The 57,671-nt window shown below is 33.1% G+C and carries 59 protein-coding genes, 2 tRNA genes, 3 rRNA genes and 1 riboswitch (2 of these 65 running past the window's edge); of the genes, 50 read left to right on the plus strand and 14 right to left on the minus strand.

The window, feature by feature from the left end; all coding sequences use genetic code 11:
- From glyA to fabZ, 15 genes are all read left to right on the plus strand, one after another.
- Positions 1 to 310, plus strand: the 3' end of a protein-coding gene (gene glyA, locus NSU06_RS03995) for a serine hydroxymethyltransferase (RefSeq protein ID WP_017175127.1). 929 nt of this gene lie to the left of the window's left edge; only the last 310 of its 1,239 coding nucleotides appear in the window; the start codon falls outside the window, past its left edge; its stop codon occupies positions 308 to 310.
- Positions 311 to 334: 24 nt separating this feature from the next.
- A complete protein-coding gene (gene upp, locus NSU06_RS04000; RefSeq protein ID WP_017175128.1) occupies positions 335 to 964 on the plus strand; it encodes a uracil phosphoribosyltransferase in 630 nt (209 codons plus the stop codon).
- A 19-nt stretch (positions 965 to 983) separates the two neighbouring features.
- Complete coding sequence (wecB, locus tag NSU06_RS04005; RefSeq protein WP_017175129.1) at positions 984 to 2,129, plus strand: non-hydrolyzing UDP-N-acetylglucosamine 2-epimerase; 1,146 nt, start codon at positions 984 to 986, stop codon at positions 2,127 to 2,129.
- A 147-nt stretch (positions 2,130 to 2,276) separates the two neighbouring features.
- On the plus strand, positions 2,277 to 2,624 hold the full coding sequence (locus NSU06_RS04010) for an ATP synthase subunit I (RefSeq protein WP_017175130.1): 348 nt from the start codon (positions 2,277 to 2,279) through the stop codon (positions 2,622 to 2,624).
- Positions 2,625 to 2,652: 28 nt separating this feature from the next.
- Positions 2,653 to 3,378, plus strand: coding sequence for a F0F1 ATP synthase subunit A (atpB, locus tag NSU06_RS04015; RefSeq protein ID WP_002448665.1), 726 nt, complete (start codon positions 2,653 to 2,655; stop codon positions 3,376 to 3,378).
- 32 nt (positions 3,379 to 3,410) lie between these two features.
- Entirely contained in the window at positions 3,411 to 3,623 is a 213-nt protein-coding gene (gene atpE, locus NSU06_RS04020) for a F0F1 ATP synthase subunit C (protein WP_002448651.1), read from the plus strand.
- An 86-nt stretch (positions 3,624 to 3,709) separates the two neighbouring features.
- Positions 3,710 to 4,240, plus strand: a complete 531-nt coding sequence (locus NSU06_RS04025; protein WP_017175131.1) for a F0F1 ATP synthase subunit B — start codon at positions 3,710 to 3,712, stop codon at positions 4,238 to 4,240.
- Positions 4,240 to 4,779 (plus strand): F0F1 ATP synthase subunit delta, encoded by a 540-nt coding sequence (locus tag NSU06_RS04030; RefSeq protein WP_017175132.1) that lies wholly within the window; start codon positions 4,240 to 4,242, stop codon positions 4,777 to 4,779. Before NSU06_RS04025 ends, NSU06_RS04030 begins: the two co-directional genes overlap by 1 nt.
- An 18-nt stretch (positions 4,780 to 4,797) precedes the next feature.
- A complete protein-coding gene (gene atpA, locus NSU06_RS04035; protein ID WP_017175133.1) occupies positions 4,798 to 6,306 on the plus strand; it encodes a F0F1 ATP synthase subunit alpha in 1,509 nt (502 codons plus the stop codon).
- Positions 6,307 to 6,337: 31 nt separating this feature from the next.
- Complete coding sequence (gene atpG, locus NSU06_RS04040) at positions 6,338 to 7,204, plus strand: ATP synthase F1 subunit gamma (protein ID WP_017175134.1); 867 nt, start codon at positions 6,338 to 6,340, stop codon at positions 7,202 to 7,204.
- Between the two features lie 21 nt (positions 7,205 to 7,225).
- Complete coding sequence (gene atpD, locus NSU06_RS04045) at positions 7,226 to 8,638, plus strand: F0F1 ATP synthase subunit beta (RefSeq protein WP_017175135.1); 1,413 nt, start codon at positions 7,226 to 7,228, stop codon at positions 8,636 to 8,638.
- 21 nt (positions 8,639 to 8,659) lie between these two features.
- On the plus strand, positions 8,660 to 9,061 hold the full coding sequence (locus NSU06_RS04050; RefSeq protein ID WP_002448708.1) for a F0F1 ATP synthase subunit epsilon: 402 nt from the start codon (positions 8,660 to 8,662) through the stop codon (positions 9,059 to 9,061).
- Between the two features lie 313 nt (positions 9,062 to 9,374).
- Positions 9,375 to 9,605 carry a DUF1146 family protein gene (locus tag NSU06_RS04055; RefSeq protein ID WP_017175136.1) on the plus strand — a complete coding sequence of 77 codons (231 nt, stop codon included), beginning with the start codon at positions 9,375 to 9,377 and terminating at the stop codon, positions 9,603 to 9,605.
- Between the two features lie 106 nt (positions 9,606 to 9,711).
- Positions 9,712 to 10,977 carry a UDP-N-acetylglucosamine 1-carboxyvinyltransferase gene (murA, locus tag NSU06_RS04060; protein ID WP_049419939.1) on the plus strand — a complete coding sequence of 422 codons (1,266 nt, stop codon included), beginning with the start codon at positions 9,712 to 9,714 and terminating at the stop codon, positions 10,975 to 10,977.
- A 27-nt stretch (positions 10,978 to 11,004) separates the two neighbouring features.
- Positions 11,005 to 11,442: a 3-hydroxyacyl-ACP dehydratase FabZ gene (gene fabZ, locus NSU06_RS04065; protein WP_002448673.1), complete on the plus strand. Its 438-nt coding sequence runs from the start codon at positions 11,005 to 11,007 to the stop codon at positions 11,440 to 11,442.
- Positions 11,443 to 11,491: 49 nt separating this feature from the next.
- Here the strand turns inward: fabZ and NSU06_RS04070 are convergent, their stop codons facing one another.
- The gene (locus NSU06_RS04070) at positions 11,492 to 11,932 is read right to left on the minus strand and encodes a YwpF-like family protein (protein WP_049420261.1); all 441 of its coding nucleotides are present in this window, start codon (positions 11,930 to 11,932) and stop codon (positions 11,492 to 11,494) included.
- A gap of 193 nt (positions 11,933 to 12,125) precedes the next feature.
- Here NSU06_RS04070 and NSU06_RS04075 point away from each other — a divergent pair, with 193 nt between their 5' ends.
- The 7 genes from NSU06_RS04075 (at position 12,126) to yidC (ending at position 17,946) form a co-directional block, all read left to right on the plus strand.
- Positions 12,126 to 12,521: a single-stranded DNA-binding protein gene (locus tag NSU06_RS04075; protein ID WP_017175139.1), complete on the plus strand. Its 396-nt coding sequence runs from the start codon at positions 12,126 to 12,128 to the stop codon at positions 12,519 to 12,521.
- A 403-nt stretch (positions 12,522 to 12,924) separates the two neighbouring features.
- Positions 12,925 to 13,671 carry a transglycosylase family protein gene (locus NSU06_RS04080; protein WP_017175140.1) on the plus strand — a complete coding sequence of 249 codons (747 nt, stop codon included), beginning with the start codon at positions 12,925 to 12,927 and terminating at the stop codon, positions 13,669 to 13,671.
- A 212-nt stretch (positions 13,672 to 13,883) separates the two neighbouring features.
- Positions 13,884 to 13,986: riboswitch (TPP riboswitch) on the plus strand.
- A gap of 76 nt (positions 13,987 to 14,062) precedes the next feature.
- Positions 14,063 to 14,752, plus strand: a complete 690-nt coding sequence (tenA, locus tag NSU06_RS04085; RefSeq protein ID WP_019835613.1) for a thiaminase II — start codon at positions 14,063 to 14,065, stop codon at positions 14,750 to 14,752.
- Positions 14,745 to 15,566 carry a bifunctional hydroxymethylpyrimidine kinase/phosphomethylpyrimidine kinase gene (thiD, locus tag NSU06_RS04090; RefSeq protein ID WP_017175142.1) on the plus strand — a complete coding sequence of 274 codons (822 nt, stop codon included), beginning with the start codon at positions 14,745 to 14,747 and terminating at the stop codon, positions 15,564 to 15,566. Before tenA ends, thiD begins: the two co-directional genes overlap by 8 nt.
- On the plus strand, positions 15,559 to 16,347 hold the full coding sequence (gene thiM / locus NSU06_RS04095; RefSeq protein ID WP_017175143.1) for a hydroxyethylthiazole kinase: 789 nt from the start codon (positions 15,559 to 15,561) through the stop codon (positions 16,345 to 16,347). Before thiD ends, thiM begins: the two co-directional genes overlap by 8 nt.
- A 2-nt stretch (positions 16,348 to 16,349) precedes the next feature.
- A complete protein-coding gene (gene thiE / locus NSU06_RS04100) occupies positions 16,350 to 16,988 on the plus strand; it encodes a thiamine phosphate synthase (RefSeq protein WP_048787784.1) in 639 nt (212 codons plus the stop codon).
- Between the two features lie 88 nt (positions 16,989 to 17,076).
- On the plus strand, positions 17,077 to 17,946 hold the full coding sequence (yidC, locus tag NSU06_RS04105; protein WP_002455066.1) for a membrane protein insertase YidC: 870 nt from the start codon (positions 17,077 to 17,079) through the stop codon (positions 17,944 to 17,946).
- A gap of 57 nt (positions 17,947 to 18,003) precedes the next feature.
- Here the strand turns inward: yidC and NSU06_RS04110 are convergent, their stop codons facing one another.
- Positions 18,004 to 18,651: an HD domain-containing protein gene (locus NSU06_RS04110; protein ID WP_002448635.1), complete on the minus strand. Its 648-nt coding sequence runs from the start codon at positions 18,649 to 18,651 to the stop codon at positions 18,004 to 18,006.
- Between the two features lie 34 nt (positions 18,652 to 18,685).
- Positions 18,686 to 20,170, minus strand: a complete 1,485-nt coding sequence (gene cls / locus NSU06_RS04115; protein WP_017174787.1) for a cardiolipin synthase — start codon at positions 20,168 to 20,170, stop codon at positions 18,686 to 18,688.
- 162 nt (positions 20,171 to 20,332) lie between these two features.
- Here cls and csoR point away from each other — a divergent pair, with 162 nt between their 5' ends.
- The 3 genes from csoR (at position 20,333) to NSU06_RS04130 (ending at position 21,101) form a co-directional block, all read left to right on the plus strand.
- On the plus strand, positions 20,333 to 20,626 hold the full coding sequence (gene csoR, locus NSU06_RS04120) for a copper-sensing transcriptional repressor CsoR (RefSeq protein WP_002437530.1): 294 nt from the start codon (positions 20,333 to 20,335) through the stop codon (positions 20,624 to 20,626).
- Between the two features lie 15 nt (positions 20,627 to 20,641).
- Positions 20,642 to 20,851, plus strand: coding sequence for a putative copper chaperone CsoZ (gene csoZ / locus NSU06_RS04125; protein WP_048787783.1), 210 nt, complete (start codon positions 20,642 to 20,644; stop codon positions 20,849 to 20,851).
- A gap of 112 nt (positions 20,852 to 20,963) precedes the next feature.
- Complete coding sequence (locus tag NSU06_RS04130) at positions 20,964 to 21,101, plus strand: Lmo0850 family protein (protein ID WP_002437525.1); 138 nt, start codon at positions 20,964 to 20,966, stop codon at positions 21,099 to 21,101.
- Positions 21,102 to 21,261: 160 nt separating this feature from the next.
- Here the strand turns inward: NSU06_RS04130 and NSU06_RS04135 are convergent, their stop codons facing one another.
- On the minus strand, positions 21,262 to 22,446 hold the full coding sequence (locus tag NSU06_RS04135) for an FtsW/RodA/SpoVE family cell cycle protein (protein ID WP_048787782.1): 1,185 nt from the start codon (positions 22,444 to 22,446) through the stop codon (positions 21,262 to 21,264).
- Positions 22,447 to 22,821: 375 nt separating this feature from the next.
- Between NSU06_RS04135 and NSU06_RS04140 the strand changes: the two genes are divergently transcribed.
- The 21 genes from NSU06_RS04140 (at position 22,822) to rrf (ending at position 43,136) form a co-directional block, all read left to right on the plus strand.
- A complete protein-coding gene (locus NSU06_RS04140; protein WP_017174790.1) occupies positions 22,822 to 23,892 on the plus strand; it encodes a D-alanine--D-alanine ligase in 1,071 nt (356 codons plus the stop codon).
- A gap of 15 nt (positions 23,893 to 23,907) precedes the next feature.
- On the plus strand, positions 23,908 to 25,263 hold the full coding sequence (locus NSU06_RS04145) for a UDP-N-acetylmuramoyl-tripeptide--D-alanyl-D-alanine ligase (RefSeq protein ID WP_049420259.1): 1,356 nt from the start codon (positions 23,908 to 23,910) through the stop codon (positions 25,261 to 25,263).
- A 231-nt stretch (positions 25,264 to 25,494) separates the two neighbouring features.
- Positions 25,495 to 27,006, plus strand: a complete 1,512-nt coding sequence (cshA, locus tag NSU06_RS04150) for a degradosome RNA helicase CshA (RefSeq protein WP_048787780.1) — start codon at positions 25,495 to 25,497, stop codon at positions 27,004 to 27,006.
- 247 nt (positions 27,007 to 27,253) lie between these two features.
- On the plus strand, positions 27,254 to 27,733 hold the full coding sequence (locus NSU06_RS04155) for a PH domain-containing protein (protein WP_017174793.1): 480 nt from the start codon (positions 27,254 to 27,256) through the stop codon (positions 27,731 to 27,733).
- Positions 27,723 to 29,225, plus strand: a complete 1,503-nt coding sequence (locus NSU06_RS04160; RefSeq protein WP_017174794.1) for a PH domain-containing protein — start codon at positions 27,723 to 27,725, stop codon at positions 29,223 to 29,225. The genes NSU06_RS04155 and NSU06_RS04160 overlap by 11 nt, the downstream gene beginning before the upstream one ends.
- Complete coding sequence (locus tag NSU06_RS04165; protein ID WP_017174795.1) at positions 29,218 to 29,694, plus strand: PH domain-containing protein; 477 nt, start codon at positions 29,218 to 29,220, stop codon at positions 29,692 to 29,694. The genes NSU06_RS04160 and NSU06_RS04165 overlap by 8 nt, the downstream gene beginning before the upstream one ends.
- Before the next feature lie 27 nt (positions 29,695 to 29,721).
- The gene (gene acpS / locus NSU06_RS04170; protein WP_017174796.1) at positions 29,722 to 30,075 is read left to right on the plus strand and encodes a holo-ACP synthase; all 354 of its coding nucleotides are present in this window, start codon (positions 29,722 to 29,724) and stop codon (positions 30,073 to 30,075) included.
- A gap of 42 nt (positions 30,076 to 30,117) precedes the next feature.
- Positions 30,118 to 31,263 carry an alanine racemase gene (gene alr / locus NSU06_RS04175; RefSeq protein ID WP_017174797.1) on the plus strand — a complete coding sequence of 382 codons (1,146 nt, stop codon included), beginning with the start codon at positions 30,118 to 30,120 and terminating at the stop codon, positions 31,261 to 31,263.
- A gap of 85 nt (positions 31,264 to 31,348) precedes the next feature.
- Positions 31,349 to 31,519, plus strand: coding sequence for a type II toxin-antitoxin system antitoxin MazE (gene mazE / locus NSU06_RS04180; RefSeq protein WP_002448681.1), 171 nt, complete (start codon positions 31,349 to 31,351; stop codon positions 31,517 to 31,519).
- Positions 31,516 to 31,878, plus strand: coding sequence for a type II toxin-antitoxin system PemK/MazF family toxin (locus NSU06_RS04185; protein ID WP_017174798.1), 363 nt, complete (start codon positions 31,516 to 31,518; stop codon positions 31,876 to 31,878). The genes mazE and NSU06_RS04185 overlap by 4 nt, the downstream gene beginning before the upstream one ends.
- Before the next feature lie 371 nt (positions 31,879 to 32,249).
- Positions 32,250 to 33,251, plus strand: a complete 1,002-nt coding sequence (locus tag NSU06_RS04190; protein ID WP_017174799.1) for a SpoIIE family protein phosphatase — start codon at positions 32,250 to 32,252, stop codon at positions 33,249 to 33,251.
- Between the two features lie 85 nt (positions 33,252 to 33,336).
- Complete coding sequence (locus NSU06_RS04195; RefSeq protein WP_002448686.1) at positions 33,337 to 33,663, plus strand: anti-sigma factor antagonist; 327 nt, start codon at positions 33,337 to 33,339, stop codon at positions 33,661 to 33,663.
- A gap of 28 nt (positions 33,664 to 33,691) precedes the next feature.
- Complete coding sequence (gene rsbW / locus NSU06_RS04200) at positions 33,692 to 34,144, plus strand: anti-sigma B factor RsbW (RefSeq protein ID WP_049335593.1); 453 nt, start codon at positions 33,692 to 33,694, stop codon at positions 34,142 to 34,144.
- Positions 34,119 to 34,889, plus strand: a complete 771-nt coding sequence (sigB, locus tag NSU06_RS04205; RefSeq protein WP_017174800.1) for an RNA polymerase sigma factor SigB — start codon at positions 34,119 to 34,121, stop codon at positions 34,887 to 34,889. The genes rsbW and sigB overlap by 26 nt, the downstream gene beginning before the upstream one ends.
- 125 nt (positions 34,890 to 35,014) lie before the next feature.
- Positions 35,015 to 37,162: a Tex family protein gene (locus tag NSU06_RS04210; protein ID WP_017174801.1), complete on the plus strand. Its 2,148-nt coding sequence runs from the start codon at positions 35,015 to 35,017 to the stop codon at positions 37,160 to 37,162.
- Positions 37,155 to 37,607, plus strand: a complete 453-nt coding sequence (locus tag NSU06_RS04215; protein ID WP_017174802.1) for a SprT family protein — start codon at positions 37,155 to 37,157, stop codon at positions 37,605 to 37,607. The genes NSU06_RS04210 and NSU06_RS04215 overlap by 8 nt, the downstream gene beginning before the upstream one ends.
- A gap of 270 nt (positions 37,608 to 37,877) precedes the next feature.
- Positions 37,878 to 37,963, plus strand: a tRNA-Leu gene (locus NSU06_RS04220).
- A gap of 24 nt (positions 37,964 to 37,987) precedes the next feature.
- A tRNA-Gly gene (locus tag NSU06_RS04225) sits at positions 37,988 to 38,061 on the plus strand.
- A gap of 120 nt (positions 38,062 to 38,181) precedes the next feature.
- Positions 38,182 to 39,732, plus strand: a 16S ribosomal RNA gene (locus NSU06_RS04230).
- A gap of 300 nt (positions 39,733 to 40,032) precedes the next feature.
- A 23S ribosomal RNA gene (locus NSU06_RS04235) occupies positions 40,033 to 42,954 on the plus strand.
- Between the two features lie 67 nt (positions 42,955 to 43,021).
- Positions 43,022 to 43,136, plus strand: a 5S ribosomal RNA gene (gene rrf, locus NSU06_RS04240).
- The 16S, 23S and 5S rRNA genes sit together here with 2 tRNA genes alongside, the layout of an rRNA operon.
- A gap of 168 nt (positions 43,137 to 43,304) precedes the next feature.
- On the opposite strand, the gene ilvA is transcribed toward rrf, so the two are convergent.
- The 9 genes from ilvA to ilvD form a co-directional block, all read right to left on the minus strand.
- Positions 43,305 to 44,573 (minus strand): threonine ammonia-lyase IlvA, encoded by a 1,269-nt coding sequence (gene ilvA / locus NSU06_RS04245; protein WP_019835771.1) that lies wholly within the window; start codon positions 44,571 to 44,573, stop codon positions 43,305 to 43,307.
- 12 nt (positions 44,574 to 44,585) lie between these two features.
- A complete protein-coding gene (gene leuD / locus NSU06_RS04250) occupies positions 44,586 to 45,155 on the minus strand; it encodes a 3-isopropylmalate dehydratase small subunit (protein ID WP_017175295.1) in 570 nt (189 codons plus the stop codon).
- Positions 45,156 to 45,158: 3 nt separating this feature from the next.
- The gene (leuC, locus tag NSU06_RS04255) at positions 45,159 to 46,529 is read right to left on the minus strand and encodes a 3-isopropylmalate dehydratase large subunit (protein ID WP_037541697.1); all 1,371 of its coding nucleotides are present in this window, start codon (positions 46,527 to 46,529) and stop codon (positions 45,159 to 45,161) included.
- A 17-nt stretch (positions 46,530 to 46,546) separates the two neighbouring features.
- Entirely contained in the window at positions 46,547 to 47,590 is a 1,044-nt protein-coding gene (gene leuB / locus NSU06_RS04260) for a 3-isopropylmalate dehydrogenase (protein WP_017175293.1), read from the minus strand.
- Positions 47,590 to 49,122, minus strand: coding sequence for a 2-isopropylmalate synthase (locus tag NSU06_RS04265; protein ID WP_049379603.1), 1,533 nt, complete (start codon positions 49,120 to 49,122; stop codon positions 47,590 to 47,592). The genes leuB and NSU06_RS04265 overlap by 1 nt, the downstream gene beginning before the upstream one ends.
- A 13-nt stretch (positions 49,123 to 49,135) precedes the next feature.
- Complete coding sequence (gene ilvC / locus NSU06_RS04270) at positions 49,136 to 50,146, minus strand: ketol-acid reductoisomerase (protein ID WP_049382360.1); 1,011 nt, start codon at positions 50,144 to 50,146, stop codon at positions 49,136 to 49,138.
- Positions 50,147 to 50,271: 125 nt separating this feature from the next.
- Positions 50,272 to 50,511, minus strand: a complete 240-nt coding sequence (locus NSU06_RS04275) for an ACT domain-containing protein (protein WP_017175291.1) — start codon at positions 50,509 to 50,511, stop codon at positions 50,272 to 50,274.
- A complete protein-coding gene (gene ilvB / locus NSU06_RS04280; RefSeq protein ID WP_049420692.1) occupies positions 50,508 to 52,226 on the minus strand; it encodes a biosynthetic-type acetolactate synthase large subunit in 1,719 nt (572 codons plus the stop codon). The genes NSU06_RS04275 and ilvB overlap by 4 nt, the downstream gene beginning before the upstream one ends.
- An 18-nt stretch (positions 52,227 to 52,244) precedes the next feature.
- Complete coding sequence (gene ilvD / locus NSU06_RS04285) at positions 52,245 to 53,933, minus strand: dihydroxy-acid dehydratase (protein ID WP_002448260.1); 1,689 nt, start codon at positions 53,931 to 53,933, stop codon at positions 52,245 to 52,247.
- A 442-nt stretch (positions 53,934 to 54,375) separates the two neighbouring features.
- Here ilvD and tsaE point away from each other — a divergent pair, with 442 nt between their 5' ends.
- From tsaE to tsaD, 4 genes are read left to right on the plus strand one after another with little or no spacing between them, the layout of a single operon-like run.
- Positions 54,376 to 54,837, plus strand: coding sequence for a tRNA (adenosine(37)-N6)-threonylcarbamoyltransferase complex ATPase subunit type 1 TsaE (gene tsaE, locus NSU06_RS04290; protein ID WP_017175288.1), 462 nt, complete (start codon positions 54,376 to 54,378; stop codon positions 54,835 to 54,837).
- Positions 54,818 to 55,483, plus strand: coding sequence for a tRNA (adenosine(37)-N6)-threonylcarbamoyltransferase complex dimerization subunit type 1 TsaB (gene tsaB / locus NSU06_RS04295; RefSeq protein ID WP_017175287.1), 666 nt, complete (start codon positions 54,818 to 54,820; stop codon positions 55,481 to 55,483). Before tsaE ends, tsaB begins: the two co-directional genes overlap by 20 nt.
- Before the next feature lie 11 nt (positions 55,484 to 55,494).
- On the plus strand, positions 55,495 to 55,920 hold the full coding sequence (rimI, locus tag NSU06_RS04300) for a ribosomal protein S18-alanine N-acetyltransferase (protein WP_369963310.1): 426 nt from the start codon (positions 55,495 to 55,497) through the stop codon (positions 55,918 to 55,920).
- Entirely contained in the window at positions 55,913 to 56,938 is a 1,026-nt protein-coding gene (gene tsaD, locus NSU06_RS04305; RefSeq protein WP_049420696.1) for a tRNA (adenosine(37)-N6)-threonylcarbamoyltransferase complex transferase subunit TsaD, read from the plus strand. The genes rimI and tsaD overlap by 8 nt, the downstream gene beginning before the upstream one ends.
- 337 nt (positions 56,939 to 57,275) lie before the next feature.
- Here the strand turns inward: tsaD and NSU06_RS04310 are convergent, their stop codons facing one another.
- Positions 57,276 to 57,671, minus strand: the 3' end of a protein-coding gene (locus NSU06_RS04310; RefSeq protein ID WP_017175285.1) for an ABC-F family ATP-binding cassette domain-containing protein. Its footprint extends 1,542 nt past the window's final position; 396 of the gene's 1,938 nt are visible here — the last part of the coding sequence; its start codon lies off the right edge, out of view; the stop codon is at positions 57,276 to 57,278.

Raw genomic sequence — 57,671 nt, forward strand, 5'->3', positions numbered from 1 at the left:
TCATCTAATTTCAGTAGATGTGAAACAATCAGTTAATTTAACGGGTAAACAGGCTGAAGAAACATTAGATTCAATTGGTATTACATGTAATAAAAATACAATACCTTTTGATCAGGAGAAACCATTCGTTACAAGTGGAATTAGACTAGGCACTCCTGCTGCAACGACGCGTGGTTTTGATGAAGTAGCATTTAAAGAAGTAGCTTTAATTATCAGTACAGCATTAAAAAATTCAAATGACCAAGCAAAATTGAAAGAAGCTAGTGATAGAGTAAAACAATTGACTCAACAATATCCGCTATATGAATAACAACATAAATGGAGGAAATGAATTATGAGTAAAGTACATGTATTTGATCACCCACTCATTCAACATAAATTGAGTTACATTCGTGATAAAAATACTGGAACAAAAGAATTTAGAGAGCTTGTTGATGAAGTAGGTATGCTAATGGCATATGAAGTTACAAGAGATTTACAATTGCAAGATGTAGAAATTGAAACACCTGTAACAACTATGACAGCAAAACGATTAGCTGGAAAAAAATTAGCAATTGTACCTATTTTAAGAGCAGGATTAGGGATGACAGATGGTGTATTAAGCTTAGTTCCAGCTGCTCGTGTAGGACATATTGGTTTGTATCGTGATCCTAAAACATTAAAAGCAGTAGAATATTTTGCTAAATTACCTCAAGATATCGATGAACGTGAAATTATAGTAGTTGATCCAATGTTAGCTACAGGCGCTTCAGCAATCGAAGCAATCAATTCACTAAAAAATCGAGGTGCAAAGAATATTCGTTTTATGTGTTTAATTGCTGCACCTGAGGGTGTTGAAAAAATGCAAGAAGCGCATGAAGATGTTGATATCTATATTGCAGCTTTAGATGAAAAACTTAATGAAAAAGCATATATTACACCTGGTTTAGGAGATGCTGGGGATAGATTATTTGGTACTAAATAGTACTATAGGAGTAAATATTATGAGAAAGATTATGACAGTCTTTGGTACAAGACCGGAAGCAATTAAAATGGCACCTTTAGTTAAAGCACTTGAAAAAGATTCAATGCTAGAACCAATTATTGTTGTAACTGCTCAACATAGAGAAATGCTTGATTCAGTTTTAAAAACATTCAACATAAAACCACATTATGATTTGAATATCATGAAAAAAGGGCAAACTCTTTCAGAAATAACAGCTAAATCTATTATTCAACTTGAGCAAATTATGAAAAAAGAATGTCCAGATATGGTACTTGTTCATGGTGATACAACAACTACTTTTTCTGGCGCATTAGCAGCATTTTATAATCATACCTCTGTAGGCCACGTAGAAGCTGGTCTTAGAAGTGGGAATAAATATGCGCCTTTTCCAGAAGAAATAAATCGGCAGATGGTTAGTAACATTGCCGATTTACACTTTGCTCCTACTATTGGTGCAAAACGCAATCTAATTCAAGAAAATAAAGATAAGACATCTATAGTGATTACTGGCAATACTGCCATTGATACACTAAATTTTACAATTAATAAAAATTATACTTCTGAGTTGATAGAAAAGCATAAAAATAAAAAAATTGTATTGCTGACCGTTCATCGTAGAGAGAATATTGGAAAACCTATGGAACATATTTTCAAAGCAGTTAGAGATATCGTTGAAGATATTGAAGACGTTGTAGTAGTTTTTCCTTTACATATGAATCCCGAAGTTAGAAAACTATCATACGCTTATTTAGAAAATCATCCAAGGATAGAGCTTATTGAACCATTAGATGTTGTCGATTTTCATAATTTTGCTAATCATGCTTATTTAATTTTGACTGATTCTGGAGGCATTCAAGAAGAAGCACCATCATTAAATAAACCAGTTTTAGTTCTTAGAGATGTAACTGAAAGACCTGAAGGTGTAGAAGCTGGAACATTAAAAGTAATTGGAACAGAGTATACACATGTGTATCAAGAAATAAGAAAATTATTAAAGAACAAACAAGTTTATAATAATATGGCCTATGCTCAAAATCCTTATGGAGATGGAAAGGCATCTGAACGTATATGTGATAGTATTAAATACTATTTAGGATTAACTGAAGAAATACCTAAAGAATTTGAAAAGTTAAAAAATTGTTGATTTATTTGTGAACATTTTATGACAATATTGGTGTTAATTTAAACAACAATTTGAATAGAATTGACACATAAATTACCCTATATTATTATTGAAATTGTATGAGTGGAACGGTTTCCATGATTGTCATAAGTTTTGGAGGCACAAAGAATGAAACGGTTCAGCATCATATTTAGACAATTCATTCAATATTACATTTATTTTTTAATATTGTTAAGTATTTTGTATTTTATTAAATCTAATTCTTTTTTATTAGGCTTAATAATTGGGACACTTGGGTCTCTAATCAACACATACATTTTTGAGATATATCTTTCTAGGGCAAAACAACCAGATAATATACATATTTCTACAGGTAATGTATGGAGATACTTAGTCGCAATTATTGCATGTATAGTATGGGTTGTCTTTAAAGAGAATGTAAATATCATTGGTATAATGATAGGCCTTATGATTTCTTATGTATTAATCATTTTTCGCCCTCTCTTGCTAAAATAGTAAACTATATACAGAAAGAGGTGAGTACATGGATCACAAATCCCCACTCGTAAGTTGGAATGTGTTTGGATTTGATATTGTTTTCAACTTAGCAAGTATTATGATGCTTATTATTACTGCTATTATTGTTTTTATAATAGCTATTGTTTGTACGCGTAATCTTAAGAAAAGACCTAGTGGCAAACAAAACTTTATCGAATGGATTTTCGATTTTGTAAGAGGCATTATTGAGAGTAACATGGCTTGGAAAAAAGGTGGTCAATTTCACTTCTTGGCGGTAACATTAATTTTATTTATTTTTGTTGCCAATATGCTAGGTTTACCATTTGCAATTGTTACACATGATCATTATTTATGGTGGAAATCTCCAACTGCTGACGCGACTGTAACGTTGACGTTATCTACGATGATGATTTTATTAACACATTACTATGGTGTTAAAATGCGTGGAACAAAAGCATATGTTGGTAATTACTTTAAACCTTTCTGGCCATTAGCAATTATTAATGTCTTTGAAGAATTCTCTTCAACATTAACACTAGGTTTACGTCTTTACGGTAATATTTTTGCTGGTGAGTTACTATTATCACTATTAGCTGGCCTGTTTTTCCAAAACGGCTGGGGCTGGATAATTAGTATTCCTGGCTTAATTATATGGCAAGGATTCTCAATCTTTGTCGGTACAATCCAAGCATATATCTTTATTATGCTATCTATGGTTTACATGTCCCATAAAGTTGCGGACGCACATTAACATAAACAAACATTTTAGGAGGAATTATTAATATGGGTTTAATCGCAGCAGCAATTGCAATCGGTTTATCAGCATTAGGTGCTGGTATCGGTAACGGTCTTATTGTTTCTAGAACAGTTGAAGGTGTAGCACGTCAACCAGAAGCACGTGGTCAATTAATGAGTATTATGTTCATTGGTATTGGTTTAGTTGAAGCATTACCAATCATCGGCGTTGTTATCTCATTCATGACATTATTCAGATAAGAAATGTTCGAGGCGAAGTCTCTTTGATCTTCGCCATTCGTTTTATTTAGTGGCAAAGTGATGATTAATAATGAAAGGAGTGTCAAATGCCAGTGAACGCATTAACTAATTCATTTGTTTTAGGTGCAACTACAGGTGGCGTTGAATGGGGAACAACAATTGTTACAATTATTACATTTATAATCCTATTAGCGTTATTGAAAAAATTTGCTTGGGGTCCATTAAAAGAAGTAATGGATAAACGTGAACGCGATATCAATAGAGATATTGACGAAGCTGAAGAAGCAAAATTGAATGCACAAAAACTTGAAGAAGAAAATAAAAAGACACTTAAAGAAACACAAGATGAAGTTCATCATATTCTTGAAGATGCAAGAATTCAAGCACGTAAACAACATGAAGAAATTATTAAAGATGCACATGAACGTGCAAACGGTATGATTGAAACAGCACAAAGTGAAATCAACAGTGAAAAAGAACGCGCTCTTGCAGATATTAATAATCAAGTTTCTGAGTTATCTGTTTTAATAGCTTCTAAAGTTTTACAAAAAGAAATTTCAGAACAAGATCAAAAAGGTCTCGTTGATAAGTATCTTAAAGAGGCAGGCGATAAATAATGGCAGATGTAGCAAAAAAATATGCTAAAGCTTTATTTGATGTCTCTATAGATAAAGATCGATTAGATTTAATGTATGAAGAATTACAAGAAGTTAGTCATGCAACTTTAAATTACATTGATGATTTAAAAGCAATTGATTCAAATCCTAATCAGCCTGCTTCTGAACGACGTAAATTCGCAGGTATTGTATTTGGGGATGCGAACTATTACTTAAAAAATATGCTAATGATTTTAGCAAATAATCGTCATTTAGCGCTTATCCATTCTATCTTTAAAGAATTTAAACATTTGTATGACCATCATTATAATCAAGGTGATGCTTTGGTTGAATCTGTATATCAATTGAATGAAGAAGAATTATCTCGTATTGAAAGAGTAATTCTTAACAAAACTAAATTGTCTAAAGTACATATTACAACTAAAATAAATCCTAACTTAATTGGCGGTTTTAGAGCAAAAGTTGGGACTACTGTATTAGATGGCAGTATAAAAAATGATTTAGAACAAATAGAGCGTAAATTTAAAAGAGTTAATTAAAAAAGAGGAGTGACATAGATGGCCATCAAAGCTGAAGAAATCAGTGCATTACTTCGCTCACAAATTGAAAACTATGAGTCAGAAATGTCTGTTGATGATGTAGGTACCGTCCTTCAAATTGGTGATGGTATTGCATTAATTCACGGATTAAATGATTGTATGGCTGGTGAGCTTGTAGAGTTTTCAAATGGAGTGCTTGGTTTAGCACAAAACCTTGAAGAATCAAATGTGGGTGTCGTAATCTTAGGACCTTATAGTGAAATTAGAGAAGGCGACGAAGTTAAACGTACTGGCCGTATCATGGAAGTGCCAGTAGGTGAAGAACTTATCGGACGTGTTGTAAATCCACTTGGTCAACCAATTGATGGACAAGGTCCTATCAATTCAACTAAGACACGCCCTGTTGAGCAAAAAGCAACAGGTGTTATGGATCGTAAATCAGTTGATGAACCATTACAAACTGGTATTAAAGCGATTGACGCATTAGTACCAATTGGTCGTGGACAACGTGAGTTAATCATTGGTGATAGACAAACAGGTAAAACAACGATTGGTATTGATACAATTTTAAACCAAAAAGGTTTAGATACAATTTGTATTTATGTAGCTATTGGTCAAAAAGATTCAACAGTACGTGCAAACGTTGAAAAATTACGTCAAGCTGGTGCTTTAGACTACACAATTGTTGTATCTGCATCAGCAGCGGAACCAGCACCATTATTATACATTGCCCCTTATTCAGGAGTAACAATGGGTGAAGAGTTCATGTTTAATGGAAAAAATGTACTTGTTGTATATGATGATTTAACTAAACAAGCAGCAGCTTATCGTGAATTATCATTATTATTACGCAGACCTCCAGGTCGTGAAGCATATCCAGGGGACGTCTTCTACTTACACAGTAGATTGTTAGAAAGAGCAGCTAAATTAAGCGATGCATTAGGTGGCGGTTCAATTACAGCTTTACCTATCATTGAAACACAAGCTGGAGATATCTCTGCATATGTTCCAACTAACGTAATTTCAATTACTGACGGACAAATTTTCTTACAATCTGATTTATTCTTCTCAGGTGTACGACCTGCGATCAATGCCGGTCAGTCTGTATCACGTGTTGGTGGTTCAGCACAAATTAAAGCAATGAAAAAAGTTGCCGGTACATTACGTTTAGATTTAGCATCTTATCGTGAGTTAGAATCATTTGCACAATTTGGTTCTGATTTAGACGAATATACTGCTAGAAAATTAGAACGTGGTAAACGTACGGTTGAAGTTTTAAAACAAGATCAAAACAAACCACTTCCTGTTGAAAATCAAGTGTTAATTATTTATGCCTTAACAAAAGGTTATTTAGATGACATTCCTGTAGAAGACATTACACGTTTTGAAGATGAATTAAATAGTTGGTCTAAATCAAATGCTTCAGAATTATTAGGAGAAATCAGAGAAACTGGTAACCTTCCTGATGATGCTAAATTTGAATCAGCTATTAATGAATTTAAGAAAAGTTTTAGCAAGTCTGAATAACTAAACTTTAAATCAAAAAGGTGGTGAGATAATGGCTTCTCTTAAAGAGATAGATAGTCGTATTAAATCGACGAAAAAAATGAAACAGATTACTAAAGCGATGAACATGGTTTCAAGTTCTAAATTACGTCGAGCTGAAAAAAATACTAAGCAATTCGAACCTTATATGGAAAAAATGCAAGATGCGATAACTGCTATTGCAGGCGCAAGTAAAAATTCAAGTCATCCAATGTTAAGACCAAGACACATTCAACGTAGTGGTTACCTGGTTATTACAAGTGACAAAGGATTAGCGGGTGCTTATAGTTCGAATGTGCTTAAACGACTAGTCAATGACATTAAAGAAAAACATACAAATAGTGATGAATATAGCATTATTGTTTTAGGTCAATCCGGTGTTGATTTCCTTAAAAATAGAGGTTATGAAGTTGAAAGTTCACTTGTTGATGTACCTGATCAACCTTCATTTAAATCAATACAAGCTATCGCTAAGCATGCGATTGACTTATTCAGTGAAGAACATATTGATGAACTTAAGATTTATTATAGCCACTATGTTAGTGTTCTTGAAAATAAACCTTCTGTTAAACAAGTTCTACCATTATCTCAAGAAGATTCTAGTCAAGGCCAAGGTCAAATGTCGTCATATGAATTTGAACCAGATAAAGACTCAATCTTAAGAGTTATTCTTCCACAATACGTTGAAAGTTTAATCTATGGAACGATTCTTGATGCTAAGGCTAGTGAACATGCAGCACGTATGACTGCAATGAAAAATGCATCTGATAATGCAACTGAACTTATTGATGACTTATCATTACAATATAATAGAGCGAGACAAGCTGAAATCACTCAACAAATTACAGAAATTGTTGGTGGTTCTGCCGCACTTGAATAATATTTTAAAGGAGGAAACAACATGGGTAATGGCCGTGTAACTCAGGTTATGGGTCCTGTAATTGATGTTCGATTCGAACATAATGAAGTCCCTGAAATTAATAATGCCCTAATTATTGAAGTCCCTAAAAATGATGGCACATTCAAATTAACATTAGAAGTTGCATTGCAATTAGGTGATGATGTTGTTCGTACTATTGCAATGGATTCAACTGATGGTGTTCAACGTGGTATGCAAGTTGTGAATACTGGTAAAGATATTAGTGTTCCTGTAGGTGAAGAAACACTTGGACGTGTGTTTAACGTTTTAGGAGAAACAATAGATTTAAATGAAAAAATAGATAGTTCTGTTAGACGTGATCCAATTCATCGTCGTCAACCTAATTTTGATGAATTGTCTACTGAAGTAGAAATCCTTGAAACAGGTATCAAAGTTGTAGACTTATTAGCACCTTATATTAAGGGTGGTAAGATTGGTTTATTCGGTGGTGCCGGTGTAGGTAAAACTGTATTAATTCAAGAATTAATCAATAATATCGCTCAAGAACATGGTGGTATTTCTGTATTCGCTGGTGTAGGTGAACGTACTCGTGAAGGTAACGATTTATACTATGAAATGAGCGATAGTGGCGTTATCAATAAAACTGCCATGGTATTTGGACAAATGAATGAGCCACCAGGTGCGCGTATGCGTGTTGCTTTATCTGCATTGACAATGGCTGAATATTTCCGTGATGAACAAGGTCAAGATGTACTTTTATTCATTGACAATATTTTCCGCTTTACTCAAGCTGGTTCTGAAGTTTCAGCATTATTAGGACGTATGCCTTCAGCTGTAGGTTATCAACCAACATTAGCAACTGAAATGGGTCAATTACAAGAACGTATTACATCTACTAATAAAGGTTCAGTCACTTCAATTCAAGCAGTATTCGTTCCTGCCGATGACTATACTGACCCAGCACCAGCAACTGCGTTCGCGCATTTAGATGCAACAACAAACTTAGAACGTAAATTAACTGAAATGGGTATTTATCCTGCGGTAGACCCATTAGCTTCAACTTCTAGAGCTTTAGAACCATCTATTGTTGGACAAGAACATTATGAAGTTGCACGTGAAGTTCAATCTACATTACAAAAATACAGAGAATTACAAGATATCATTGCAATTTTAGGTATGGATGAATTATCTGAAGAAGATAAATTAACAGTAGAACGTGCGCGTAGAATTCAATTCTTCTTATCACAAAACTTCCATGTGGCTGAACAATTTACTGGTCAAAAAGGTTCTTATGTTCCAGTTAAAACAACTGTAGCGGACTTTAAAGATATCTTAAATGGTAAATATGATCATATTCCTGAGGATGCGTTCCGTTTAGTTGGAAGTATGGATGATGTTATTGCTAAAGCTAAAGATATGGGTGTTGAAGTTTAAACTAATTAGGAGGTAAAGATAATGAACACAGTAAATCTTGATATTGTCACTCCTAATGGTTCAGTCTACGAAAAAGATGATGTTGAACTCGTTGTATTTCAAACTACTGCGGGCGAAATAGGTATCATGAGTGGACATATTCCGACAGTTGCCGCATTAAAGATAGGCCATATTAAAGTTAAGTTTAAGAATGGTACTGAGTATATAGCTGTTAGTGGTGGCTTTGTTGAAATTAGACAACATAAAGTATCTGTCATTGTTCAAACAGCTGAAACAGCTAGTGAGATTGATGTAGAAAGAGCTAAGTTGGCTCGTCAAAGAGCTCAGTCTCATTTAGATGAAGAGGATAACAGTGACATTAACCGAGCTAAACGCGCATTAGCTAGAGCGGAAAACCGTCTGCGTGTAGCTGAATTAAAATAATGATTAAATTAAATGATGTGGGATAATATTTATGATGAATATATTATTTCAATTTAGTGAGAATGGTTAATGAAAAAGTAACAGATATTAAAATATTATTGGTTTAGTTAATTATTCTTAATATATTAAAAGAGTTTGAGACATTTAATGGTGTTTCAAGCTCTTTTTTTATTGTAAATAAAAGAACTTAGAATGATAATAACTTTAAATTTTTATTTTAGTTACTTTTATTAAATATCGTAACGTTCTTATGTATCATTATTAACTTTTTTAATGTACAATATATTACAGAAATCTTTAAGGAGAGAAAAGAATGGAATATGTTGGGCAATTTGCAATAATACATCTATTTTTACATGTAATATGTATATGTATTGCGTACTGGGCATTACATTCTCTCAGATTAGATCAATTTTTTAAAAAAGGATATTCAACACAACTACAAGTGTGTATGATTTTCTTAGCAATTTTAATGGGTACTGCAGTAAGTAACTTTATCGTGGATTTATTACAGTATTCTACACAAATTAAATATTTATTTTAAAAAATGAATTTCTACTAATTAACTAAAAATGTAGATATACTAATTAAATAAGTAATTCAAAATGGGAAATGTTATAAGAAATAGGAGTTTAATGTGGAGGATTAATATGGATAAGATAATTATAAATGGAGGCAATCGCCTTACTGGTGAAGTTCAAGTAGAAGGAGCTAAAAATGCTGTATTACCTGTCCTTACAGCATCGTTATTAGCGTCTGAAGGACAAAGTAAATTAACCAATGTGCCAGATTTAAGTGATGTTGTTACTATCAATAATGTTTTATCTACTTTAAATGCTAAAGTGGATTATGATAAAGAAAACAGATCAGTTACAGTTGATGCTTCTGCTACACTAAATGAAGAAGCGCCTTATGAATATGTGAGTAAAATGAGAGCAAGTGTGTTAGTAATGGGACCTTTATTAGCACGTTTAGGTCATGCAATCGTTGCATTACCAGGTGGCTGTGCAATTGGTGCTCGTCCAATTGAACAACATATCAAAGGTTTTGAAGCCTTAGGTGCAGAAATTCATTTAGAAAACGGAAATATATACGCAAGCACTAAAGAGGGATTGAAAGGTGCAAATATTCATCTAGATTTTCCAAGTGTAGGTGCAACTCAAAATATTATAATGGGTGCTTCTTTAGCACAAGGAAAAACAGTTATCGAAAATGTAGCTAAAGAACCTGAAATTGTAGATTTAGCTAATTATATCAATGAAATGGGTGGTAACGTTGTTGGTGCTGGTACAGATACCATTACTATCCATGGTGTTGAAAAATTAACGGGCGTTGAACATGCAATTATACCTGATCGTATTGAAGCAGGTACACTTATTATCGCAGCAGCAATTACAAGAGGAGATGTTTTTGTAAAAGGTGCTGTTAAAGAACATATGACAAGTTTAATTTATAAATTAGAAGAAATGGGAGTTAACCTCGATTTTAATGAGGAAGGTGTACATGTTACTACAAATGGTGAACTTCAACCTGTAGATATTAAAACACTGCCTCATCCAGGTTTCCCTACAGATATGCAATCACAAATGATGGCATTATTATTAACAGCTGAAGGCCATAAAGTGGTAACTGAAACAGTATTTGAAAATAGATTTATGCATGTTGCAGAATTTAGAAGAATGAATGCTAATATTAATGTAGAAGGTAGAAGTGCTAAAATAGAAGGTAAAAGTCAACTACAAGGTGCTCAAGTAAAAGCTACGGATTTAAGAGCAGCCGCAGCTCTTATTTTGGCTGGTTTAGTGGCAGAAGGTACAACTCAAGTGACAGAGCTTAAACACTTAGATCGTGGTTATGTTAATTTCCATGAGAAGTTAAAATCACTTGGTGCAGATATCAAAAGAGTCGATGACTAATTTTTAAATAGATTTGAGGTAATAGTTATGGAAACAATTTTTGATTATAATGAAATAAAAAAAATCATTCCTCATAGACAACCTTTTTTACTTATTGATCGTATTGTTGAATATGAAGAAGGAAAGCGTTGTGTAGGTTTAAAACAAGTTTCAGGAAACGAACCATTTTTCCAAGGACATTTTCCTGATTATGCAGTTATGCCTGGCGTTCTCATTACAGAAGCTTTGGCACAAACTGGAGCGGTAGCTATGTTAAATAGTGAAGAAAATAAAGGTAAAATTGCATTATTTGCTGGGATTGATAAATGTAGATTTAAAAAACAAGTGACACCTGGTGATACTTTAATGTTAGAAGTTGAAATTACAAAAATTAAAGGTCCTATTGGAAAAGGTACAGCAAAAGCTACTGTTGATGGACAACTTGCTTGTAGTTGTGAACTTACTTTTGCTATTCAAGATGCGTAATTAAAATAAGAGTAGTAGCGAAATCATTCGTTTCGTTACTACTCTATTTTTATCTTTCAAATTTTTCTTCTTTTAATTTCGGTTTAGATTGCATCATTCTGTTAAATGTAATTTTTAATTCTTCTCCTGATAATCCTTCATCAATAAGTTGTTCTAATAGTGTTTCTGCGTATACCTGACGATGTGTATAAATATGACAATCGAAAATAATTGATATTTTCTTTTCAAATAGAGAGATATGTTTTATTGTTGCATCAAACAATGCTGGATCGTTAGAAGGTCTAGTAATTACCACTCTGATATCTAATACTGTTTGTGATTCATAAAATTTTTGCATGATATCATAATGTGTATCTGAAATTACAATTTCTAGAAGCCAACCTGTACCACTATTCTCTTTATTTATAATAACACCATCATAAAGTTCAAATTCTGAAATCCTGTTATCATCGCTTACTATTTGGAATCGAACTGCTTTAAAAGTCTTCATAACATGTCTCCCATACTCTTAAACATTTTTAAATTATATGATTATTGTTTTTTTGTTAAATAAGTCGTCTCATATCTTAATATTTTTCTTAAATATATCAGATATTAATACTAAAAAGGGAAGAAATCTAAAAAAATAGCTTTTTGACGTTATATTCAATTCTATTTAATATAACGATATAAGGAGGTGACACATGTTAAATAAGATAGTAATCGTTGGTCGTATGACTAAAGATGCAAAAATTTATGATAATGAGGAGGTGAAAATCGCAACGTTTAGTGTGGCTACTGAACGTAATTATAAAGATGAAAATGATGAAATAGCGTGTGATTATATATTTTGTAAAGCATTTGGTAAGATGGCCAGCAACATTGAAAAATATACTTCTCAAGGATCTTTAGTAGGTATTACTGGCCAAATGCGTTCTCGTAAATATGAAAAGGAAAAACAAACTCACTTTGTCACAGAATTATATGTTGAAACAATTAAATTTATGTCCCCTAAATTAAATAATGAAAAACTCTCAGATAGCTCACTAAATACAGACACTTATCCATTTGATAATCTCGAATTAATGAATATAAAATAAAACTCTCTATTTTTAATACTCCAAACCTTTCCAATTAATATAAAATAAGTCTTTCAATTATACTCAAATATACTCAAGAGGTCGGTATAAATATTCCGACCTCTTTAACTATGTATAAGACATTAGATACAACTCATTCATTGAATGATAAAAAAGACAGTGTATTTTTCTGAAATATTACAAAGTAATTACAGTTGGTTCTTTTATTATATATCTAATAAACACTGCCATTAAAGTGTTTATAGTATATATATAAGAAAAATTATTTACAAATCTATGTAATTTTAATGTAAAATAAGTATATTTTTTTTATTTCACTGTAACCTGCTAAGCTTTTTTAGATGTTAGAGTAGTATCCGTAAAATATTTAAGAAAACAAATGACTTAGGAGGATTATACTATTATGAAAAAGACAATTATTGCATCTTCATTAGCAGTAGGCTTAGGATTAGTAGCAGGAAACGTAAGTCATGCTGATGCAAGTGAAAATCAAATTAATAAAGAAAAATTAGCTCAATTAGCGGAATCTAACGATCAATCATTAAATCAACATCCTATTCAAGAAGGAGCTTATAATTACCAATTTAATTTAAATGGTAAAACTTATCATTTTTGGTCAGATGGAACATATTTTAAATGGGAATATTATCCATCAAACGGTTCAACTGTAAATAGTGCTAATCAAAATGTAGCTTCAACTCAATCAGCACAAAATGTATCTTTCCAAAATAATAATTATAATCATATAAATCAATCAGCTTCAACTTCAAATGTAAGTCAACACTATGCAAATGAAGCTCAAACACAACAAGCACCAAAAACAACACAAACTAAACAAGCAACTCAAACACAACAAGCACCTGCTAATGCAACTACAAATCAACCTAAACAATCAACAAGTGGTTCATCTGTAAATGTAAATAGTCATTTACAACAAATCGCTCAACGCGAATCAGGTGGAGATATTCATGCCATCAACCCTTCTTCTGGTGCAGCAGGTAAATATCAATTCTTACAATCTACTTGGGATTCAGTAGCACCAGCACAATATAAAGGTGTATCACCAGCACAAGCACCTGAAAGTGTTCAAGATGCTGCGGCAGTAAAACTTTATAATACTGCAGGTCCATCTCAATGGGTTACAGCGTAAAACTTAATAAATAATTTACTAGTGCCTGAGACAATATGAGTTGTCTTAGGCATTTTTATATATATTGATAGTAATGACTGAATTTAGAAAGATTTCTGTACTATTCTTTATTTATTATATTTATAATAATAGTTGTATGAATTAAACTTATTTCAATGAATATCTTTTTTATTTGAATTATAACAATGGTTTTGTTATGGTTAAATTAAACTAAAGACTACTAGGGGAGCCATGGAACATGGCTGAGATGAAGCATTCAGACCCTTATAACCTGATTTGGTTAATGCCAACGTAGGAAAGTAGTAATACATATTCATTCATTCTATTTTTTTGAATATTGACTACATTTCTACGTTGAAATGTAGTTTTTTTATTTAAGGAGGAATAGTTAATGAGTTTTTCAGATGAATTAAAGCAAGCGTCAAAGCCAATTATTGAAGAGATTTATAATGATGGTTTTATTCAAGATTTATTAAAGGGAAAATTATCAAAACAAGCAGTACGCCAATACTTACGTGCTGATGCTTCTTATTTAAAAGAATTTACTAATTTATATGCTTTACTTATTCCTAAAGCACCTACTATGAAAGAAGTGAAATTCTTAGTAGAGCAAATTGAATTTATGTTAGACGGCGAAGTAGAAGCCCATGAAATTTTAGCGGACTATATTAATGAACCTTATGAAGAAATTGTAAAAGAAAAAGTGTGGCCACCTAGTGGAGATCATTACATTAAACATATGTATTATCATGCTTATACACACGAAAATGCTGCATACACTATAGCTGCAATGGCACCATGTCCTTACGTATATGAAGTGGTTGCTAAATGGGGATTAGAAGATTCAAATCTTAATAGAGATGCACTTACTGCTAAGTGGTTTGATTTTTATAGCACTGAAATGGCACCTTTAATTGAAGTATTTGACCGTTTGTTAAATGAACTTACAGAACATTGTACCGAACAGGAAAAAAGAGAAATTAAAGAAGCATTTTTACAAAGTACTGTACATGAACGTCACTTCTTTAATATGGCATACATTGATGAAGAATGGGATTTTGGAGGAGCAAATCATGAATAAACCTAAGATTGCGTTAACAATTGCTGGTACTGACCCTTCTGGTGGCGCAGGAGTTATGGCAGATTTAAAATCATTCCATGCTTGTGGCGTATATGGAATGGCTGCTATTACAAGTATTGTGGCTCAAAATACTAAAGGAGTTCAACATATCCATAATCTAGAAACTAGTTGGGTTAAAGAACAATTAGATAGCGTATTTGATGATGAATTACCTCACGCAATTAAGACTGGAATGATTGCTACACATGAAACGATGGAACTGATTCAAACGTATTTAAAAAATCATAGCAATATTCCCTATGTTATCGATCCAGTTATGCTAGCAAAAAGTGGTGATTCCTTAATGGATGATGAAACAAAAAAACATCTTCAGAAAACGCTCTTACCATTAGCGGATGTCGTGACTCCTAACATTCCAGAAGCTGAAGAAATTACTGGCTTGAAAATTGATACTGAAGATAATATTCGTAAAGCAGGTCATATATTTATAAATGAAATAGGAAGTAAAGGTGTAGTAATTAAAGGCGGTCATTCTGCTGATTTAAATAATGCTAAAGACTTTTTATTTACTAAAGATGATGTCTATACTTTTGAAGAGAAGCGATTTAATACGCCACATACTCATGGTACAGGTTGCACATTTTCAGCTGTTATCACAGCCGAACTAGCTAAAGGTAAAACAATTTATGAAGCTGTAAAAAAAGCTAAAAAATTTATTTCATTAAGTATTGAACATACACCTGAAATCGGTCAAGGACGCGGCCCGGTAAACCATTTTGCTTATATGAAGAAAGTAGGTTTAGACGATGAATAGTTTAGAAAAGATAAGACAAGAGAATCCACTAGTAGTCTGTTATACCAATGATGTGGTTAAAAACTTCACTGCGAATGGACTCTTGAGTATTGGTGCAAGTCCAGCAATGAGTGAAGCTCCAGAAGAAGCAGAAGAGTTCTATAAAGTAGCAGGGGCACTGCTTATAAATATTGGAACATTAACTAAAGCAAATGAAAAAGATATTTTAGAAATTGGAAAAATTGCTAATCAACAAGGTACACCCATTGTATTTGATCCAGTTGCTGTAGGCGCATCAACATATCGTAAACAATTCTGTGAAACTTTTCTTTCTGAAATAAATGTTTCTGTGATTAAAGGAAATGCATCTGAAATTCTTACTTTAGTAGATTCAAATACTACAATGAAAGGCACTGATGGGGAAACAGACTTAGATGTAGTGACAATTGCTAAAAAAGCTTATGAAAAATATCAAACAGCAATTGTTATTACAGGTAGAGAAGATGTTATTATTCAAGATAATCAAATTGTCAAACTATCAAATGGTTCTCCATTACTGGCAAAAATCACAGGCGCTGGTTGTTTATTAGGCGGTTTAGTTGCTGGATTTTTATTTAGAAATACACATCCATCATTACAAGTATTAGAAGAATCAGTAAGTTATTATAATATCGCTGCAGAGATTGCTGAAAAAAGTGAAAAGGTTAATGGACCTGGAACATTTTTATCTCAATTACTTGATGAAATGTATCAACTTAACTATGATACTTATAAACAATTTGTAAAACGTGAAGAGGTTTAAATATGTTTGATTCAAAAAGCTTACAAGTCTATTTTATATGTGGAACACAAGACATCATCGGTGATCAAAATATTAAAGATGTTTTAAAAGCAGCATTAGAATCAGGAATTACATTATTTCAATTTCGAGAAAAAGGGCCAAATGCTTTAGTAGGGGATGAAAAAGAAGCCTTAGCTAAGGAATTAAAAACACTTTGTCATGAGTATAAAGTACCTTTTCTAATTAATGATGATGTGGATTTAGCTGAAAAAATTGATGCAGATGGTATACATGTAGGTCAAGATGACGAAATAATTGCTTCTTTTGCTAATCGTTTTAAAAATAAAATTATAGGGTTAAGTGTAGGAAACGTAAAGGAATATCAACAATCAGATTTAGAACACGTAGATTATATAGGTGTAGGTCCAATGTATGAGACATCTTCAAAATCTGATGCAAGTGCCCCTGTAGGTCCTGAAATGATTGCAACATTAAAAAATATTAATCCAAGCTTACCTATGGTTGCTATAGGTGGTATTACTGAAGACAATTGTGAACCTATAGCTAAAGAAGGCGCTGATGGTGTGTCAGTTATTTCAGTCATTACACATAGTCAAAATATTGACAAGACTGTTAATAAATTAAAGCACTATTTCAAATAAATATCTCTTTTTTTCAGTTTTTGTTTTCTAGTACACCCTATCTATGATAAAATTATTTCTACGTGAATATATCAATAGAGGTGTAAAAATGAAGAAGAAAGCGCTACTACCTTTGTTATTAGGGGTAATGGTCTTTTTAGCTGGATGTGACTATTCCAAATCTAGTAATAGAAATGGATTTTTCTACAATACATTCGTTGAACCAATGGCTAAAATTCTACATTGGTTAGGCCATTCTGTTTTTCATGATGATTATGGTATTGCAATCATCGTTTTAGTATTAGTTATTCGTATTATCTTATTGCCTTTCATGCTATCAAACTATAAAAATAGCCATATGATGCGTGAAAAAATGAAAATTGCTAAACCTGAAGTAGAAGGTGTACAAGAAAAAGTGAAACGTGCACGTACTCAAGAAGAAAAAATGGCTGCTAATCAGGAAATGATGGAAGTTTATAAGAAATATGATATCAATCCTATGAAGAGTGCTTTAGGCTGCTTACCTGTTTTAATTCAAATGCCTATTGTTATGGGATTATATTTCGTATTGCGTTATCGTATTGGTGGCGGTATTACAGAACATCCACATTTCTTATGGTTTAATTTAGTACATCCTGATATTTGGATTACTATTATTGCCGGTGTGTTATACTTTATTCAAGCATGGGTGTCAAGTAAACAAATGCCTGAAGAACAACGTCAAATGACTTATATGATGATGATTGTTTCACCTATTATGATTATTTGGATTTCATTAAGTTCAGCTTCAGCACTAGGTTTATATTGGTCTGTCAGTGCGGCATTCTTAATTATTCAAACATTCTTTGCAAATAAACATTATGAAAAAGTTGCAAAACAAGAAATTGGACCTATGGTTGAGGCACATAAAGAAAATAATTCAAATAAAAAAGGTAAAAATACGCAAGTTGTTTCTAAAAATAATAAGAAGAAAAAATAATATAAGCATAATACGATAAAAAAGTAGGAAAAGATAGATGATCTTTTCCTACTTTTTTTATTCTTCTAAGTGCCACTCGCTATAAAATTGAGATAAAAATAGTTTCATAAATTGATGACGTTCTTCAGCTAGTTGAAATCCTGTTTGTGTATGCATTAATTTTTTTAATTTTAATAACTTATCATAGAAGTGTCTAATAGCAGAAGGAGGTAAATCAACCATATCTTTTTCTGAAGGAATTGAATGATAGGGAGATTCTGTCCACATCGGCTCATTGAAATGTCCAGAAAATTGAAACGTTCTTGCGATACCTATAGCACCAATAGCATCTAAGCGATCAGCATCTCTAACGATTTGTCCTTCGATTGGAAGTGTAACATCGTTATTTCTACCATTTCGATAACTCAAATGTTTGATAATAAAAATAATATTCTTTTGAACAGTATCATCCAATTCTATTTTTTTAAAAAATTGATGTAATTCGCTTAAAGCATGGTGTTTATCAGTCAATTTATCATCTATGACGTCATGCAATAGAGCTGACAATACTATTGTAAGAAAATCGCCTTGATGTTCTTGTTTGGCAATATATTTAGCTAATAATGTGACACGTTCAATATGTGCAATATCATGTCCAGAGTAATCATTTTTATGAAATTGGTACATATATTCTTTAGCTAATAATATTTGTTCTGCTTGATTCATAAACTACTCCTTTAAAAACATGTATTGAATGAGTTTAAAGAATTGGTGATAATAATTGAGATATGCCTTCTTTAAACTTAATCCAAGTACTACGTTGATTATATAATTCTTTAGTCAACTCATATGAGACCTTCATATCTTTAATAAATGCTTTTTTAAGTTGAAGAGAAATATCTTCGTCATAAATGAACGCATTCACTTCGAAATTTAATGTAAAACTACGATTATCCATATTTGCTGTACCTACAGTAGCGATTTCATCATCGACAATGAGTGTTTTTGAATGTAGAAATCCATTATTATATTGATAAATTTTAACACCTGCGTCTAATAAAGAAGCGGCATTTTTTAATGTAGCCCAATAAACAAAAGGATGATCGGGTTTACAAGGAATCATTAAATTAACTTCAACTCCACCTAAAGCGGCAATTTTTATGGCATCAATAAAAGCTTGATCAGGAATAAAATAAGGTGATTGAATATAAATAGAATGTTTTGCTGACATAATCATTTTTAAATAACCATATTTAATTTGTTCCCAGTCTTCATCAGGACCACTTGAAGCGATTTGAACACCAATCTCGCCGCCTGAATCTACATCAGGAAAATATCTATCTTCATATCTGATATTGTCACGTGTTGATTGTGAATTCCAATCTAAGATGAATCTTAATTCTAATGCATTGACAGAATCACCTTCAAGTCTTAAATGAGTATCTCTCCAATAACCAAATTTTTTATCTTTACCAAGGTATTCATCACCAACATTAAACCCCCCAACATAGCCAATCTTGCCATCTATAATTACAATTTTTCTATGATTACGGTTATTCATTCTTAAATTGATTAAGGGCAATTTGGAAGGGAAGAAGGCTTCTGCGTGTCCACCTTTGTCTTTAAACTGTTTCAAATCTTTCTTGCGTAATGTTCTTGAACCCATATCATCATATAACATTTTAACTTCTATACCATCTTCAAGTCTGTCTTCGAGTGCCTTTAAAATACGACGTCCAAGACCATCACTTTTGAAAATATAGTATTGAATATGTATATAATCTTTAGCATTCTGAATATCTTCAATTAATGCGTCAAATTTAGCATGACCATCTGTAAAGATTTTTATACTGTTATCAGTAGTTAAGAATGCAGCATTATTATAGAGTAACATGTGCACCATTTCTTTAAACTTAACAATTTGATGATTACCTTTAGAAAAATCATCTTTTTCAAGCGCATTTAATTGCTCATCAACTATCATAGCTAAACCTTTACGATCTTCTTTTTTTAATTTAAAAATATGTTTGCGTTGTATTTGACGCCCTAATAATAGATATAAAATAAATCCTACTATCGGTAGAAATACAAGAACTAAAAGCCACGCCCAAATGGAACCTGCACTACGACGTTCCATGAAGATAATGATAAATGCGAAAATCAAGTTTAATATAAAGGCAGTGATTAATATGATGTTAATAATTAAAGAAGAATATGAGAAAGATAATTGCACGATCTCTACCATATTAATTGAACCTCCTAAATCGTTTAAAATTAATGTACTAACAAATATTGTACCATGCACTATAATAAATGGTATGATTAATTTTTAAAATAAAAATGTATAATTGACGTAATAAAGAGGAGATTATACGATGATATAGAAGCTATTGAAAGGGTGAATTAGTTGGAAAATCAAAATCATGCCCATCATTCTGAGCAAGTTAAATTAAATTTAAAATCTCGATTAAATCGAATAGAAGGACAAGTTAAAGCAATTAATCGAATGATTGATGAAGACGTCTACTGTGATGATGTATTAACTCAGATAAGAGCAACACGTTCAGCACTTAATAGTGTTGCTACTAAGTTACTGGAACATCACATGAAAAGTTGTATTATGGAAAAAATAAATCAAGGTACTGAAGAAGAAGCAATGGAAGAACTACTAGTGACATTTCAAAAACTAGTGAAAGATTAGTTAGGAGATTGTAATATGTTAAACAGTAATATTGTATTTATAGATAACATTGAAACAGAAGAACAAGCACAAATGTTAAATGAACGTTTGTTAAATATGATTGGAGTACATACAGTATCAATCGATATAGAAAGAAATAAGGTTAATGTTGAATATGAAACACCTACTAATTTAAATAGTATTGAAAAAGAAATTTATGACGCTGGATTTAAAGTACTTTCATAATAAAAAGCTTTAGTGTAACTTAAATAATTTAAAATAATTTTCAAATATGGTAGTAAAGCATGACTAATTAGGGTAGTATATCATTGAAGGTCAAAAAACGAGGTGAGATACCATGAACAAATCAGATAAGTTACAAAATGTAGTCAAATTATTATCATCTTTAGGCGTCAATATCAAAAAAACAAAATCTCGTTTCGACATTATTAATACTTTGCCTACCACAAAAACCGTTACTCAAGAACTTAAATAATATGTGATTGAAAAAAGTCTGAGACATTATTAGTTGTCTCAGACTTTTTTATATGTTGGAGATACATTATCGAAGTGGAACGATAATGTCAAAATGAGTTTTGTCCCATTCTCTTTTATACTATTTTCATGTTATTAACTGAATTAAAATATATTTATCACTAAGCATCTTTGGACGCTGGCTTTTGATGGTAATAAATAGAAAGTATAACACCAATACCTAGCATTAAACTCCATAATGCGCTACCACCATAACTAATAAATGGTAGTGGTATACCTGTAATAGGTAAGAGTTGAATCGTCATACCGATATTTTGCAAAATATGGAAGACGAGTAAAGAAATATAACCAATTAAAAATACCTTATTAAATGATGAAGTTGTTTTTATAGCTAAACGGATAAGATGGAAAATTAAAGCTAGGAATATAAGAAGTAATATCACTGCTCCAATAAATCCAATTTCTTCTCCAATGACAGAAAAAATAAAATCGGTATGGTTTTCTGGAATGTATACTTCTCCGTGATTATAACCTTTACCAAATAATTGACCGGATCCTATAGCTTTTAACGATTCCGTTAAATGGTAGCCATCTCCATTACTATAAGCATAAGGATTTAACCATGAATTGATTCGACCCATTTGGTACATTTTGATATGTAACGTTTTCTCAATCAGAGAGGGTTTATATATAATGGCTAAAATAATGCTACTTCCTAATACTGCTACAGTAATAAAGATAGGAGCAAGAATGCGCCATGTAATACTACTCACTAGCATGATTCCAACAATAATGGCACACAGAACCAATGTAGTTCCTAAATCATTCTGAAGTAAAATTAATATCATAGGTACCAGGGATATGCCAATGATTTTAAAAAATAAGATTAAATCAGTACGAAAAGATTTATTAAATGTAAATCGATTATGATTAGAAACGATTTTAGCCAATGCAAGTATCAAAATAATCTTCATAAATTCTGAAGGTTGAATACTAATTGGACCAAAAGCATACCAACTTTTAGCGCCATTAATAATAGGCGTAATAGGTGTTTCAGGAATGATTAATAAACCTAGTAGTAAGATACAAAAGAAGATATACCATATATATGTATTATTTTTTATTTTTTTGGGAGAAAAAATCATCACAATAAGTGCTAGTATTGCTCCTAAAATATAATAGATAATTTGACGAATACCAAAATTGGCACTATATTGGCCGCCACCCATAGCAGAACTGATTGTAGTCACACTAATGATGGCTAAAATCATTATTAATGCTATAAGTATCCAGTCAATTTTTCGAAGCCAATGTGTTGTAGGCTGTTGACGGGATGAATATTTCATAAAAAACTCCTTAAATTCTATGGAATAGTATATATAGATTTTACATGACTTTATATGATTATGCTACAAAATATAGAAGATGATATAAAGTCGAAGCAGTTTAATCTAAAAAATAACAATTAACATGAATGGACTATTCTTTAAGAAATATACATATTTTTATTTATTGGTAAATGCAAAAAACACTGATACTGTGATAATATGGACATTTAGAAAGAATAATTTAAATTACATATCGTTAATGAAAAGTATAATTAACAATTTAAACTTAATACATTATAGTATTATAATTATGATGAGAGAAACAAAAGCGTAATTAAACTTCAATTTATAAATGGCTTTTGTCATTATTTTTCTCGATGGAGGATATAAAACATGGTAAAAGAAAATATTTGTATCGTATATGGTGGTAAAAGTGCTGAGCATGATGTATCAATTTTAACAGCACAAAATGTATTAAATGCGATTAATAAAGACAAGTATCTTGTAGATATTATATATATTACAAATGATGGTCAATGGAAGAAAAAAGAAAATATTACAAAAAATATTAAAACTGTTGAAGAATTACATTTAGAAGACATAAGTCCTGGAGAAATTACATTACTTTTAAAAGAAAATGGGGAAGGAAGTAAATATGATGCTATTTTCCCATTATTACATGGACCAAATGGTGAAGATGGTACCATTCAAGGTTTATTTGAAGTGCTAGATTTACCATATGTAGGAAATGGTGTATTAGCTGCATCAAGTTCGATGGATAAATTAGTAATGAAACAATTGTTTGAACATCGCGGTTTACCACAACTACCTTATATTAGTTTTTTAAGAAGTGAATATGAAAAATATGAAGGTAATATTATTAAACTCGTTAATGATAAATTAACATACCCAGTATTTGTAAAACCTGCTAACCTTGGATCTAGTGTGGGTATTAGTAAATGTAATAATGAAGATGAACTTAAAAAAGGGATTGAAGAAGCATTTCAATTTGATCGTAAGTTAGTGATTGAACAAGGTATTATTGCACGTGAAGTGGAAGTCGCAGTTTTAGGTAATGATTATCCTGAAACAACATGGCCTGGAGAAGTAATTAAAGATGTTCAATTTTATGACTATAAGTCAAAATATAAAGACGGTAAAATCAGTTTACAAATTCCAGCAGATTTAGATGAAGAGGTTCAAATGACGTTACGTAATATGGCATTAGAAGCATTTAAAGCTACAGATTGTTCTGGATTAGTACGTGCCGATTTCTTTGTGACGGAAGATAATCAAATCTACATTAATGAAACAAATGCGATGCCTGGTTTTACAGCATTTAGCATGTATCCAAGTTTATGGGAAAATATGGGATTATCATACTCTGATTTAATCACTAAACTAATTGATTTAGCTAAAGAACGTTACGAAGATAAAAAGAAAAATAAATATACTATCGATTAAGCGAGGAGCCTAAGTATGATTGAAGTTTCTTTAAAACAAATTCAAAAATGGATATCTTGCGATATTGATGAAGCATATTTAGAACATCAAATTAAAGGAGTCACTATCGATTCTCGTCATGTAGAAAAAGAGATGTTATTTGTTCCATTTAAAGGTGAAAATGTAGACGGTCATCGTTTTGTAGAACAAGCACTAAAAGATGGTGCTGGTGCTTCATTTTATGAAAAAGGACAGGATATTAGCGATTCAATTCAAGGACCTATTATATGGGTAGATGATACATTAACTGCTTTACAACAATTAGCTAAAGCGTACTTAAAGCATGTTAATCCAAAAGTAATTGGAGTGACCGGCTCTAATGGTAAAACCACAACAAAAGATATGATTGAAAGTGTGTTACATACCGAATTTAGAGTCAAAAAAACACAAGGTAACTATAACAATGAAATTGGTTTACCTTTAACCATTCTTCAATTAGACAAAGACACAGAAATTTCTATTTTGGAAATGGGTATGTCAGGATTCCATGAAATTGAATTGTTATCTAAAATTGCGGAACCTGATATTGCGGTTATCACAAATATTGGTGAATCTCACATGCAAGATTTAGGTTCTAGAGAAGGTATTGCTAAAGCTAAATCTGAAATTACTATTGGTCTTAAATCTGATGGCACATTTATATATGATGGAGATGAACCACTTCTAAAACCGCATGTTGAAAATGTGAAAGATGCTAAACTTGTTAGTGTTGGTTTAAATCATGACAATACATTAGTATGTAAAGTGGAAAATAGTAAAAATGATGGTATAGCATTTACGATAAATAACAAGGAACATTATGAATTACCAATTTTAGGTATTCACAACATGAAAAATGCTACTATCGCTATTGCAATTGGACATGAACTTGGTTTAGATTACGACACAATTCAAAAGAATATAAGTAATGTACAACTCACAGGTATGCGTATGGAACGACATGTTACTAATAATCAAATTACGGTTATTAATGATGCTTACAATGCAAGTCCAACAAGTATGAAAGCTGCTATTGATACATTAAGTAATATGAATGGACGTAAAATCATTGTACTCGCTGATTCTTTAGAATTAGGTGAAAATAGTCAACGTATGCATGAAGATGTAGGTGCTTATTTGGACAATAAAGGTATTCATACGTTACTTACTTACGGTAATGATGCTAAGTTTATAAGTCGTACAGGTGGCCAGTTTGTGGAAGATGTAGCTTATTTTTCAGATAAAAATGAACTGACTCATTATTTAAAGTCTATTTTACAACCTAATGACAAAGTGTTAATTAAAGGGTCACGTGGTAATAAACTTGAAGAAGTAGTAAATGCTTTAATTTAATTATTCATAATAATTAAGAGTTGCTTAGAAATGAAAGGTTTCAAAGCAACTTCTTTTTATTATTTTAATAGAACCAATACTCTACTTAAAAATGTTATTTGCTGTAGATATGAAAATTGCTTTATTGCTATAACTATTTTTAGGTGGTACTATATAGAAGTTGACGTAATAAGAAGACCTTATATACAAAAACGTATATTGATAAATAAAAGAATTAAAAGGAGAATTATATTGCAAAATTTTAAAGAATTAGGGATTTCGGATAAAACGGTAAAAACCCTAGAAGAAATGGGTTTTAAAGAACCAACACCGATCCAAAAAGAAAGTATCCCTTATACATTAGAAGGAAAAGATATCCTTGGTCAAGCTCAGACAGGTACGGGTAAAACAGGAGCTTTTGGTATCCCTTTAATAGAAAAAGTTGTTGGAAAATCAGGCGTTCAAGCTTTAATTTTAGCACCTACAAGAGAATTAGCAATGCAAGTTGCTGAACAATTACGCGAATTCAGTCGTGGACAAAATATTCAAGTTGTTACTGTCTTTGGTGGTATGCCAATTGATAGACAAATTAAAGCGTTAAAACGTGGGCCTCAAATTGTAGTAGGAACACCAGGACGTGTTATCGATCATTTAAATCGTCGTACATTAAAAACGAATGATATTCATACTTTAATTTTAGATGAAGCGGACGAAATGATGAACATGGGCTTCATTGATGATATGAGATTTATTATGGATAAAATCCCTGCTGAACAACGACAAACAATGTTATTTTCAGCGACAATGCCTAAAGCTATTCAGACATTAGTACAACAATTTATGAAGTCACCACAAATTGTTAAAACAATGAACAATGAAATGTCTGATCCTCAAATCGACGAATACTATACAATTGTTAAAGAGTTAGAAAAATTTGATACATTTACTAATTTCTTAGATGTACATCAACCTGAGTTAGCTATTGTATTTGGTAGAACTAAACGTCGTGTGGATGAGTTAACAAGTGCATTGCTTACTAAGGGTTACAAAGCAGAAGGATTACATGGAGACATTACACAAGCCAAACGTTTAGAAGTACTTAAAAAATTCAAAAACGATCAAATTGATATATTAGTTGCCACAGACGTTGCAGCACGTGGTCTTGATATTTCAGGTGTAAGTCACGTATATAATTTTGATATACCTCAAGATACTGAAAGTTATACACATAGAATTGGACGTACAGGTCGTGCAGGTAAAGAAGGTATTGCTGTTACGTTTGTTAACCCAATTGAAATGGATTACATTCGTCAAATTGAAGAAGTAAATGACAGAAGAATGAAAGCTTTAAGACCACCTCATCGTAAAGAAGTGCTTAAAGCACGTGAAGAAGATATTAAAGACAAAGTTAAAAACTGGATGTCACGTGAGAGTGAAGATCGTTTAAAACGTATTTCTAGTGAATTATTAGAAGAATATGATAGTACTGAATTAGTAGCTTCATTATTACAAGAACTTGTCGAAGCAAACGATGAAGTTGAAGTTCAATTAACTTTCGAAAAGCCACTTGCAAGAAAGAGTCGTAATAATAAAGGTAATCAATCAAGACGTGGTGGTAAACGAAATAATAAATTTGATAACAAAAATAAACGATCAAAAGGTAATTTCAACAAGAAAAAAGGTAAAAAACAAGATCGTCGAGATAGACAAGATAAAAGAAAAACATCTATCAAAGGTCGTACATTTGCTGATTTACAAAAATAGTTGTTATAGATAAGAATAAATTTGCTTGATTGAGCTTGAGATATAAACATATGTCTCAAGCTCTTTTTAATTATAAGTTACCTATTAAATTTATAAATGCTTGTACTAATATTGTTTTAAAGAAAAAGAGGATAATTGATCGTATTTAAATAGATAGTATTCAGTTTTGGTTTTTACATTAATATCTATCATATTATTTTTAAAAAATAGTATGATATAATAAAAAAAAATTGTTAAGGAGTTTATTGTGCAATTACATCACTCTTTTCATAAAAGTCCTAAATCCGCATTTTTATATCATTGGTTAGTAAGTGGAGTCACGTTACTAATAGAGCTCATTATTTTAGGTGGTGGGTTGTGTTGTTGGAAAGCATTTCACTGGCCACATTTTATTTTTTATATTCTACTTGTGTTAACTATTTGTTCTCTTATTCGTTTTATTCTCCAACCTATCAATAGATACTCTTATAGATTTTATAATATAGAAAATAAGAACATAGAAATTTTAAATACTTTTATTTTTAAAAGGTACAAAACAACAAAAATTGAAAGGTTACAACTTTTAAAGGTTAAAACAAATCCGTTATTGAAACAGTTTAATCTTAAGAGAATCATTGTTGTAACTGCAGGTCATGAACTCACAACACCTGTTGTTTCTAATAAAGAAGCAGAACGATTAATATTACATATCTTATCACAAATGCGAGGTAGTAATGATGATATTTAAACCTCAAAAACTACATCCGATTTCTTATTTCACGGGTCTAATAAATGTTATAAAGCAAAACATTTTTGTCATTATCGTGTTTATTGGATTTAATATATGGAATTTTGATTTTACAAATATTAGACATTATATTGGACCAGGTATCTTTTTATTGATTATTCTTTTTTCTATGATTAATCAATTTCAAAAAGTACGTCTAACGCGTTATTGGATAGAAAATGATCAATTTATAGTCACATCTGGATGGTTAAATAAAAAACGCAAAGAATTAAATTTGAATCGAATTCAATCCTTAGATACCACACAAGGACTGATTAATCAATTAGTAGGTGGAGTACGATTACAAATTAAAACGCCGAGTGATGGTATTGAACTTGAAACGATTTCGAAACAACAAAGTGAATTGATTGAACGTACAATTAAAAAAAGACAACTTCAGTTAGATAGTCAAGAAATAGAGACTAATCATAAGCCCAATAATAGCGAACAAGAATTAATATCTGAAGATAATAGTAATAATAAAGTGATTTTTAAAATGTCTAATAAATTGTTGATTTTTATGTCATTGACCAGTGGCGTGATAGGTGTAGCATTCGCCACTATTTCTCCCATTATAGGTGCATTTGAAGATGTTATCCCGTGGGAAAAATGGACGTCTCGTCTTTTTCAATGGATACAGTCAGTGACGTTTTTAGTGACTATTATTATATTGACTGTACTTATATTTTGTTATGTTATAGGTACTCTAATTGTTTTTCTCCGTTATTATAACTATACAATCACACAACGTGATAATGAGTTGAAAATTACTTATGGATTACTAAATGTAAAAAATATCACAGTGCCTACTGAACGATTACAAGCAGTTATAGAAAAACAGTCATTTATTAGAAAGTTATTTGGATATACCTCTATATACTTTATTATTACAAGTGATTTAGAAGTTAAATCTAATGAAGATGTAAGTGAAAATGGAAAAATTATGATTCTTCCATTTATTAATAAAAAAGAGGCATATTCTATTATTAGAAAATTAATTCCTGAAATGCAATTTAACTCTATTACTGAAAATGTACCAAAACGAGGATATCATCGACATTTTTTTATACCTAGTATCATATTAATTCTTGGTGCAACTATAGGTGCTTACTATTGGAGTATATGGAGTTATATGATAGCGATAATTATGATTATCTTTATGGCAATTCATGCGTATGTGTATATATCTGTTTCTGGATTATGCAATAGAAAAAATGAAATTGCACTTCGTCAAGTAAGTATCATGCATATTAATTCTTATTATTTTAAAAAGGATAAAATTATTGGTATGAATGTTAATCAAAATCCATTGTTAGAAAAGAGCCATTTAGCACATTTACATTTTATTATAGCTAAGGGTGCGGTAAATGAAGATATTAAGCTTAAATATGCTTCTGAAAAACAGGTTCAATTAAATATTGAGACCTATTTAGGAGGGTCTAAGATTGAATGAACATAGTTTTATGAACACGAGTGGTCTAAAGGTGATGAGAATCACATCATTGATAGGGCTTATAATTATTACTGTTTTTTTATTTCTACTCAATATGATAGATGTTTATTTTACTCATATATCAAAACTTTCAATTAATATCATTATTTCTATAGTCATTATATTGCTTTATATCATACTATTTATTATTGTTATTCCGCTTCTGAGATATCATTATTTCAGTTATTACTATGATGAAAACGAGATTCATATTAGAAAAGGTATCATAACTGTTGAAACAGATATGATACCGTTTTATAGAATACAAAATATAGAAGTCATAGAAGGATTCATAATGAGAAAATATAAATTAGCACATCTTCATTTATCTACTGCAGGTGGAGAATGCAATATAGAACTAATTGCAAAAAAAGAAGCGATTTATTTAAAACAAATGATTCAAAATAGAAAACACGAACTATATGAATGATAAAGGATAATTAAGTGAGGTGTGGATATGATACATGGTATTGGTATTGATTTAATTGAAATTGACCGAATAAAAGACGTGTATATTAAACAAAGTGATAAATTAATACATAGAATACTAACAGAGCAAGAACAGCAAAAATTTAACTCTTTTAAAAATGATAAAAGAAAATTAGAATTTTTAGCAGGACGATTTGCAACTAAAGAAGCATTTAGTAAAGCATTAGGAACAGGGTTAGGAAAAACGGTAGCATTTAATGATATTGATTGTTATAACGATGAAAAGGGGAAACCTTGCATCGAATATCCTGGTTTTATTGTTCATGTCTCGATTACGCATACACAACATTACGCAATGAGTGAAGTAATATTAGAAAAGTAAATCATATCAATTTTTTATAAGTTTAAATAAGGAGGACTTCATATGTCAGATGTTGCTTATAGACCGACATATTTAAATGTAGATCTTGATGCCATTCTATACAATTATAATATTTTTAAAACACTTCAAAGTGATAAGTTGGTGATTCCTGTAATTAAAGCGAATGGATATGGATTAGGAAGTGTAAAAATAGCAGAAATTTTAGAAAATAATGGGGCTCAATTTTTTGCAGTTGCTACTTTAGATGAAGCCATTGAATTACGCTTACATAATATAAATGCTAAACTATTAGTTTTAGGTGCGATATCACCGAAAGATATAAATAAAGCGATTCAATATGACATTACCTTAACTGTGCCTTCACAGTTTTGGTTAGAACGAGCGATTCATTATATAGAAGATAACTCAGATCATGTATATCTTCACGTGAAATTAGATACAGGAATGGGAAGACTAGGGATTAAAACGCTTGAAGAGTATCAGTTAGTCATTAATCTTATTAAAGAACATCCAAATCTTATTTTTGACGGCGTTTTTACTCACTTTGCCAATGCAGATGAACCTGGTGATTCAATGAAACAGCAATATGCATTTTTTGAAGAGTTGGTAACAAAAGCAGAGCGACCAAAATATATACATGCTCAAAACTCAGCGGGCGCTTTATTAGCAAATTGTAAATTATGCAATGCGTTAAGACTTGGAATTTCACTATATGGTTATTATCCTTCTGAATATGTTAGAAATGAAGTTGATGTTCAATTAAAACCAAGTGCTAAATTAATAACTCAAGTTGTTCAAACTAAATATTTAAATCCTGGAGACTCTGTAAGTTATGGAAGTACATTCACTGCAACTGAAAAAATGAAAATAGCGGTTTTACCAATTGGATATGCAGATGGTTTCTTAAGATCTATGCAAGGATTTGCCGTAAATGTCAATCAACAGCAATGTGAAATCATTGGAAGAGTATGCATGGATCAAATGATTATTAGTGTACCAGATGATGTGAAAGAAGGAGATGAGGTTATTTTAATAGATAACAATTTAAATTCTTCACAAGCAGTAGAGGCATTAGCTGTAAAACAAAATACAATTAATTATGAAGTTTTATGTAATTTAGGACGCAGACTTCCAAGAATATATTATTTAAATAAAAAATTTGAAGTTACAAATGAATTATTAAATTAGTATAGTCACTTGTTACAAAATTTGTTATTATAAAACTAAATTAAAGTTTATAATGTCTTGTTTGTATCAATTGGAGGTTCATAGTATGTTAACTTTTAATCAGAATAGAAGCCATAGTCTTGAACAATCATTAAAAGAGGGCTATGTCCAAATGGCCGATTTAAACCTCTCCCTAGCAACAGAAGCATTTCCATTAGAATGTGAAGCTTGTGATTGTAACGAATCATATCTTACATCTAATTATAAAAGTGAATGATTAGAAGAGGCGATGTATATTTAGCTGATTTATCACCAGTTCAAGGGTCTGAACAAGGGGGAGTAAGACCTGTAGTTATCATTCAAAATGATACTGGTAATAAATATAGTCCTACAGTAATCGTTGCTGCGATTACTGGTAGGATTAATAAAGCGAAAATACCAACACATGTAGAAATAGAAAAGAAAAAATATCGTTTAGATAAAGATTCAGTCATTCTTTTAGAACAAATACGAACATTAGATAAAAAAAGATTGAAAGAGAAACTTACATATTTATCAGAAGATAAAATGAAAGAAGTTGACGATGCATTGGATATCAGTTTAGGTTTACACGATGTTCGTCCTCAAAAAAATTAGTATTTTATATGTATAATCCAAAAAATATGAAATAAACTTTTGAAATAAATCAATTGTACTTTTGAAAAGTTTTAATTAGACTAAATTCAGTTGAATTCAATGATAGTATTGAGTAAGTTTATGACTATTTAGAGATATCGCAGTAGTTAACTGAATTGAAAATATTTAACTCAAGTTTTCAATTTCAATTAACCTTGCGGGGGTAAGACAGCATATTCACAAAATGAATACTGTCTTGCTCCCTTTTTAAGTAGAAGAGTTATTTTAGAATAATATACATTTGATATTAATGAATAAATTTAAAATGTTGTATTGTGTCAGACAATATTTAAACATATTTTAATCAGCTATGAAGTAAGGAGGCAAAATTCGTGGAAGAATTTAAAAAAAACTATAAGCAACTTATAGATGAGAGCTTGGTTACTAAAAATAAAGAACAATTTTTAAAGAAGTGCGATGAATTCACTGAAGAAGTAATCAAAAAGGATATTCTACCAGAAGATGTTGTTGATTTACATAAAACGTATATTGCTTCTTTAAATTTAAAAACATCTCAAATCTTAGATACATTAGATGTATTAGAAGAAGTAGTAAAAGGCTTTGGATATAGCTATAGAGATTATCAAAATTTAGTTGATAAAATGCAATTCCACGATAAAGAAATTGACTTAGCCTCTAGACTTCAACAAACGATGTTAAAAACAGACATTCCACAGTTTGATAGTATACAAATAGGTGTTATTTCAGTAGCTGCTCAAAAAGTAAGTGGAGACTATTTTAATTTAATTGATCATAGAGATGGTACGATGAGTTTTGCTGTAGCAGATGTTATAGGGAAAGGGATTCCAGCAGCATTAGCAATGAGTATGATTAAATTTGGAATGGATTCCTATGGTCATTCACAATTACCAAGTGATGGTTTAAAACGACTCAATCGTGTGGTAGAAAAAAATGTTAATCAAAATATGTTCGTCACGATGTTTTATGGACTATATGAAGAAATGAATCACTTATTATATTGTAGTTCAGCAGGTCATGAACCAGGATACATTTATAGAGCTGAAACTGAAACATTTGAAGAAATTGAAGTTCGAGGAAGAGTACTTGGTGTAAGTCAACATACGCGATATAGTCAACAAGAAATTCCAATATATTTAGATGATTTAATTATTATTTTTACTGATGGTGTAACAGAAGCTAGAAATAAAAAGGGGGAGTTTATTGCAAAAGATACTGTTCTTAATTTAATTAGAAAATATAAGCATATGCATCCCCAAGATATTGTTCAAATCTTATATGAAGCCATTTTAAAAATACAAAATACGCAAAAAAGAGATGACATGACAATTTTAGTAATAAAAAGAGTGAATTAATTATTTAATTTTTTGATTATATTATAATAATAATGGGTATAGTTGCTATAGTATACATATCGAAAAAGATTAGGAGTGTAAGTAAATGAATCTTAATATAGAAACGATAACCCATGATGATTATTATGAAGTTATTGTTGGTGGAGAGTTAGACGTATATACAGTACCCGAGTTAGAAGAAGTACTTGTGCCTATGCGCCAAGAAGGAAATCATGATATTCACGTGAACTTAGCAAATGTAAGTTATATGGATTCAACGGGTTTAGGCTTATTTGTAGGAACATTAAAGGCTCTAAATCAAAATGATAAAGAATTATATATTTTAGGTGTCACAGATAGAATTAGTAGATTATTTGATATTACTGGTTTAAAAGATTTAATGCACGTTAATGAAGGAACGGAGGTAGAGTAATTTGTCACTCAAAAATGATTATATTGAAATGAAGTTACCTGCCTCAGCAGAATATGTAAGTTTAATTCGCCTTACCTTATCAGGAGTATTTACAAGAGCAGGTGCTTCATACGATGATATTGAAGATTCAAAAATTGCAGTAAGTGAAGCGGTTACTAATGCTGTCAAACATGCGTATAAACATAGTGAACAAAATGGTATGATTAATATTTGTTTTGAATTATTTGATGACAAAATTAAGATTATTATTTCAGATCAAGGTGAAAGTTTTGACTACGAATCTACAAAATCAAAATTAGGGCCTTACCAAGAAAACGAAAATATCGATTTCTTACGTGAAGGTGGGCTAGGGCTATTTTTGATTGAATCATTAATGGATGAAGTAAAAGTTTCAAAAGAGTCTGGTGTAACAATTAGTATGATTAAGTATATAAAAAAAGAGCAGGTGCCAAATAATGACGAAAGAGTCGAAATCAGTTAATGAGATATCACCTGAACAAATTAACCAATGGATTAAAGAACACCAAGACAATATAAATCCTCATGCGCAAGATAAATTAGTTAAACATTATCGCAAACTAATTGAATCATTAGCATATAAGTATTCAAAAGGACAATCACATCATGAAGATTTAGTTCAAGTGGGTATGGTTGGTTTAATAGGTGCTATTAACAGATTTGATATATCTTTCGATCGCAAATTTGAAGCATTCTTAGTGCCAACTGTTATTGGTGAGATTAAAAGATATTTACGAGATAAGACATGGAGCGTTCATGTTCCTAGAAGAATTAAAGAAATTGGTCCAAGAATAAAAAAAGTGGGCGATGAACTTACGAATGAACTCGGACGTTCTCCTTCAATTTTAGAAATTGCGAACCGTTTAGAAGTAAATGAAGAAGAAGTATTAGAAGCCATGGAAATGGGTCAAAGCTATAACGCACTTAGCGTAGATCATTCAATTGAAGCAGATAAGGATGGATCTACAGTTACATTGTTAGATATTATGGGTCAACAAGATGATAATTACGACCTTACTGAAAAACGAATGATTCTTGAACGTATTTTACCAATCTTATCTGATAGAGAAAGAGAAATTATTCAATGTACTTTCATTGAAGGATTAAGTCAAAAGGAAACTGGTGAACGTATTGGACTTAGTCAAATGCATGTATCTAGATTACAACGAACTGCAATACGAAAATTACAACAAGCTGCTAAGCAATGAAATTGAGGAGCGACCAATGAGTTCATATTGAATTCTATGGCGCTCCTTTTATTGTTAAAAATGTAATGTAAAAATAAAGATATGTTAAAATTAAAGAGAATTTATATACAAAGAGTGGTTATAACATGGAAAAGACATTAATTAATGATATTGTAAAAAAATATCAATTTTTAGAAAAACAAGTCATAGCTGTATTAAATCTATTAGAGGAAAATAACACAGTACCTTTTATTGCCAGATATCGAAAAGAAGCAACTGGTGGTTTAGATGAGGTTCAAATTAAACAAATATCTGATGAATATCAATATGTAGCGCATCTTCAAAAACGTAAAGAAGAAGTTATACATAATATTGAACAACAAGGTTTACTTACTGATGAATTAAAGCAAGACATTCTTCAACAAACAAAATTACAACGTGTAGAAGATTTATATCGTCCTTTTAAACAAAAAAAGAAAACTAGAGCAACTGAAGCAAAACGAAAAGGATTAGCACCATTAGCTCACTTTTTAATAGAAGGACAAAGTATGAATGTAAATGAAGAAGCTAGAAAATATTTAAGTGAAGAAGTTAAAACAGTTGATGAGGCAATTCAAGGTGCTCAAGATATTATTGCTGAACGTATTTCGGATAATCCTAAGTATCGACAACGTTTACTTAAAGACGTTTATTATCAAGGAAAGATTGTGACAACAAAGAAAAAACAAGCAAATGATGAAAAAGAGATATTTAGTATGTACTATGATTATTCTGAGCCTATAAAAAGAATAGTTAATCATCGAATTTTAGCAATGAATCGTGGAGAAAAAGAAAAAGTATTGTCAATTAAAATTGAATTTGATACTACTTCAATAGAAACATTTATACAATCGCAAGAAGTAAAAAAAGCTCATCAACTAGTTGAATATATTGAGTCTGCAATTAAAGACAGTTTAAAACGTTTAATCTTGCCTTCAATTGAAAGAGAAATTCGAAATGATTTAACTGAAAAAGCAGAGCATCACGCTATAGAAGTGTTTAGTGAAAATTTAAAACATTTATTATTACAGCCTCCTATGAAAGGTAAACAAATTTTAGGTGTCGATCCAGCATTTAGAACTGGATGTAAATTAGCTGTTATTAATCCTTTTGGAACATTTATTGCTAAAAGTGTTATATATCCTCATCCTCCAAAATCTAAAATAGAATTGGCAGAAAAAGAATTAGTTAGAATGATAACTGAAAATAATGTTGAATTAATTGCAATTGGTAATGGTACAGCAAGTCGTGAAACGGAACAATTTGTAGCAAATGTAATAAAAAAATATCAACTAAATGCTCAATTTATTATCGTAAATGAAGCAGGAGCTTCTGTATATTCTGCTTCTGAAATAGCAAGAAATGAATTTCCAGAGTTTCAAGTTGAAGAACGAAGTGCAGTGTCTATTGGTAGACGTGTGCAAGATCCGCTTAGTGAATTAGTGAAAATTGATCCTAAATCTATTGGAGTAGGACAGTATCAACATGATGTAAACCAAAAAGAACTTGAACAAGCTCTCACATTTGTCGTAGAAACTGCAGTTAACCAAGTAGGTGTAGATGTAAATACCGCTTCAAAATCTTTACTTCAATATGTTTCGGGATTATCAAGTACCATTGCTCAAAATATAATTGATTATCGTGAAGAAAATGGATCTATAAAGCATCATTCCGAAATAAGCAAAGTAAAACGTTTGGGTAGTAAAACGTTTGAACAAAGTATCGGATTTTTAAGAATAGTTAATGGTAAAGAACCATTAGATAATACATCTATTCATCCAGAAAGTTATCAAGCGACATATCAGTTTTTAGAAAGTTTACAACTATCAATTGATGATTTAGGTTCAGATAAACTTAAACAAACACTTAGCGATATTAATATTGAAGAAAAATCAAACGAAATTGGAATAGGCAAACCAACACTAGAAGATATTATAAAATCTCTTAAAGCGCCAAATCGTGATCCTCGTGATAGCTATGAAACACCACAGTTAAAATCTGACATATTATCAATCGAAGACTTGTCTAAAGGTATGAAGTTAAGTGGAACGGTTAGAAATGTAGTAGATTTTGGAGCATTTGTAGATATAGGTGTTAAACAAGATGGTTTAGTTCACATTTCAAAATTATCAAAGAAATATGTTAAAAATCCTATGGATGTTATTAGTGTAGGAGATATAGTTGATGTTTGGATTTTAAATATTGATAAAAATAAAGAAAAAGTATCATTGACTATGATTAATCCTAATGAATAATAAAATGCTTCAAAAGTTAGTAGAAACAACTTCACTTGAGTATTTTAAACAACCTTTTAAACATAAAGCGTATTTTAATTCTCGATTACGAACAACAGGCGGACGATATGTATTATCTACACACCATATTGAGATTAATCCGAAGCAATTTTCTCGTTTTGGAAAAGAGGCTTTAATAAATATCATAAAGCATGAACTATGTCATTATCATTTACATTTATCCGGAAAAGGTTATCAACATAAGGATCATGACTTTAAAATGCTAAGCAATAAAGTTCAAGCACCAAGATTTTGTCAGCCGATTCAAAGCTATGAAGAAAGAGCAAATTATATATATCAATGTTGTAAATGTAAAACTACATATCTAAGAATTAGAAAAGTTAATACTGATAAAATGAGATGTGGTAAATGTGGAAGTAAATTGAAATTAAAGATGTATTTATAAATAAATTTAAATATGAACAATAAGACTTTACTAATATAACAATGTCCTTTAAAAACCTACAATGTTGTAGGTTTTTAAACTTTTTAATAAAAACTATTGACTTATGTTTAAAAAGTATGTATTATAGTTATCGTTGTATTAATGAATGACGTAAACATTAAAAAATAGTAAATTTGTTTAAAATAATATTAAAAAGTTATTGACTTTTTATTACAAATCATTTACAATAAATACTGTTCTCGATAATCAATAGATTATTGCGTTTTGCCAGCGGTCGTGGCGGAATGGCAGACGCGCTAGGTTGAGGGCCTAGTGGGAGAAATCCCGTGGAGGTTCAAGTCCTCTCGGCCGCACCAAATCAATTCCAATCATTATATATTGCGGGTGTAGTTTAATGGCAAAACCTCAGCCTTCCAAGCTGATGTTGTGGGTTCGATTCCCATCACCCGCTCCATTATAAATTTTAAATGAACATTGAAAACTGAATGACAATATGTCAACGTTAATTCCAATAAAGTAACTTAAATGTTACAAACACTATTTAGTATTATGAGCTAATCAAACATCATAAATTTTTATGGAGAGTTTGATCCTGGCTCAGGATGAACGCTGGCGGCGTGCCTAATACATGCAAGTCGAGCGAACAGACGAGGAGCTTGCTCCTTTGACGTTAGCGGCGGACGGGTGAGTAACACGTAGGTAACCTACCTATAAGACTGGGATAACTTCGGGAAACCGGAGCTAATACCGGATAATATTTCGAACCGCATGGTTCGATAGTGAAAGATGGCTTTGCTATCACTTATAGATGGACCTGCGCCGTATTAGCTAGTTGGTAAGGTAACGGCTTACCAAGGCAACGATACGTAGCCGACCTGAGAGGGTGATCGGCCACACTGGAACTGAGACACGGTCCAGACTCCTACGGGAGGCAGCAGTAGGGAATCTTCCGCAATGGGCGAAAGCCTGACGGAGCAACGCCGCGTGAGTGATGAAGGTCTTCGGATCGTAAAACTCTGTTATTAGGGAAGAACAAACGTGTAAGTAACTGTGCACGTCTTGACGGTACCTAATCAGAAAGCCACGGCTAACTACGTGCCAGCAGCCGCGGTAATACGTAGGTGGCAAGCGTTATCCGGAATTATTGGGCGTAAAGCGCGCGTAGGCGGTTTTTTAAGTCTGATGTGAAAGCCCACGGCTCAACCGTGGAGGGTCATTGGAAACTGGAAAACTTGAGTGCAGAAGAGGAAAGTGGAATTCCATGTGTAGCGGTGAAATGCGCAGAGATATGGAGGAACACCAGTGGCGAAGGCGACTTTCTGGTCTGTAACTGACGCTGATGTGCGAAAGCGTGGGGATCAAACAGGATTAGATACCCTGGTAGTCCACGCCGTAAACGATGAGTGCTAAGTGTTAGGGGGTTTCCGCCCCTTAGTGCTGCAGCTAACGCATTAAGCACTCCGCCTGGGGAGTACGACCGCAAGGTTGAAACTCAAAGGAATTGACGGGGACCCGCACAAGCGGTGGAGCATGTGGTTTAATTCGAAGCAACGCGAAGAACCTTACCAAATCTTGACATCCTTTGACCCTTCTAGAGATAGAAGTTTCCCCTTCGGGGGACAAAGTGACAGGTGGTGCATGGTTGTCGTCAGCTCGTGTCGTGAGATGTTGGGTTAAGTCCCGCAACGAGCGCAACCCTTAAGCTTAGTTGCCATCATTAAGTTGGGCACTCTAAGTTGACTGCCGGTGACAAACCGGAGGAAGGTGGGGATGACGTCAAATCATCATGCCCCTTATGATTTGGGCTACACACGTGCTACAATGGACAATACAAAGGGCAGCGAAACCGCGAGGTCAAGCAAATCCCATAAAGTTGTTCTCAGTTCGGATTGTAGTCTGCAACTCGACTACATGAAGCTGGAATCGCTAGTAATCGTAGATCAGCATGCTACGGTGAATACGTTCCCGGGTCTTGTACACACCGCCCGTCACACCACGAGAGTTTGTAACACCCGAAGCCGGTGGAGTAACCATTTGGAGCTAGCCGTCGAAGGTGGGACAAATGATTGGGGTGAAGTCGTAACAAGGTAGCCGTATCGGAAGGTGCGGCTGGATCACCTCCTTTCTAAGGATATATTCGGAACATCTCGTAGAGATGATACGGAATAACGTGGCATATTGTATTCAGTTTTGAATGTTTATTTTTAAACATTCATGATTAATTGAATATTGCATTGACTATTATATTTTGTTATAATACTTAATTGTGATTATTAATTAATGACATTGTACATTGAAAACTAGATAAGTAAGTAAATAGATTTTACCAAGCAAAACCGAGTGAATAGAGTTTTAAATAAGCTTGAATTCATAAAAAATAATCGCTAGTGTTCGAAAGAACACTCACAGATTAATAACTATATTAGATTAAGTTATTAAGGGCGCACGGTGGATGCCTTGGCACTAGAAGCCGATGAAGGACGTTACTAACGACGATATGCTTTGGGTAGCTGTAAGTAAGCGTTGATCCAGAGATTTCCGAATGGGGGAACCCAGCACAAGTTATGTTGTGTTATCGACAAGTGAATTCATAGCTTGTCAGAAGGCAGACCCGGAGAACTGAAACATCTTAGTACCCGGAGGAAGAGAAAGAAAATTCGATTCCCTGAGTAGCGGCGAGCGAAACGGGAAGAGCCCAAACCAATAAGCTTGCTTATTGGGGTTGTAGGACACTCTATACGGAGTTACAAAGGAATATATTAAACGAATCATCTGGAAAGTTGAATCAAAGAAGGTAATAATCCTGTAGTTGAAAATATATTCTCTCTTGAGTGGATCCTGAGTACGACGGAGCACGTGAAATTCCGTCGGAATCTGGGAGGACCATCTCCTAAGGCTAAATACTCTCTAGTGACCGATAGTGAACCAGTACCGTGAGGGAAAGGTGAAAAGTACCCCGGAAGGGGAGTGAAAGAGAACTTGAAACCGTGTGCTTACAAGTAGTCAGAGCCCGTTAATGGGTGATGGCGTGCCTTTTGTAGAATGAACCGGCGAGTTACGATCTGATGCAAGGTTAAGCAGAAAATGTGGAGCCGTAGCGAAAGCGAGTCTGAATAGGGCGTATAGTATTTGGTCGTAGACCCGAAACCAGGTGATCTACCCATGGTCAGGTTGAAGTTCAGGTAACACTGAATGGAGGACCGAACCGACTTACGTTGAAAAGTGAGCGGATGAACTGTGGGTAGCGGAGAAATTCCAATCGAACTTGGAGATAGCTGGTTCTCTCCGAAATAGCTTTAGGGCTAGCCTCAAGTGATGATTATTGGAGGTAGAGCACTGTTTGGACGAGGGGCCCCTCTCGGGTTACCGAATTCAGACAAACTCCGAATGCCAATTAATTTAACTTGGGAGTCAGAACATGGGTGATAAGGTCCGTGTTCGAAAGGGAAACAGCCCAGACCACCAGCTAAGGTCCCAAAATATATGTTAAGTGGAAAAGGATGTGGCGTTGCCCAGACAACTAGGATGTTGGCTTAGAAGCAGCCATCATTTAAAGAGTGCGTAATAGCTCACTAGTCGAGTGACACTGCGCCGAAAATGTACCGGGGCTAAACATATTACCGAAGCTGTGGATTGTCCTTTGGACAATGGTAGGAGAGCGTTCTAAGGGCGTTGAAGCATGATCGCAAGGACATGTGGAGCGCTTAGAAGTGAGAATGCCGGTGTGAGTAGCGAAAGACGGGTGAGAATCCCGTCCACCGATTGACTAAGGTTTCCAGAGGAAGGCTCGTCCGCTCTGGGTTAGTCGGGTCCTAAGCTGAGGCCGACAGGCGTAGGCGATGGATAACAGGTTGATATTCCTGTACCACCTATAATCGTTTTAATCGATGGGGGGACGCAGTAGGATAGGCGAAGCGTACGATTGGATTGTACGTCTAAGCAGTGAGATTGAGTGTTAGGCAAATCCGGCACTCTTAAGATTGAGCTGTGATGGGGAGAGGAAATTGTTTCCTCGAGTCGTTGATTTCACACTGCCGAGAAAAGCCTCTAGATAGAGATTAGGTGCCCGTACCGCAAACCGACACAGGTAGTCAAGATGAGAATTCTAAGGTGAGCGAGCGAACTCTCGTTAAGGAACTCGGCAAAATGACCCCGTAACTTCGGGAGAAGGGGTGCTCTTTAGGGTGCAAGCCCAGAAGAGCCGCAGTGAATAGGCCCAAGCGACTGTTTATCAAAAACACAGGTCTCTGCTAAACCGTAAGGTGATGTATAGGGGCTGACGCCTGCCCGGTGCTGGAAGGTTAAGAGGAGTGGTTAGCTTCTGCGAAGCTACGAATCGAAGCCCCAGTAAACGGCGGCCGTAACTATAACGGTCCTAAGGTAGCGAAATTCCTTGTCGGGTAAGTTCCGACCCGCACGAAAGGCGTAACGATTTGGGCACTGTCTCAACGAGAGACTCGGTGAAATCATAGTACCTGTGAAGATGCAGGTTACCCGCGACAGGACGGAAAGACCCCGTGGAGCTTTACTGTAGCCTGATATTGAAATTCGGCACAGCTTGTACAGGATAGGTAGGAGCCTTTGAAACGTGAGCGCTAGCTTACGTGGAGGCGTTGGTGGGATACTACCCTAGCTGTGTTGGCTTTCTAACCCGCACCACTTATCGTGGTGGGAGACAGTGTCAGGCGGGCAGTTTGACTGGGGCGGTCGCCTCCTAAAAGGTAACGGAGGCGCTCAAAGGTTCCCTCAGAATGGTTGGAAATCATTCATAGAGTGTAAAGGCATAAGGGAGCTTGACTGCGAGACCTACAAGTCGAGCAGGGTCGAAAGACGGACTTAGTGATCCGGTGGTTCCGCATGGAAGGGCCATCGCTCAACGGATAAAAGCTACCCCGGGGATAACAGGCTTATCTCCCCCAAGAGTTCACATCGACGGGGAGGTTTGGCACCTCGATGTCGGCTCATCGCATCCTGGGGCTGTAGTCGGTCCCAAGGGTTGGGCTGTTCGCCCATTAAAGCGGTACGCGAGCTGGGTTCAGAACGTCGTGAGACAGTTCGGTCCCTATCCGTCGTGGGCGTAGGAAATTTGAGAGGAGCTGTCCTTAGTACGAGAGGACCGGGATGGACATACCTCTGGTGTACCAGTTGTCGTGCCAACGGCATAGCTGGGTAGCTATGTATGGACGGGATAAGTGCTGAAAGCATCTAAGCATGAAGCCCCCCTCAAGATGAGATTTCCCAACTTCGGTTATAAGATCCCTCAGAGATGATGAGGTTAATAGGTTCGAGGTGGAAGCGTGGTGACACGTGGAGCTGACGAATACTAATCGATCGAAGACTTAATCAATTTTTTCAAGTTTTGCGACGCAAATCTTTACTTACTATCTAGTTTTGAATGTATAATCATTCATTTGTCTGGTGACAATGGCAAGGAGGTCACACCTGTTCCCATGCCGAACACAGAAGTTAAGCTCCTTAGCGCCGATGGTAGTTGGACTGACGTTCCGCTAGAGTAGGACGTTGCCAGGCAAATCATTGTATGGATGCGATGAGCTGATATTGAGACCGTGAGGTCTCTTTTTTTATGTCGAAATTTAGATAAATCTTTTGAAACTAATGAATTGAGGAGTAAATGTATTAAACTAAAAAATGATAAAACTTCTTCAATAATATACTGAAGAAGTTTTTAATATTATTTCAAATTAATAATGAATACAACATTTTATTTTCATTAATATAAATATTTGATGGATCAAATTCATCGACATTATGTTTTAATTGTTCTAAATCTTGATGATTATTTAACTGAATGCCAATAATAACAGTACCCGTATTTTGAGAAGCTTTTTTTAGATATTCAAATTTAGTAATATCATCTTGAGGACCTAAAACATCATTAACAAATTCTTTTAAAGCTCCTGGACGTTGAGGGAAATTTAAAATGAAATAATGTTTCATTTCTTCATATAAAAGTGAACGTTCTTCAATTTCTTTCATACGATTAATATCATTATTTCCACCACTGACTACGCATACTACAGTTTTTCCTATAATATTGTCTTTATAAAATTCAAGAGCTGATACACTTAATGCACCTGCTGGTTCTGCTACTATTGCTTGTTTAGAGTACATATCTAAAATTGTAGAACATACTGCGCCTTCATCAATTTGTAAGTAGTCGTTGACGTATTGTTTGACAATATTAAAGGTAATATCACCAACACGTGCTACTGAAGCGCCATCAACAAATTTATCTATATGTTCTAAAGTTACAACTTTATTTTGAACTACTACTGATTCATACATACTACTTGCTCCGGCAGGTTCGACGCCAATGATTTGTGTATGTGGACTATGTTCATGCATATATGTACTTACACCGGATATTAGACCTCCGCCTCCAATAGCTGCAAAGAGATAATCAAATTGAATCTTTTCTTTTTTTGCTTCTAATAAAATTTCTTTTGCTAATGTCCCTTGACCAGCGATAGTATAAACATTGTTGAATGGATCAATAAATGTCATATGATGCTCATCTGTATAAACTAAAGCTTCTTTTAAACAATCATCAAATGTATCGCCAGTTAGAACGATTTCTACATTTTCTGCACCGAAGAATTTAACTTGATTTACTTTTTGAAGAGGGGTTGTCACTGGCATAAAGATAACAGCTTTTAAATTTAATGCTTTAGCAGTATAAGCTACTCCTTGGGCATGATTACCAGCACTTGCGCAAGTAATACCTTTTGATTTAGCTTGTGTGTCTAATACTGAAATAGCGTTATAAGCACCACGCAATTTAAATGAGCGTACCCATTGCAAGTCTTCTCTTTTTAAATAAACATTACAATTATATTTTTGTGAAAGATAATGATCATATTGTAATGGTGTTTCTTTCACAACATCTTTTATACGTAAATAAGCTTCGTCTACATCAGTAGCTGTTACCGTTGTCTTTAAAACCATTTGTTATCATCCTTACATTGTTTTCTCATATTTCTCTATTAATTCTTCATATTTTAATGTAATAGCAATATCATCTAATCCATTTATAAGTTTATCTTTCCAAGTTTCATCTATATCAAAGTGGAAAGATTGATGATTTGCTGACACAGTTTGATTTGGTAAATCAACCGTTATATTATTTTGATCGGCTAGATATTTTCTAGATTGTTCATTTAAAACAATAGGTAACATTCCATTTTTTGTACAATTCATATAGAAGATATCGCTAAAACCACCAGCAATAATAATATTAAAGCCAAAATCTTTTAAAGCCCAAGCAGCATGTTCACGACTTGAACCACAACCAAAGTTGTCTCCAGTAATAAGAATTGAAGCACCTTTATATTTTGGTTTGTTTAGATTAAAATCCGGATTATCTGATCCATCAGGTAAATAACGCCATTCATCAAAAGCAAAGGGTCCAAAACCAGTTTTAGTAATTCGTTTAAGATGAACTTTTGGAATAATTTGATCTGTATCAATATTGTCGTTAAACAAAGGGACTACTTTACCTGTGTATTGGGTGATAGGTTGAATATCCATTACTTATACAACCACCTTTCTTACGTCAACGAATTTACCATTTATTGCTGCGGCTGCAGCCATAGCCGGAGAAACAAGATGTGTACGTGCACCTTTACCTTGTCGACCCTCAAAATTTCGATTACTTGTTGAGGCACAATGGACACCTTCTGGTACTTGGTCAGGATTCATTCCTAAGCACATGGAACATCCAGGTTCTCTCCATTCAAAGCCTGCTTCTTTAAATACTTTGTCTAACCCTAGAGATTCTGCTTCTTTTTTTACTGTACGTGAGCCAGGAACAACAATAGCAGTAATTTTAGGATGTACTTTTTTTCCTTTTACGATATGGCTTGCTTCTATCAAATCTGATAGGCGAGCATTAGTACATGAACCTAAAAAGACATAACCTAAATCGATATCTTCTGCTTTTTGACCAGGTTTTAGTCCCATATAGTTGTATGCACGTTCATCATTAATATTTTGAATTTCTGGGAATGGAGAACTAAAATTCACACCCATCTCTGGATTTGTGCCCCATGTCACTTGAGGTTCTAAATTGGTTACATCAAGTGTAATCACTTTGTCAAAATGAGCATCTTCATCTGAATATAGTTTCTGCCATTCTCCAATAGATTGATTAAAGTTCTGTGCATATGGTCGACCTTTGATGTATTCAAATGTAGTTTCATCCGGTTGAATAATACCGTATTTAGCTCCACCTTCAATTGCCATGTTACAAATTGTCATTCGACCCTCCATGGATAGTGATTGAATGGTTTCTCCAGTAAACTCAAGTGCATAGCCTGTTCCGAAATCTACACCATGTTGATTGATTAAATGTAAAATAATATCTTTAGCATACACACCTGGTTGTAATTTACCTGAAACTTCAATTTTAAGATTTTTAGGTTTTGTTTGCCATAATGTTTGAGTTGCAAAAACATGTTCTACTTCACTTGTTCCAATGCCAAAAGCAATAGCACCAAATGCCCCGTGAGTTGCTGTATGTGAATCACCACATACGATTGTCTTACCTGGTTGTGTTAATCCAGTTTCAGGACCTACCATATGAACGATACCTTGCTCATCTGAACCCATATCAAAAATATGTACACCAAAATCTTTGGCGTTTTTCTGTAAAGTCGTAATCTGTTTATTAGCAATTTCATCTCTAATATTAAATATATCGATTGTAGGAACATTATGATCAAGAGTTGCAAAGGTTAAATCTGGACGTCTAAGTTGTCTTTTTTGAAGTCTTAATCCTTCAAAAGCTTGAGGAGAGGTCACTTCATGTATAAGATGCAAATCTATGTATAAGAGTTGAGGTTCGCCTTCTTTACCAGTTAAGACATGTTTATTCCAAACTTTATCAAATAATGTTTGAGCCATTATTTATGTACCTCCCTTTATTGATAACTTTTTTTTAGTAACTCAAAGATGTCTGAAGTTTTATAGTGTCCTCCAAGATCTTTTGTTGTTTTACCAATTTTAATTAAATGATATACAGCATGTTCTAATTCTTCTGCTGCGACACTTTGATTTAAACTTTCTCTTAAACACATTGCTAGTGACAATACCATTCCAAATGGATTAGCAAGATTTTGATGAGCAATGTCAGGCGCTGAACCATGAATAGGTTCATAAAGTCTAGTACCGTGTTCACTAAAACTTGCCGAAGGTGATAAACCGAGTGAACCAGGTATTACTGAAGCTTCATCACTTAAAATATCACCAAAGAGATTTTCAGTAACAATGACGTCGAATTGTGAAGGATGAGTAATTAAATGCATACTACACGCATCAACGAGTAAATGATTTAATTCGATGTCCGGATAAGACTTGCTTACTTCAGTAACAGTTTTTCTCCAAAGTTTACTTGAAGCAAGGACATTCTCTTTATCTACAGAAGTTACTTTTTTACTACGAGTACGTGCTAATTCAAATGCAACTTTAGCAATACGTTCTATTTCAGCTTTAGTATAAGTGAGAGAATCTAATGCTTCAGAATGATTCATATGTCTAGGTTCACCAAAATAAATGCCACTCGTTAATTCACGAACTATAACTAAGTCTGTATGTTTAACACGCTCTTCTTTTAAAGGTGAAAATTGACTGGTACCTTCAGTCACTTTAGTAGGACGAATATTAGCAAATAAGCCTAACTTTTTACGTAACGCTAATAATCCTTGTTCTGGACGATTATTAGGATCTGTCCATTTTGGTCCTCCAACTGCTCCTAATAAAATCGCATCTGCTTCTTGACAGGCAGAGAGTGTTTCATTAGGAAGGGGAGTGCCATGTGTATCAATGGCGGCTCCTCCAAAATCATAACTTTTTAAATTATAGGTGAAATTGTATTTCTTACTTATTATTTCTAATAACTCTAAACTTCCATTTAAAATTTCAGGTCCGATGCCATCTCCGGGTAAAGCAACAATTTTATATGTCATTATTTATTACCTACTTTCTCTAAATCTTGGGCAATATATTTAGCATGAGCTTCTACATATGCTTTACAAGAAGCTTGAAGTATATCATGATCGATACCTATACCATTAACATGTTGATTTTCAATAACAAGCTCAACATGAACCTCAGCTTGTGCATCTGTACCTTCAGTAACTGAATCAATTCTATAATCGATGAGTTCACTATCCTTTTTAAAAATACGATCAACAGCATTGTAAATTGCAACAATTGATCCTGTACCAATGCTTGAATCTTGATAAATATGACCTTTTTTATCTTTAATGACAACAACAGCGCTTTGTAGACCATTTGAAACATATTGTAATTGCAAAGTTTCTACTTGATAAATTGCATTTTGTTCATGTTCAGAACCTTGAATAATCGCATGAATATCTCGGTCAGATACTGATTTTTTCTTATCTGCTACTGCTTTAAATTGTTTGAATAACTCGATTTGTTGTTTAGGTTCAATGTCATAACCTAACGTTTTAAGTTTTTCAGCAAAAGCATGTTTACCAGAAAGTTTGCCTAAAGGTAATTCGTTTTTGCTTATTCCAACAAGTTGAGGCGTCATGATTTCGTACGTTTCAGGATTTTTAAGAACACCATCTTGATGAATACCTGATTCATGACTGAAAGCATTTTGACCAACAATGGCTTTATTTCTTGGAACTCGAATGCCTGCATATCTAGAAATTAAATCTGAAGTCAATTTAGTTTGCTCTAATTTTAATTTTGTTTCAATACCATAATGAGCTTTGCGAACGTATAGTGCTAATGCAATTTCTTCTAATGCAGTATTACCTGCACGTTCACCAATACCATTTACAGTACCTTCAATGCGTTTCGCGCCATTTTCAATTGCAGCTAAGCTATTTGCTACTGCCATACCCAAATCATCATGACAATGTGCACTATAAATAATTTCTTTTTCTGATTTAACATTTGTAATAAGAGATTTAAAAATAGCACCATATTCACTTGGATAGCTATATCCAACAGTATCTGGAATATTGATTATTGTAGCTCCAGCATCAACAGCTGTTTGAACAGATTTTATAAGGAATGCTTGATCTGTTCTTGATGCATCTTCTGGTGAGAATTGTACTACATCGAATAATGATTTAGCATAACTGACATGTTCCTTAATTGATTCTAAGACTTCTTCTTGAGTCATTTTTAGCTTATGCTCTAAATGAATAGGGGAAGTAGCAATAAATACATGAACACGTGGTTTAGCAGCACATTTTGTTGCTTCATATACAGCATCAATATCAGATTTTTTACATCTTGCTAATCCACACACTGCAGTGGTAGTTAATGCTTTAGAGATTGCTTCTACAGATTTAAAACTTCCAGTACTTGAAGCGGGAAAGCCTGCTTCAATAACATCGACTCCCCATTTTTCAAGTTGCTTAGCAATACTTAAACGTTCATCAAATGAAAAATTCACACCAGGTGTTTGCTCTCCATCTCTTAACGTTGTATCAAATATTTGAATATGGCTTTCCATTTTTAACATCTCCTTACATTTTATTTTGAATGCTTTTAGATTTAATGAATGGCATCATTTTTCTTAGTTCACGACCCACTGCTTCAATTTCATGACCATGTTGTTGTTCACGTAATTCATAAAATTCTTTAAATCCATTTTCGTTATCTTTAACAAAGCGATTAGCGAAATTACCATTTTGAATATCTTTAAGTACTTCTTTCATATTATCTTTAACATCTGGAGTAATGACACGTGGACCAGATACGTAGTCACCAAATTCAGCAGTATTTGAAATTGAATAACGTACATTTTCCATACCGCCTTCATACATTAAATCAACGATAAGTTTCATTTCATGTAGTACTTCAAAATATGCTAATTCTTTTTGATATCCAGCTTCCACTAATGTCTCGAAACCACTTTGAATCAGTTTATGAATTCCCCCACAAAGTACAGCTTGTTCACCGAATAAGTCAGTTTCAGTTTCTTCTTTAAATGTTGTTTCAATAACACCAGCACGTGTAGCACCAATACCTTTTGCATAACTTAAAGCAATATCACGTGCATGACCTGTAGCATCTTGTTGAACACCAAATAATGCTGGCACAGCTGAACCTTCAACAAATGTACGTCTTACTAGATGACCAGGGCCTTTAGGTGCTACTAAGAAGACATCTACATCTTTAGGTGGTTCGATGACGTTAAAATGAATATTAAATCCATGTGCAAAAGCTAATGCATTACCAGCTTCTAAATTTGGAGCAATTTCATTTTTATATACATTACCTTGAATTTCATCAGGAAGTAATACCATAATAACGTCTGCTTGTTTAACTGCTTCAGCCACTGGATAAACATCTAATCCATCTTCTTTAGCTTTATTAAATGAATTACCTGGACGAATACCAACTCTTACGTCGTAACCGTTATCTTTAAGGTTTTGAGCATGTGCATGGCCTTGAGAACCGTAACCGATAATAGCGATTTTTTTACCTTGTAGTGCATCTTTTTCTACTGATTGATCATAATAAACTTTTGTCATAATACTTTCCTCCATTAGTTAAAAAATTTCAAAAATTGCGAATATTAAAAAGGTAATAATTAACTTTATGATGTTAGACATTAAATATGATAATTGATGTAAAATGCTAGCGCATCATCTAAGAATTAATCATTCACATCTTCAACATTAATAACACTGACTTGTTTTTTTAATTTAGTAATTAAAATTCGATATACATCTTCATCCTCAATATGAACTTTGATTGTCATATCAGATATGCCATCTTCACTAGCAGGTTTTACATATAATTCATTGATATTGTACTGTAATCTTACAAAAGCACTTGTGATTCGATTTAACGTACTGACTTGGTCAGCTACTTTTAATTTTAAAGTTCGGTTCATTCTAGGCCCTCCATTTCATGATTAGCTTTACCACTAGGAATCATAGGGTTTACAGGTTCTGCTGGAGAAATTCTTACTTCAATTAAAGCAGGACCTTCATAATTAAAAGCTTCATCTAATTGCGCTTTTAATTTATTAGGGTGATCGATTAAGAAGCTTTTAACACCGTAAGCTTCAGCCATTTTAATAAAATCTGGTTGATCATTGAAAACAGAATGTGAAAAACGTTGATTAAAGAATTTATCTTGCCATTGTTTTACCATTCCTAATGTACCGTTGTTAATTAAAACAATTTTTACATTTAGATGATATTCAGGTAATAACGCCATTTCTTGATTGGTCATTTGGAATCCACCATCACCTACAAAACAAATAACTGTTTTATCTGGAGCTGCGAGTTGTGCACCAATTGCTGAAGGAATACCGAATCCCATTGTTCCTAATCCACCACTTGTAACCCATTGACTATGATGTTTAAACGGATAAAATTGTGCTGACCACATTTGATGCTGACCTACATCTGTAGTGATGATGGCTTCACCATTTGTGATTTTACCAATATATTCAATCGCTTCTTGTGGACGACAAAATGTATCATTAGCTTCTTTGTACTTAAATGGATGTTTTGATTTATTATCTAAACAATGATCTACCCATTCTTTGTATGTAGCATGACTTTGATGTTCAGTAACTAATGCTTCTAATACTTTTTTACAATCTGCAACAATTCCGAGTGTTGTAGGAATCACTTTATTAATTTCTGATTCATCAATATCAATGTGTACCACTTTAGCATTTGGTGCGAATTCCTTAGGATTACTAGCCAAACGATCATCAAATCGACTACCTAAATTAATGAGTAAGTCACATTCAGTGAGTGCCATGTTACTTGCATAAGAGCCATGCATACCGCCCATACCAAGGAAAAGGGGATTTTCATATGGAATAGCACCTAGACCTAATAAAGTTGTAACAACAGGAATTTGATGGTGAGTAACAAATTCGGTTAATAAAGCATTTGATTTTGAGTGATTGATACCTGCTCCAGCTAAAACAACAGGTTGTTTTGCATGATTTAAATATTGAGAAAGTTGTTGAATATCTTCTTTATTTGGATTTTCAGTTACTTGATATGAAGGTAAATGAACTTTTTCTTCAAGTGGAGCAGAAGAAGTTAAAACACCCATATCTTTTGGGAAATCAATAACTACAGGTCCTTTACGTCCAGTATTTGCTAAATAGAATGCCTCGTGAACAATTCTAGGGATATCATTTACATGTTTAACTTGGTAATTAGCTTTTGTAATTGGTGTCGTCATTGATAATAAATCAGCTTCTTGGAATGCATCTTTACCAATACCAGGGGTTGCCACTTGTCCGGTAAATACGACTAAGGGTAGAGAATCACAATAAGCATCAGTAATACCAGTGATAGCATTTGTAGCTCCAGGACCACTTGTTACGACGACGACACCAGGTTTGCCTGAAACACGTGCGTATCCTTCAGCGGCATGGGTAGCACCTTGTTCATGACGTGCAAGAATATGTTTAATTTTTTCATCATAAAATGTATCGTATAATGGTAAAACTGCGCCACCTGGATATCCAAAAATGAAATCAACATCTTCGTGTACAAGTGCTTCTACTAATAAGTCAGAACCACTTCGAGTTGTAAGTGTTTCAGTTTGTTTATTACTTTCCTTTGTTTTTGACATATTTATCGCTCCTTAAATTTAAATAAGATTTTCTGGGACTTGCATAATACCACCCGTATTTGCACTGGTTACTAAAGCAGTGTATCTTGCAAGATAACCTGTTTTTACTTTAGCTTTAAAAGGCTCAAGTTCTTCTTTACGTTTATACAATTCTTCTTGAGGCTGATTAACATCTAAAGTTCGATTTACTAAGTCAATAGTAATTTCATCACCATCTCTAATCAGACCAATAGGACCTCCTGAGGCTGCTTCTGGTGAAATATGACCTACAGCGATACCACGAGTAGCTCCAGAAAAACGTCCATCCGTAATTAAAGCAACATCTTTTCCTAAACCTCTTCCGACGATAGATGATGTAGGAGCTAACATTTCTGGCATACCCGGACCTCCTTTAGGTCCTTCATATCGAATGACCACTACGTGACCTTCACGAACTGTTTTATTATCAATTGCTTCTACAGCTGCATCATGTGAATCAAAGCAAATTGCTTTTCCTTTAAATACTTTGATTGAAGGATCAACACCACCAACTTTAATTACTGCACCTTTAGGAGCAATATTACCGAATAAGACGGACAATCCACCTTCTTTATCATATGGAGCATCTAAAGAATGAATAACATCGAAATTTTTAATCTCTTTACCTTGGTTATTTTCTCTTAATGTTTTACCAGTAACTGTGAGTCGATCTGGATGTAGGGTTCCTTCTTTTTTCATTAATTCATTAATGATTGCTGGACATCCGCCAGCTTCATGAACATCGTGCATAGAATAAGAAGAACTTGGTGCAATCTTAGATAAATAAGGCGTTTTTTTAGCAATTTCATTAATTCTTTCTAAGTCATATTCAATTCCAGCTTCATTAGCAATTGCTAATGTATGAAGTACAGTATTTGTTGAACCACCCATTGCCATATCTAAAGCAAATGCATCATCAATTGCTTCTTTCGTAACAATATCACGAGGTTTAATATCATTTTTTATATTTTCTACCAATTGGAATGCTGCTTGTCTAATCATTTCACGACGTTGATCGCTTACTGCTAAAGCTGTACCGTTGTAGGGAAGTGCTAATCCTAAGACTTCCATTAAACAGTTCATAGAATTTGCTGTGAACATTCCTGCACATGATCCACATGTTGGACAAGCATTTTGTTCCATATCTAAAAATTCTTCTTTAGTAATTGAACCTTCTTTAAAAGCTCCGACTGCTTCGAACATAGATGATAGAGTTAAAGCTTTTCCCTGAGCAGATAAACCAGCTTTCATTGGGCCACCTGAACAAAAGATAGCAGGGACATTTGTTCTAACAGCTGCTAATAACATGCCAGGTGTAATTTTGTCACAGTTAGGAATATAAAATACACCATCAAACCAATGAGCATTGATAACAGTTTCAGCCGCATCTGCAATAATTTCACGTGACGGTAAGGAATACCTCATACCAATATGTCCCATTGCTATTCCATCATCGACACCGATTGTATTAAATTCAAAAGGAATTGCTCCTGCTTCACGAATCGCTTCTTTTGCAATATCAGCTAATTCTCTTAAATGAACATGTCCAGGAACGATATCGATATATGAATTACAAATTGCTACAAAAGGCTTATTCATGTCAGTAGGACTTTTAAGTGCTCCTGTCGCGTGTAATAGGCTTCTTGCTGGTGCTTGGTGATCACCTTTTTTTATCATGTCACTTCTCATTTATTCATTCCCCCATAAATTACTAATTATTAAAATAAAAAAACGCCCCAATAAAGTTGGGACGTTTTTAAGTCCCATTCAATGAGAAATAGGACTTAAACATTTAGTAAATTAAGCTACTAAAGTTCCAGCCCTGAAGAGTATAATAAAATAATTAAATTTTCTAGTGGTGACAGTGAATATGTAAATGATTGCATGGTATTATACTCCTTTCTTGAATGGATGATTATTTGAATAGTTAGAATTGTTTAAAAATTTGATAAATTTAATTTACACTAAACAGATATTAAAGTCAATACTCTTTTTAGAATTTTCTAACAATTTAGAAGAATGATTTATGTTTTATTAATGAGAAATTTTTAGTAAAGTTTGTTACAATTATTAAGTTAAATTTAGATGAAATAACGAAGTGTAAAATAAACATGAGGAGAGAGAACAATACATGATACCTATCAAAAATTTAGATGAGATGGAACATTTTGCTAAAATTTTAATGAAGCATGTTGGTTCAAAAGATGTCATTTTATTGAATGGAGATTTAGGTGCTGGTAAAACAACGTTGACTCAATTTATAGGTAAATATCTAGGAGTAAAGCGTAATATTAATTCTCCTACGTTTAATATCATAAAATCATACAAAGGTAAGGAGTTAAAACTTCATCATATGGATTGTTATCGCTTAGAAGATTCAGATGAAGATTTAGGATTTAATGAATACTTTGAAGATGACGCTGTTACAATAATTGAATGGAGTCAATTTATACAGGAGTTCCTTCCAGAAGAGTATTTAGTGATTAATATTACGACTATAAATGAAAGTCAACGACAAATTAATATAGCAGCAAAAGGCTATCATTATACTAAAATAAAGGAAGAGATAGACAATGAACTTACTGTTAATTGATACTTCAAATCAACCCATGTCAATTGCTTTGATGAACGATGATGAGGTTTTAGCAATAAAAACAACAAATAGTAAAAAAGATCATTCGAGCCAACTTATGCCTGGTATTCAATCCTTATTTAATGAATCGAATTTAAAAAAACAAGAATTAGATGGGATTGTTGTTGCAAAAGGACCTGGCTCTTATACAGGAGTGAGAATAGGCGTTACTGTAGCGAAAACATTAGCCTATGCTTTGAATACTAAATTATATGGTGTCTCATCGTTAAAAGCATTAGCGGCTACTATAGATACGAATGATAAAAGAATTATCGTACCAATATTTGATGCTCGTCGCCAAGCGGTATATACAGGATTATATCAATATGAAAATAATCAATTAAATACAATTGAAAAAGACCAATATATTTCTTTAGAAGCGTTGCATAAAAAACTCAATGCTTTAAATCAACCTTATGTGTTTGTAGGAGAGGACACGGAAAAATTATCTGAATTACTACATGGAGATATTGAGACTAAACTGCCTAATGCAACTGTCATGAAACACTTGATTCATCAACCTGAGAACATTCATACGTTTGTACCAAATTATATAAAATTGTCAGAGGCGGAACGTAATTGGTTAAACCAACAGAAGAACAGTTAACTATTAGAGCGATGCAAGTCGATGATGTACCAAGTGTTTTCGATATTGAGAGAGAAAGCTTCAACGATAGTTCATGGACCATTGATGCATTTTACCATGAATTAAATGAAAATAACTTCGCAAAGTACTTTGTTGTTATTTTTCAAGAAGAAATTATTGGATATTTAGGATTATGGATAGTAATTGATCAAGCTCAAATTACAACCATAGCAATCAAAGAATCATTCAGAGACTATGGATTAGGTCAGCTATTACTTAATTATGTGATGGACTATGCTAGGCATACTTGTGATGTGATGAGTTTAGAAGTGAGAATTACGAATGTGATAGCTCAACATGTATATAAAAAATTAGGGTTTCAATATGGCGGTAAAAGAAAAAATTACTATGGAGAAGGCGAGGATGCATTAGTGATGTGGGTGAATTTAAATGAATAGAGACATATTAATATTAGCGGTTGAAACAAGTTGTGACGAAACAAGTGTAAGTGTTATAAAAAATGGAAATACGATTTTATCTAATATTGTACTTAGTCAAATAGAAAGTCATAAACGTTTTGGGGGAGTAGTCCCTGAAGTTGCAAGTAGACATCATGTAGAGGGAATTACGACTACAATTGATGAAGCGTTATCTTCAGCTAATGCTACTATGGAAGATATCGATGCCGTAGCTGTTACACAAGGGCCTGGATTAATAGGGGCACTTCTAATAGGAATTAATGCAGCAAAAGCTTTAGCATTTGCTTATAATAAGCCAGTCATTCCTGTTCATCATATTGCAGGGCATATTTATGCTAATCATCTTGAAGAACCGCTAACCTTTCCTTTAATAGCATTAATCGTTTCGGGTGGACATACAGAACTTGTTTATATGAAATCACATTTAAATTTTGAAGTCATTGGTGAAACACGAGATGATGCTGTAGGAGAGGCTTATGATAAGGTAGCAAGAACAATTGATTTACCATATCCAGGTGGCCCAGCTATAGATGCACTTGCTTTGGAAGGAAAGGACACATATCATTTTCCTAGAGTATGGCTTGAAAAAGATAGTTATGATTTTAGTTTTAGTGGATTAAAAAGTGCAGTGATTAATAAGTTACACAATCAGCGACAAAAAAATGAAGACATAAATAAAGAAGATGTTGCTACCAGTTTCCAAGATAGTGTTGTCGATGTATTAAGTACAAAGGCTATTAATGCTTGTAAATCTTATCATGTTGAACACCTTATTGTAGCTGGCGGAGTAGCTAGTAACAAAGGATTAAGAGAACGATTAAATCATTTGTGTAAAGAAAATAACATTAAACTTTCAATACCTAATTCAAAGTTATGTACAGATAATGCTGCTATGATTGGGGCTGCTGGATATTATTACTATAAAGCTGGAGTAACTTCATCTCTAGATTTAAATGGAAAAAATAATATTGATATTGAAGATGTAACAGTTGAATAATAAAGTAAAAAGTAATTGAACTTAAAATCAAATAAGTTTCAATTACTTTTTTATTTAATTAGGTTAATGTATTGATATATGATATATGTCAATAGAGAACGTGTGTACTTATCAACAAATAGTTAATATCTTGTGGATAAAAAGGGGGTAAAGGTGTGAATATAGTTTGAATGTTGTGTAAAAGTTATGTAAATTATTATCATTCACCTTGTGGATAACTAGGATAAGTTCGTGGATAACTGATATATCAGTATTTTAGTTGTTTATAAATTTGTGAATGAAATAAATAAAAAAACTAGTAAAAATTTGATACTTTTACTAGTTTTTCTTAGATATATTAAATTTTTTCTTGTAATTCTTCCCATTCAGCCATAACATTCTCTAATTGTCGTTCGGTACTTAATTTCTGCTCAGCAAGTTCATTTGCCTTAATAGGATCATTAAAAATATCAGGCTGAGTCAATTGTTGATCAATTTGAGTAATTTGTTCTTCATATTTTTCGATTTGTTCTTCACATTGCTCAATTTGACGCTCAATTTTTCGTAATTCTCTCTTATATTGTTTTTGAGAAGCATACGTATTAGTTGTTGACGAATCAGTGTCTTCTAAATCAAGCGTTTCATCTTTATTGTGTTCCGCTTCAAATTCCTTTAACGCAGAAGCTTCTTCTGTTTTCTCAATAAAATATTGATAGTCACCTAAATATAGTTGACCACCATCTTTATTTAAATC

This window comes from Staphylococcus sp. FSL W8-1270 (genome assembly GCF_038007165.1).
Taxonomy (GTDB): Bacteria; Bacillota; Bacilli; order Staphylococcales; family Staphylococcaceae; genus Staphylococcus; species Staphylococcus hominis.

Coding starts and splice junctions, on each gene's coding strand:
- alr (WP_017174797.1), top strand. CDS start 30,118: ATGTCAGATGTTGCTTATAGACCGACATATTTAAATGTAGATCTTGAT.
- murA (WP_049419939.1), top strand. CDS start 9,712: ATGGATAAGATAATTATAAATGGAGGCAATCGCCTTACTGGTGAAGTT.
- thiE (WP_048787784.1), top strand. CDS start 16,350: ATGTTTGATTCAAAAAGCTTACAAGTCTATTTTATATGTGGAACACAA.
- NSU06_RS04075 (WP_017175139.1), top strand. CDS start 12,126: ATGTTAAATAAGATAGTAATCGTTGGTCGTATGACTAAAGATGCAAAA.
- NSU06_RS04185 (WP_017174798.1), top strand. CDS start 31,516: ATGATTAGAAGAGGCGATGTATATTTAGCTGATTTATCACCAGTTCAA.
- fabZ (WP_002448673.1), top strand. CDS start 11,005: ATGGAAACAATTTTTGATTATAATGAAATAAAAAAAATCATTCCTCAT.
- tsaD (WP_049420696.1), top strand. CDS start 55,913: ATGAATAGAGACATATTAATATTAGCGGTTGAAACAAGTTGTGACGAA.
- ilvD (WP_002448260.1), bottom strand. CDS start 53,933: ATGAGAAGTGACATGATAAAAAAAGGTGATCACCAAGCACCAGCAAGA.
- NSU06_RS04210 (WP_017174801.1), top strand. CDS start 35,015: ATGGAAAAGACATTAATTAATGATATTGTAAAAAAATATCAATTTTTA.
- NSU06_RS04160 (WP_017174794.1), top strand. CDS start 27,723: ATGATATTTAAACCTCAAAAACTACATCCGATTTCTTATTTCACGGGT.
- wecB (WP_017175129.1), top strand. CDS start 984: ATGAGAAAGATTATGACAGTCTTTGGTACAAGACCGGAAGCAATTAAA.
- NSU06_RS04275 (WP_017175291.1), bottom strand. CDS start 50,511: ATGAACCGAACTTTAAAATTAAAAGTAGCTGACCAAGTCAGTACGTTA.
- thiM (WP_017175143.1), top strand. CDS start 15,559: ATGAATAGTTTAGAAAAGATAAGACAAGAGAATCCACTAGTAGTCTGT.
- NSU06_RS04145 (WP_049420259.1), top strand. CDS start 23,908: ATGATTGAAGTTTCTTTAAAACAAATTCAAAAATGGATATCTTGCGAT.
- csoZ (WP_048787783.1), top strand. CDS start 20,642: ATGTTAAACAGTAATATTGTATTTATAGATAACATTGAAACAGAAGAA.
- NSU06_RS04070 (WP_049420261.1), bottom strand. CDS start 11,932: ATGAAGACTTTTAAAGCAGTTCGATTCCAAATAGTAAGCGATGATAAC.
- NSU06_RS04215 (WP_017174802.1), top strand. CDS start 37,155: ATGAATAATAAAATGCTTCAAAAGTTAGTAGAAACAACTTCACTTGAG.
- NSU06_RS04080 (WP_017175140.1), top strand. CDS start 12,925: ATGAAAAAGACAATTATTGCATCTTCATTAGCAGTAGGCTTAGGATTA.
- atpD (WP_017175135.1), top strand. CDS start 7,226: ATGGGTAATGGCCGTGTAACTCAGGTTATGGGTCCTGTAATTGATGTT.
- NSU06_RS04140 (WP_017174790.1), top strand. CDS start 22,822: ATGGTAAAAGAAAATATTTGTATCGTATATGGTGGTAAAAGTGCTGAG.
- rimI (WP_369963310.1), top strand. CDS start 55,495: ATGCAAGTCGATGATGTACCAAGTGTTTTCGATATTGAGAGAGAAAGC.
- sigB (WP_017174800.1), top strand. CDS start 34,119: ATGACGAAAGAGTCGAAATCAGTTAATGAGATATCACCTGAACAAATT.
- upp (WP_017175128.1), top strand. CDS start 335: ATGAGTAAAGTACATGTATTTGATCACCCACTCATTCAACATAAATTG.
- cls (WP_017174787.1), bottom strand. CDS start 20,170: ATGGTAGAGATCGTGCAATTATCTTTCTCATATTCTTCTTTAATTATT.
- thiD (WP_017175142.1), top strand. CDS start 14,745: ATGAATAAACCTAAGATTGCGTTAACAATTGCTGGTACTGACCCTTCT.
- NSU06_RS04110 (WP_002448635.1), bottom strand. CDS start 18,651: ATGAATCAAGCAGAACAAATATTATTAGCTAAAGAATATATGTACCAA.
- tenA (WP_019835613.1), top strand. CDS start 14,063: ATGAGTTTTTCAGATGAATTAAAGCAAGCGTCAAAGCCAATTATTGAA.
- atpB (WP_002448665.1), top strand. CDS start 2,653: ATGGATCACAAATCCCCACTCGTAAGTTGGAATGTGTTTGGATTTGAT.
- NSU06_RS04030 (WP_017175132.1), top strand. CDS start 4,240: ATGGCAGATGTAGCAAAAAAATATGCTAAAGCTTTATTTGATGTCTCT.
- rsbW (WP_049335593.1), top strand. CDS start 33,692: ATGAAGTTACCTGCCTCAGCAGAATATGTAAGTTTAATTCGCCTTACC.
- NSU06_RS04195 (WP_002448686.1), top strand. CDS start 33,337: ATGAATCTTAATATAGAAACGATAACCCATGATGATTATTATGAAGTT.
- leuC (WP_037541697.1), bottom strand. CDS start 46,529: ATGGCTCAAACATTATTTGATAAAGTTTGGAATAAACATGTCTTAACT.
- yidC (WP_002455066.1), top strand. CDS start 17,077: ATGAAGAAGAAAGCGCTACTACCTTTGTTATTAGGGGTAATGGTCTTT.
- NSU06_RS04010 (WP_017175130.1), top strand. CDS start 2,277: ATGAAACGGTTCAGCATCATATTTAGACAATTCATTCAATATTACATT.
- NSU06_RS04050 (WP_002448708.1), top strand. CDS start 8,660: ATGAACACAGTAAATCTTGATATTGTCACTCCTAATGGTTCAGTCTAC.
- tsaB (WP_017175287.1), top strand. CDS start 54,818: ATGAACTTACTGTTAATTGATACTTCAAATCAACCCATGTCAATTGCT.
- ilvC (WP_049382360.1), bottom strand. CDS start 50,146: ATGACAAAAGTTTATTATGATCAATCAGTAGAAAAAGATGCACTACAA.
- NSU06_RS04130 (WP_002437525.1), top strand. CDS start 20,964: ATGAACAAATCAGATAAGTTACAAAATGTAGTCAAATTATTATCATCT.
- acpS (WP_017174796.1), top strand. CDS start 29,722: ATGATACATGGTATTGGTATTGATTTAATTGAAATTGACCGAATAAAA.
- leuB (WP_017175293.1), bottom strand. CDS start 47,590: ATGACATATAAAATTGTTGCTTTACCCGGAGATGGCATCGGACCTGAA.
- NSU06_RS04265 (WP_049379603.1), bottom strand. CDS start 49,122: ATGGAAAGCCATATTCAAATATTTGATACAACGTTAAGAGATGGAGAG.
- atpA (WP_017175133.1), top strand. CDS start 4,798: ATGGCCATCAAAGCTGAAGAAATCAGTGCATTACTTCGCTCACAAATT.
- tsaE (WP_017175288.1), top strand. CDS start 54,376: ATGATACCTATCAAAAATTTAGATGAGATGGAACATTTTGCTAAAATT.
- ilvA (WP_019835771.1), bottom strand. CDS start 44,573: ATGGTTTTAAAGACAACGGTAACAGCTACTGATGTAGACGAAGCTTAT.
- NSU06_RS04025 (WP_017175131.1), top strand. CDS start 3,710: ATGCCAGTGAACGCATTAACTAATTCATTTGTTTTAGGTGCAACTACA.
- leuD (WP_017175295.1), bottom strand. CDS start 45,155: ATGGATATTCAACCTATCACCCAATACACAGGTAAAGTAGTCCCTTTG.
- ilvB (WP_049420692.1), bottom strand. CDS start 52,226: ATGTCAAAAACAAAGGAAAGTAATAAACAAACTGAAACACTTACAACT.
- atpG (WP_017175134.1), top strand. CDS start 6,338: ATGGCTTCTCTTAAAGAGATAGATAGTCGTATTAAATCGACGAAAAAA.
- NSU06_RS04055 (WP_017175136.1), top strand. CDS start 9,375: ATGGAATATGTTGGGCAATTTGCAATAATACATCTATTTTTACATGTA.
- NSU06_RS04135 (WP_048787782.1), bottom strand. CDS start 22,446: ATGAAATATTCATCCCGTCAACAGCCTACAACACATTGGCTTCGAAAA.
- mazE (WP_002448681.1), top strand. CDS start 31,349: ATGTTAACTTTTAATCAGAATAGAAGCCATAGTCTTGAACAATCATTA.
- atpE (WP_002448651.1), top strand. CDS start 3,411: ATGGGTTTAATCGCAGCAGCAATTGCAATCGGTTTATCAGCATTAGGT.